The organism is Bradyrhizobium sp. 1(2017) (assembly GCF_011602485.2).
Classification (GTDB): domain Bacteria; phylum Pseudomonadota; class Alphaproteobacteria; order Rhizobiales; family Xanthobacteraceae; genus Bradyrhizobium.
Map to the genome: position 1 here is coordinate 4,596,515 of NZ_CP050022.2, position 57,483 is coordinate 4,653,997.

Annotated in this window: 51 protein-coding genes and 3 tRNA genes (1 of these 54 running past the window's edge); 18 read left to right on the forward strand and 36 right to left on the reverse strand. The window is 64.4% G+C overall.

The window, feature by feature from the left end; translation table 11 throughout:
• From HAP40_RS21775 to HAP40_RS21830, 12 genes are all read right to left on the reverse strand, one after another.
• A protein-coding gene (locus tag HAP40_RS21775; RefSeq protein ID WP_166815780.1) for a hypothetical protein crosses the window boundary here: on the reverse strand, positions 1-105 show its start. 384 nt of this gene lie to the left of the window's left edge; only the first 105 of its 489 coding nucleotides appear in the window; its start codon is at positions 103-105; its stop codon lies off the left edge, out of view.
• A 5-nt stretch (positions 106-110) separates the two neighbouring features.
• Positions 111-1,436, reverse strand: a complete 1,326-nt coding sequence (gene nuoF, locus HAP40_RS21780) for an NADH-quinone oxidoreductase subunit NuoF (RefSeq protein ID WP_166815779.1) — start codon at positions 1,434-1,436, stop codon at positions 111-113.
• Positions 1,437-1,451: 15 nt separating this feature from the next.
• On the reverse strand, positions 1,452-1,652 hold the full coding sequence (locus HAP40_RS21785; RefSeq protein WP_166815778.1) for a hypothetical protein: 201 nt from the start codon (positions 1,650-1,652) through the stop codon (positions 1,452-1,454).
• The gene (gene nuoE, locus HAP40_RS21790) at positions 1,652-2,263 is read right to left on the reverse strand and encodes an NADH-quinone oxidoreductase subunit NuoE (protein WP_166815777.1); all 612 of its coding nucleotides are present in this window, start codon (positions 2,261-2,263) and stop codon (positions 1,652-1,654) included. The genes HAP40_RS21785 and nuoE overlap by 1 nt, the downstream gene beginning before the upstream one ends.
• A 12-nt stretch (positions 2,264-2,275) precedes the next feature.
• The gene (locus HAP40_RS21795; protein WP_166815776.1) at positions 2,276-3,238 is read right to left on the reverse strand and encodes an FkbM family methyltransferase; all 963 of its coding nucleotides are present in this window, start codon (positions 3,236-3,238) and stop codon (positions 2,276-2,278) included.
• Positions 3,238-4,434: an NADH-quinone oxidoreductase subunit D gene (locus tag HAP40_RS21800; RefSeq protein WP_166815775.1), complete on the reverse strand. Its 1,197-nt coding sequence runs from the start codon at positions 4,432-4,434 to the stop codon at positions 3,238-3,240. The genes HAP40_RS21795 and HAP40_RS21800 overlap by 1 nt, the downstream gene beginning before the upstream one ends.
• A gap of 2 nt (positions 4,435-4,436) precedes the next feature.
• Complete coding sequence (locus HAP40_RS21805; RefSeq protein WP_166815774.1) at positions 4,437-5,051, reverse strand: NADH-quinone oxidoreductase subunit C; 615 nt, start codon at positions 5,049-5,051, stop codon at positions 4,437-4,439.
• Positions 5,052-5,062: 11 nt separating this feature from the next.
• Positions 5,063-5,644: a NuoB/complex I 20 kDa subunit family protein gene (locus HAP40_RS21810; RefSeq protein ID WP_370124085.1), complete on the reverse strand. Its 582-nt coding sequence runs from the start codon at positions 5,642-5,644 to the stop codon at positions 5,063-5,065.
• On the reverse strand, positions 5,641-6,006 hold the full coding sequence (locus HAP40_RS21815) for an NADH-quinone oxidoreductase subunit A (protein WP_008136158.1): 366 nt from the start codon (positions 6,004-6,006) through the stop codon (positions 5,641-5,643). The genes HAP40_RS21810 and HAP40_RS21815 overlap by 4 nt, the downstream gene beginning before the upstream one ends.
• Positions 6,007-6,254: 248 nt before the next feature.
• The gene (locus HAP40_RS21820) at positions 6,255-6,488 is read right to left on the reverse strand and encodes a hypothetical protein (protein ID WP_166815773.1); all 234 of its coding nucleotides are present in this window, start codon (positions 6,486-6,488) and stop codon (positions 6,255-6,257) included.
• Between the two features lie 194 nt (positions 6,489-6,682).
• Positions 6,683-8,971, reverse strand: coding sequence for a TonB-dependent siderophore receptor (locus tag HAP40_RS21825; protein ID WP_246741343.1), 2,289 nt, complete (start codon positions 8,969-8,971; stop codon positions 6,683-6,685).
• Between the two features lie 140 nt (positions 8,972-9,111).
• Positions 9,112-9,627 carry a MarR family winged helix-turn-helix transcriptional regulator gene (locus tag HAP40_RS21830; protein ID WP_166815772.1) on the reverse strand — a complete coding sequence of 172 codons (516 nt, stop codon included), beginning with the start codon at positions 9,625-9,627 and terminating at the stop codon, positions 9,112-9,114.
• Between the two features lie 184 nt (positions 9,628-9,811).
• Between HAP40_RS21830 and HAP40_RS21835 the strand changes: the two genes are divergently transcribed.
• From HAP40_RS21835 to HAP40_RS21850, 4 genes are all read left to right on the forward strand, one after another.
• Positions 9,812-11,002, forward strand: a complete 1,191-nt coding sequence (locus tag HAP40_RS21835) for an aromatic ring-hydroxylating dioxygenase subunit alpha (RefSeq protein ID WP_166815771.1) — start codon at positions 9,812-9,814, stop codon at positions 11,000-11,002.
• 61 nt (positions 11,003-11,063) lie between these two features.
• The gene (locus tag HAP40_RS21840) at positions 11,064-12,359 is read left to right on the forward strand and encodes a spinster family MFS transporter (protein WP_166815770.1); all 1,296 of its coding nucleotides are present in this window, start codon (positions 11,064-11,066) and stop codon (positions 12,357-12,359) included.
• A gap of 142 nt (positions 12,360-12,501) precedes the next feature.
• Positions 12,502-12,705, forward strand: a complete 204-nt coding sequence (locus tag HAP40_RS21845) for a hypothetical protein (RefSeq protein WP_166815769.1) — start codon at positions 12,502-12,504, stop codon at positions 12,703-12,705.
• Between the two features lie 160 nt (positions 12,706-12,865).
• Positions 12,866-12,942: transfer RNA gene (locus HAP40_RS21850), tRNA-Asp, on the forward strand.
• A 389-nt stretch (positions 12,943-13,331) separates the two neighbouring features.
• On the opposite strand, the gene HAP40_RS21855 is transcribed toward HAP40_RS21850, so the two are convergent.
• Genes HAP40_RS21855 through HAP40_RS21880 form a run of 6 tightly spaced genes read right to left on the reverse strand, consistent with a single transcriptional unit; the run spans position 13,332 to position 20,391 of the window.
• The gene (locus HAP40_RS21855; RefSeq protein WP_166815768.1) at positions 13,332-13,967 is read right to left on the reverse strand and encodes a pyridoxamine 5'-phosphate oxidase family protein; all 636 of its coding nucleotides are present in this window, start codon (positions 13,965-13,967) and stop codon (positions 13,332-13,334) included.
• Positions 13,968-14,005: 38 nt separating this feature from the next.
• Entirely contained in the window at positions 14,006-15,301 is a 1,296-nt protein-coding gene (locus HAP40_RS21860; RefSeq protein ID WP_166815767.1) for an ArgE/DapE family deacylase, read from the reverse strand.
• Positions 15,298-16,986, reverse strand: a complete 1,689-nt coding sequence (locus tag HAP40_RS21865) for a dipeptide ABC transporter ATP-binding protein (RefSeq protein ID WP_166815766.1) — start codon at positions 16,984-16,986, stop codon at positions 15,298-15,300. The genes HAP40_RS21860 and HAP40_RS21865 overlap by 4 nt, the downstream gene beginning before the upstream one ends.
• Positions 16,983-17,816, reverse strand: coding sequence for an ABC transporter permease (locus tag HAP40_RS21870; protein WP_166815765.1), 834 nt, complete (start codon positions 17,814-17,816; stop codon positions 16,983-16,985). Before HAP40_RS21870 ends, HAP40_RS21865 begins: the two co-directional genes overlap by 4 nt.
• Positions 17,816-18,817 carry an ABC transporter permease gene (locus tag HAP40_RS21875; RefSeq protein ID WP_166815764.1) on the reverse strand — a complete coding sequence of 334 codons (1,002 nt, stop codon included), beginning with the start codon at positions 18,815-18,817 and terminating at the stop codon, positions 17,816-17,818. The genes HAP40_RS21870 and HAP40_RS21875 overlap by 1 nt, the downstream gene beginning before the upstream one ends.
• A complete protein-coding gene (locus tag HAP40_RS21880; RefSeq protein ID WP_166815763.1) occupies positions 18,814-20,391 on the reverse strand; it encodes an ABC transporter substrate-binding protein in 1,578 nt (525 codons plus the stop codon). The genes HAP40_RS21875 and HAP40_RS21880 overlap by 4 nt, the downstream gene beginning before the upstream one ends.
• 209 nt (positions 20,392-20,600) lie before the next feature.
• On the opposite strand from HAP40_RS21880, the gene HAP40_RS21885 reads away from it, so the two are divergent.
• Positions 20,601-21,461: an AraC family transcriptional regulator gene (locus HAP40_RS21885; protein ID WP_166815762.1), complete on the forward strand. Its 861-nt coding sequence runs from the start codon at positions 20,601-20,603 to the stop codon at positions 21,459-21,461.
• Between the two features lie 113 nt (positions 21,462-21,574).
• Here the strand turns inward: HAP40_RS21885 and HAP40_RS21890 are convergent, their stop codons facing one another.
• The 4 genes from HAP40_RS21890 to HAP40_RS21905 form a co-directional block, all read right to left on the reverse strand.
• Positions 21,575-22,780 carry an ABC transporter substrate-binding protein gene (locus tag HAP40_RS21890; protein WP_208024903.1) on the reverse strand — a complete coding sequence of 402 codons (1,206 nt, stop codon included), beginning with the start codon at positions 22,778-22,780 and terminating at the stop codon, positions 21,575-21,577.
• A 94-nt stretch (positions 22,781-22,874) separates the two neighbouring features.
• Positions 22,875-23,633 carry an enoyl-CoA hydratase/isomerase family protein gene (locus tag HAP40_RS21895; protein WP_166815760.1) on the reverse strand — a complete coding sequence of 253 codons (759 nt, stop codon included), beginning with the start codon at positions 23,631-23,633 and terminating at the stop codon, positions 22,875-22,877.
• Complete coding sequence (locus HAP40_RS21900) at positions 23,633-24,865, reverse strand: CaiB/BaiF CoA transferase family protein (protein ID WP_246741341.1); 1,233 nt, start codon at positions 24,863-24,865, stop codon at positions 23,633-23,635. The genes HAP40_RS21895 and HAP40_RS21900 overlap by 1 nt, the downstream gene beginning before the upstream one ends.
• Positions 24,866-25,002: 137 nt before the next feature.
• Complete coding sequence (locus tag HAP40_RS21905; protein ID WP_166815759.1) at positions 25,003-26,313, reverse strand: hydroxymethylglutaryl-CoA reductase, degradative; 1,311 nt, start codon at positions 26,311-26,313, stop codon at positions 25,003-25,005.
• Positions 26,314-26,592: 279 nt separating this feature from the next.
• Here HAP40_RS21905 and HAP40_RS21910 point away from each other — a divergent pair, with 279 nt between their 5' ends.
• From HAP40_RS21910 to pepT, 3 genes are all read left to right on the forward strand, one after another.
• On the forward strand, positions 26,593-27,990 hold the full coding sequence (locus tag HAP40_RS21910; protein WP_246741340.1) for a PLP-dependent aminotransferase family protein: 1,398 nt from the start codon (positions 26,593-26,595) through the stop codon (positions 27,988-27,990).
• Between the two features lie 433 nt (positions 27,991-28,423).
• On the forward strand, positions 28,424-28,753 hold the full coding sequence (locus HAP40_RS21915) for an HU family DNA-binding protein (RefSeq protein WP_166815757.1): 330 nt from the start codon (positions 28,424-28,426) through the stop codon (positions 28,751-28,753).
• A 104-nt stretch (positions 28,754-28,857) separates the two neighbouring features.
• On the forward strand, positions 28,858-30,108 hold the full coding sequence (gene pepT, locus HAP40_RS21920) for a peptidase T (RefSeq protein WP_166815756.1): 1,251 nt from the start codon (positions 28,858-28,860) through the stop codon (positions 30,106-30,108).
• A 42-nt stretch (positions 30,109-30,150) separates the two neighbouring features.
• Here the strand turns inward: pepT and HAP40_RS21925 are convergent, their stop codons facing one another.
• Entirely contained in the window at positions 30,151-31,044 is an 894-nt protein-coding gene (locus HAP40_RS21925; protein WP_166815755.1) for a hypothetical protein, read from the reverse strand.
• Between the two features lie 357 nt (positions 31,045-31,401).
• Here HAP40_RS21925 and HAP40_RS21930 point away from each other — a divergent pair, with 357 nt between their 5' ends.
• The 6 genes from HAP40_RS21930 to HAP40_RS21955 all read left to right on the forward strand — a co-directional run bounded on the left by HAP40_RS21930 (position 31,402) and on the right by HAP40_RS21955 (position 38,624).
• Entirely contained in the window at positions 31,402-31,641 is a 240-nt protein-coding gene (locus HAP40_RS21930) for a hypothetical protein (protein WP_166815754.1), read from the forward strand.
• 114 nt (positions 31,642-31,755) lie between these two features.
• Positions 31,756-32,118, forward strand: a complete 363-nt coding sequence (locus HAP40_RS21935) for a hypothetical protein (protein ID WP_166815753.1) — start codon at positions 31,756-31,758, stop codon at positions 32,116-32,118.
• Positions 32,119-32,175: 57 nt separating this feature from the next.
• The gene (gene ihpA, locus HAP40_RS21940) at positions 32,176-33,450 is read left to right on the forward strand and encodes a divalent metal ion exporter subunit IhpA (RefSeq protein ID WP_166815752.1); all 1,275 of its coding nucleotides are present in this window, start codon (positions 32,176-32,178) and stop codon (positions 33,448-33,450) included.
• Positions 33,447-34,424 (forward strand): divalent metal ion exporter adaptor subunit IhpB, encoded by a 978-nt coding sequence (ihpB, locus tag HAP40_RS21945; RefSeq protein WP_166815751.1) that lies wholly within the window; start codon positions 33,447-33,449, stop codon positions 34,422-34,424. The genes ihpA and ihpB overlap by 4 nt, the downstream gene beginning before the upstream one ends.
• Positions 34,417-37,635, forward strand: coding sequence for an efflux RND transporter permease subunit (locus tag HAP40_RS21950; protein WP_166815750.1), 3,219 nt, complete (start codon positions 34,417-34,419; stop codon positions 37,633-37,635). The genes ihpB and HAP40_RS21950 overlap by 8 nt, the downstream gene beginning before the upstream one ends.
• Positions 37,636-37,637: 2 nt before the next feature.
• Positions 37,638-38,624, forward strand: coding sequence for a cation diffusion facilitator family transporter (locus HAP40_RS21955; RefSeq protein WP_166815749.1), 987 nt, complete (start codon positions 37,638-37,640; stop codon positions 38,622-38,624).
• Positions 38,625-38,748: 124 nt separating this feature from the next.
• Here HAP40_RS21955 and HAP40_RS21960 read toward each other — a convergent pair whose 3' ends face one another.
• Complete coding sequence (locus HAP40_RS21960; protein ID WP_166815748.1) at positions 38,749-39,609, reverse strand: class I SAM-dependent methyltransferase; 861 nt, start codon at positions 39,607-39,609, stop codon at positions 38,749-38,751.
• A 261-nt stretch (positions 39,610-39,870) separates the two neighbouring features.
• On the opposite strand from HAP40_RS21960, the gene HAP40_RS21965 reads away from it, so the two are divergent.
• Positions 39,871-40,233, forward strand: coding sequence for a hypothetical protein (locus tag HAP40_RS21965; protein ID WP_166815747.1), 363 nt, complete (start codon positions 39,871-39,873; stop codon positions 40,231-40,233).
• Positions 40,234-40,595: 362 nt separating this feature from the next.
• Here the strand turns inward: HAP40_RS21965 and HAP40_RS21970 are convergent, their stop codons facing one another.
• The 8 genes from HAP40_RS21970 to HAP40_RS22005 form a co-directional block, all read right to left on the reverse strand.
• Positions 40,596-40,733, reverse strand: coding sequence for a hypothetical protein (locus HAP40_RS21970; RefSeq protein WP_166815746.1), 138 nt, complete (start codon positions 40,731-40,733; stop codon positions 40,596-40,598).
• A 241-nt stretch (positions 40,734-40,974) separates the two neighbouring features.
• A tRNA-Val gene (locus tag HAP40_RS21975) sits at positions 40,975-41,051 on the reverse strand.
• A 60-nt stretch (positions 41,052-41,111) separates the two neighbouring features.
• Positions 41,112-41,516: a GFA family protein gene (locus tag HAP40_RS21980; RefSeq protein ID WP_166815745.1), complete on the reverse strand. Its 405-nt coding sequence runs from the start codon at positions 41,514-41,516 to the stop codon at positions 41,112-41,114.
• A 68-nt stretch (positions 41,517-41,584) separates the two neighbouring features.
• Positions 41,585-44,008, reverse strand: a complete 2,424-nt coding sequence (lon, locus tag HAP40_RS21985; protein WP_166815744.1) for an endopeptidase La — start codon at positions 44,006-44,008, stop codon at positions 41,585-41,587.
• Positions 44,009-44,327: 319 nt separating this feature from the next.
• Positions 44,328-45,599, reverse strand: coding sequence for an ATP-dependent Clp protease ATP-binding subunit ClpX (gene clpX / locus HAP40_RS21990; protein WP_008547851.1), 1,272 nt, complete (start codon positions 45,597-45,599; stop codon positions 44,328-44,330).
• Between the two features lie 457 nt (positions 45,600-46,056).
• Positions 46,057-46,692: an ATP-dependent Clp protease proteolytic subunit gene (locus tag HAP40_RS21995; RefSeq protein ID WP_166815743.1), complete on the reverse strand. Its 636-nt coding sequence runs from the start codon at positions 46,690-46,692 to the stop codon at positions 46,057-46,059.
• A gap of 293 nt (positions 46,693-46,985) precedes the next feature.
• Positions 46,986-48,347 (reverse strand): trigger factor, encoded by a 1,362-nt coding sequence (gene tig / locus HAP40_RS22000; RefSeq protein WP_166815742.1) that lies wholly within the window; start codon positions 48,345-48,347, stop codon positions 46,986-46,988.
• Positions 48,348-48,520: 173 nt separating this feature from the next.
• Positions 48,521-48,605: transfer RNA gene (locus tag HAP40_RS22005), tRNA-Leu, on the reverse strand.
• Between the two features lie 153 nt (positions 48,606-48,758).
• On the opposite strand from HAP40_RS22005, the gene HAP40_RS22010 reads away from it, so the two are divergent.
• Entirely contained in the window at positions 48,759-50,075 is a 1,317-nt protein-coding gene (locus HAP40_RS22010; protein ID WP_166815741.1) for a multicopper oxidase family protein, read from the forward strand.
• 50 nt (positions 50,076-50,125) lie between these two features.
• Here HAP40_RS22010 and HAP40_RS22015 read toward each other — a convergent pair whose 3' ends face one another.
• Positions 50,126-51,625: an NAD(P)H-hydrate dehydratase gene (locus tag HAP40_RS22015; protein ID WP_166815740.1), complete on the reverse strand. Its 1,500-nt coding sequence runs from the start codon at positions 51,623-51,625 to the stop codon at positions 50,126-50,128.
• A gap of 377 nt (positions 51,626-52,002) precedes the next feature.
• On the opposite strand from HAP40_RS22015, the gene HAP40_RS22020 reads away from it, so the two are divergent.
• Complete coding sequence (locus tag HAP40_RS22020; RefSeq protein WP_008547883.1) at positions 52,003-52,341, forward strand: P-II family nitrogen regulator; 339 nt, start codon at positions 52,003-52,005, stop codon at positions 52,339-52,341.
• 149 nt (positions 52,342-52,490) lie between these two features.
• On the forward strand, positions 52,491-53,900 hold the full coding sequence (gene glnA, locus HAP40_RS22025) for a type I glutamate--ammonia ligase (protein ID WP_166815739.1): 1,410 nt from the start codon (positions 52,491-52,493) through the stop codon (positions 53,898-53,900).
• Positions 53,901-54,000: 100 nt separating this feature from the next.
• On the opposite strand, the gene HAP40_RS22030 is transcribed toward glnA, so the two are convergent.
• From HAP40_RS22030 to HAP40_RS22040, 3 genes are all read right to left on the reverse strand, one after another.
• The gene (locus HAP40_RS22030) at positions 54,001-55,026 is read right to left on the reverse strand and encodes an asparaginase (protein ID WP_246741339.1); all 1,026 of its coding nucleotides are present in this window, start codon (positions 55,024-55,026) and stop codon (positions 54,001-54,003) included.
• 186 nt (positions 55,027-55,212) lie between these two features.
• The gene (locus HAP40_RS22035) at positions 55,213-55,974 is read right to left on the reverse strand and encodes a slipin family protein (protein ID WP_166815737.1); all 762 of its coding nucleotides are present in this window, start codon (positions 55,972-55,974) and stop codon (positions 55,213-55,215) included.
• Positions 55,971-57,353: an NfeD family protein gene (locus HAP40_RS22040; RefSeq protein ID WP_166815736.1), complete on the reverse strand. Its 1,383-nt coding sequence runs from the start codon at positions 57,351-57,353 to the stop codon at positions 55,971-55,973. Before HAP40_RS22040 ends, HAP40_RS22035 begins: the two co-directional genes overlap by 4 nt.
• Positions 57,354-57,483 lie beyond the last annotated feature (130 nt).

Consider the following 57,483-nt stretch of genomic DNA (forward strand, 5'->3'; position numbering starts at 1 on the left):
ATTGATCTGGAACAGGATCGCAACAAAGCCGAGCAGAGCCACGGCCGCCTGCGCCATCTGCGCAAGCGTCCCATATCTCTGCCACCAGAAGCTCGGTTGCGACATCGCGATCACTCCGCTGCAACCATGTGCGCGGGATCGAGAACGCCGACATCGTCGATATCCGCCTTGTGCGAATATTGTGCGATCCGCTCCTCTATCTCGTGACGGAAATGCGCGATCAGGCCCTGGATCGGCCATGCCGCCGCATCGCCGAGCGCGCAGATGGTGTGGCCTTCGACCTGCTTCGTCACCTCCAGCAGCATGTCGATTTCGCGCTTGTGGGCGCGGCCTTCGGCCATGCGGGTGAGCACGCGCCACATCCACCCGGTGCCTTCGCGGCACGGCGTGCACTGGCCGCAGCTCTCATGCTTGTAGAAATAGGAGATGCGGGCGATAGCGCGGATCAAATCGGTCGACTTGTCCATCACGATCACGGCGGCGGTGCCGAGGCCCGAGCGCAGCTTGCTCAGGCTGTCAAAATCCATCGGCGTGTCGATGATCTGCTCGGCCGGCACCATGCGCACCGACGAGCCGCCGGGGATCACGGCCTTGAGGTTGTCCCAGCCGCCGCGGATGCCGCCGCAGTGCTTGTCGATCAGCTCGCGGAACGGGATGCCCATGGCTTCTTCGACGTTGCAGGGCCGCTCGACATGGCCGGAGATGCAGAAGAGCTTGGTGCCGACATTGTTGGGACGGCCGATGCCGGCGAACCAGGCCGCGCCGCGGCGCAGGATGTCGGGCGCAACCGCGATGGACTCGACGTTGTTGACGGTGGTCGGGCAGCCGAACAGGCCGACATTGGCCGGGAACGGCGGCTTCAGGCGCGGCTGGCCTTTCTTGCCTTCGAGGCTTTCGAGCAGCGCGGTCTCCTCGCCGCAGATATAGGCGCCGGCGCCGTGGGCGACGTAGATGTCGAACGGCCAGCCGTTGACGTTGTCCTTGCCGACCAGCTTGGCCTCATAGGCCTGGTCGATCGCGGCCTGGAGATGCTCGCGCTCGCGGATGAATTCACCGCGGACATAGATGTAGCAGGCATGCGCGTTCATCGCGCAGCTCGCGATCAGGCAGCCCTCGATGAGAAGATGCGGATCGTGCCGCATGATCTCGCGATCCTTGCAGGTGCCGGGCTCGGATTCGTCGGCGTTGACGACGAGATAGCTCGGCCGGCCGTCGGTCGATTCCTTCGGCATGAACGACCATTTCAGGCCGGTCGGGAAGCCGGCGCCGCCGCGGCCGCGCAGGCCCGACGCCTTCATCTCGTTGATGATCCAGTCGCGGCCCTTGTCGATGATGTTCTTGGTGCCATCCCAGGCGCCGCGGCGCCGCGCGCCCTCGAGCCCCCAATCGTGGAGGCCGTAGAGGTTCTTGAAGATGCGGTCCTTGTCCTCGAGCATATCAGTGCTTTCCGATCAACGAATGGACTGCTTGTAGGCAAGTCCGGCGGCGCAGACGGCGAAGAACAGCGCCCAGAGCAGACTGGTCTCCTGCGACGCGTTCATGAAGAAACGCTGCAGCAGGAACATGAAGGTAGCCGCGACCGCGGCGTGCATGGCGACGAAGCCCCATTTCTTCACGGCCGCGGTCCCTCCGATTGCGATGAGATCACGCATCAGGTGATCTCCTTCAACGTGGTCGGTCCGGTGATCGGCGCCGAGAACTGGCGGCCGTTCTGCGGACCCGGCTTGGGCGGATTGCCCGAAGCGAAACCGTCGAGCAACTTGCCGAAGCTTTCCTTGGTCAGGTCCTCGTAGGTGTCCTTGCCGATCAGCACCATCGGCGCATTCACGCAGGCGCCCAGGCACTCCACCTCTTCCCAGCTGAAATTGCCGTCCTTGGAGAGGTGGAAAGGCTCGTGATGGATGCGGTGCTCGCAGACGTGGATCAGATCCTCGGCGCCGCGCAGGCGGCACGGCGTGGTGCCGCAGACCTGGACATGGGCCTTCTTGCCGACGGGGGCGAGCTGGAACATCGTGTAGAAGGTCGCGACCTCAAGCACGCGGATATAGGGCATGTCGAGCAAGTCAGCGACGGCGCGGATCGCGGCCTCCGACACCCAGCCTTCGTGCTGCTCCTGCACGCGCCAGAGGATGGCGATGACGGCGGAGGCCTGGCGTCCGGCCGGATATTTCGCGATCTGCTGCCTGGCGAATGCGAGGTTCTCCTCCGTGAACGCAAAGCTCGCGGGCTGGACTTCCTTCGGTGCTAATCGGCGAACGGACATCTCTTCAATCTCTCACTGCATGCGGCGCGCGGTTTTCGCATTCAGGGCTTCGATCCTGTCCTGCCAGAATGCGCTTGCGGTGCCGAAGACGTTGTAGCCGACGTGGGTCGAGACCTTGATGCGGTCGAGGATCGACAGCTCGGTCACGGTCTCCATGCGGTTGCTGCGCGGATCGAACACGATCAGCTTCAGCGGGGTCTGTTCGAGGATGTAGCGCGACACGGCATGGGAGCGGTCGCTGCCGTGCTCCTCGCACATGATGACACTGTCGGCCTGGAGCAGCCGGGCCCCGCCCTTGATCGCCTCGATCTCGACGCCCTCGACGTCGAGCTTGATCAGGTACTTGCCGCTGGCGGCGATCTTGCCGTCGTCGATCAGATTGTCGAGCGCGATGACCGGCACTTCCTCGCCGCCCGCCGACGGAGCGCCGGCGATGCTGAAGGCTTCGTGCTTGGTGCCCGACAGGCGCGCGGTGCCGCGGGCGGAGCCGATCGCACACTTCATCGTCTCAAAGCGGTTGCCATTGACGCGGGCATTGTTGGCGAGCTTCGGATAGTTCTGCCCCGACGGCTCGATCGCGATCGCCTTGTGCGAGCCGAACGGCCTGCTCGAGACCAGCACCGACCAGTAGCCGTAATTGGCGCCGCAATCGAGCAGCGTGTAGTCGACGTCGACGGAGTCGGCGAACAAGAGTTCGAGCTCGTCTTCATAGTTGTACGAGCGGTTGAGCAGCTTGCTCCAATAGCCGTCGCCATAAGGGAACTCGAACACGGCGTCGGGATTGAGCCTGATCGCGATGTTGCGCTTGGGCAGCGTCTTCGCCAGCAGATTGGCGCAGGCGATGTAGCCCATATGCGAGAAGTGGGACGAGATCTTCGATCCCGTCACCAGCGCCAAGGCAGCCGTCCGCTCCCACAGGTTGGCCCCTTCAAGGGCCCCCGAGGCACGGTCAAACTGAATTGGCGCCTGCGCCATCACCGATCGACCTCTCCGAACACGATGTCGAGCGAGCCGAGGATCGCCGAGACGTCCGCGAGCAGATGGCCGCGGCAGATGTGATCCATGGCCTGCAGGTGCGCGAAGCCCGGCGCGCGGATCTTGCACTTGTACGGCTTGTTGGTGCCGTCGGCGACGAGATAGACGCCGAACTCGCCCTTGGGCGCCTCGACCGCGGCATAGACTTCGCCGGCCGGCACGTGGACGCCCTCGGTGTAAAGCTTGAAGTGGTGGATCAGCGCTTCCATCGAGCGCTTCATCTCGCCACGGCGCGGCGGTGCGACCTTGTTGTCGGCCACGACGACGGGGCCCTTGCCATCAGGCGCATTCAGCTTCTGGATGCACTGCTTCATGATGCGCACGGACTGGCGCATCTCTTCCATGCGGATCAGATAGCGGTCGTAACAGTCGCCGTTCTTGCCGATCGGAATGTCGAAATCCATCTCGGCATAGCATTCATAGGGCTGCGACTTGCGCAGGTCCCAGGCCGCGCCCGAGCCGCGCACCATCACGCCGGAGAAGCCCCACTCCCAGGCTTCCTTCAGCGGCACCACGCCGATGTCGACGTTGCGCTGCTTGAAGATGCGGTTAGCGGTGAGCAGGCGGTCGAGGTCGTCCACCACTTTGAGGAACGGATCGCACCAGGCCTCGATGTCGTCGACCAGCTTTTGCGGCAGGTCCTGATGCACGCCGCCGACGCGGAAGAAGGCTGCATGCATACGGCTGCCCGAGGCGCGCTCGTAGAACACCATCAGCTTCTCGCGCTCTTCGAAGCCCCACAGCGGCGGGGTGAGCGCGCCGACGTCCATCGCCTGCGTGGTGACGTTCAGCAGATGCGACAGGATGCGGCCGATCTCGCAATAGAGCACGCGGATCAACTGGCCGCGGCGCGGCACTTCGATGCCGAGCAGCTTCTCGGCAGCGAGGCAGAACGCGTGCTCCTGGTTCATCGGCGCGACGTAGTCGAGCCGGTCGAAGTAAGGGATCGCCTGCAGATAGGTCTTCTGCTCGATCAGCTTTTCGGTGCCGCGGTGAAGCAGGCCGATATGCGGGTCGACGCGTGCGACGACCTCGCCGTCAAGCTCCAGCACCAGGCGCAGCACGCCGTGCGCCGCCGGATGCTGCGGCCCGAAGTTGATGGTGAAATTGCGAAGCTGTTCAGGTTGTTCGTTCATGATCAGGCCTTCGGTCCCGCTTTTTCATCGCCCGGAAGGACCGGATAGTCCGCGCCTTCCCACGGAGACAAAAAGTCGAACTTGCGGAATTCCTGGTTGAGCCGGACGGGCTCGTACACCACGCGCTTCTCCTGGTCGTCGTAGCGGACCTCGACGAAGCCGGTGGTCGGGAAATCCTTGCGCAGCGGATGACCCTCGAAACCGTAATCGGTGAGGATGCGGCGCATGTCGGGATGACCGACGAAGAACACGCCATAGAGGTCGTAAGCCTCGCGCTCGAACCAGTCGGCGCCGGGGAAAACCTCGATCAGCGACGGGACCTGCGTGGTCTCGTCAGCCTGGGCCCTGAGCCGGATCCGCGTGTTCAGGATCGGTGACAGGAAGTGGTAGATAACGTCGAAGCGCTTTTCGCGCGAGGGATAGTCGACCGCGGTGATGTCGGTGAAATTGACGAAGCGGCATTTCGGGTCGTCGCGGAGGTACTTGACCACCTCGACGATCCTGGCGGCCTCGACGTCCACCGTGAGCTGGTTGAAGGCCACCGAGTGACCGGTGGCAGCACCCGGAAGCGCGCTAACGATCGTCTGCCCCAGGGCGTCGAGCTTGGCGTCGTCCATGACGTAAAACCTTAGCGTTCGATGGTGCCGGTGCGGCGGATCTTCTTCTGCAGCAGCAGCACGCCGTAGAGCAGCGCTTCCGCCGTGGGCGGGCAGCCCGGCACGTAGATGTCGATCGGCACGATGCGGTCGCAGCCGCGCACGACCGAGTAGGAATAGTGATAGTAGCCACCGCCATTGGCGCAGGAGCCCATCGAGATGACGTAGCGCGGCTCGGGCATCTGGTCGTAGACCTTGCGCAAGGCCGGAGCCATCTTGTTGGTCAGCGTGCCCGCGACGATCATCACGTCGGACTGGCGCGGCGAGGCGCGCGGCGCGAAGCCGAAGCGCTCGACGTCGTAGCGCGGCATCGACACCTGCATCATCTCGACCGCGCAGCAGGCGAGACCGAAGGTCATCCACATCAGGGAGCCGGTGCGCGCCCAGGTGATGAGGTCGTCGGTCGCGGCCACGAAGAAGCCCTTGTCGGACAACTCGGAATTGACCTCGAGGAAGAACGGGTCGTTGGCGCCGACCGGCCTGCCGGTGGACGGATCCAGAATGCCCTTGGGGGCCGGCGCGACGACCGGACCGGCGGACGGTGCAGGGTTCAATCCCATTCGAGTGCTCCCTTCTTCCATTCATAGGCGAACCCGACCGTCAGCACGGCGAGGAACACCACCATGGACCAGAAGCCGGTCGCGCCAAGCTTGCCGAACGCCACGGCCCAGGGAAACAGGAACGCCACCTCGAGATCGAAGATGATGAAGAGGATGGCGACCAGATAGAAGCGGACGTCGAACTTCATGCGGGCGTCGTCGAAGGCGTTGAAACCGCACTCATACGCCGACAGCTTTTCCGGGTCCGGTTGCTGGAACGCCACGATGAAGGGCGCGATCAGCAGCACGAGGCCGATGAGGCCAGCTACCCCTATAAAGACGACGAGTGGAAGATAGTTCTGTAGAATGCCGCTCATTGACGAGCCCTTTTTCCCGCAGCCTCGGGACAGCCACGGATTCGTCCGGTTTGGAATTATTCTGAGCCTTAGCGCAGTGCACCAATGGGCGCAAGACACGCTCTTTTCAGGCCCTTTGCGGCCTCCAGAACGGTGGAAACCCCGGAATCACCCCCGCGCTGGTATGGAGCAGATCGCCTGACCCAGCAAGGCCGGCCGCAGTTTTGCAGGGCAGCTGGTCTGAGATTGCGGCAGGCAGGCCGCACCGGCTATTTGCTGCGGATCGGCCGCGAGAATTGCCCGGTTTTTCGGGTACGGCAGCGCACCCAAACGCCGGCGACGACCAGCCCCGGCGCCCCTAGCGTCACCCAGGCGACATACTGGCCGACCGAGCCCCAGAGCAGCGCAGCCAGGAGCCCGGTGATGGTCGCGGCCGCGAGCAGGACAGGTGCAGCAAAGACACCTATCCACAGGCGCGAGCGATCGGACGAGCCATGCATCATGACGGGACCAGGGCTCGCCTGGCGAATGCGTCGAGGCGCGCGGACGTCCGCTTGCGCCGTCGCGCCAGCCAGAGATAGAGGCCGCTGCCGATCACGATGATCGTGAGCAGGTGGAGACCAGACTGGTCCGGGTGTGGACCAGGGACCAGCGCCTGACGGTGCGGGCCTTTACGACCGCCTTCCCTCGCCCGCACTTACCATTTGTAGGAGACGCTGGCGGTCACGCGCCGGCGGTCGCCGTAGAAGCAGGATGTCACCGACGCGCAGCTTGCGACATACATCTTGTCGGTTACGTTGATCACGTTGAGCGCCGTGCGCCAGTTCTGCCATTCGTAGTGAACCGCGAGATCGCCGAGCACCACTGCGGGAACTTCGAGGGTGTTGGCAGGGTCGGCCCAGGACGAGCCGACGTAGCGTACGCCGCCACCGAAACCAAATCCTTCGAGCGGCCCGTCCCTGAAGGTGTAGTCGGCCCAACCCGAGACCAGGAGCTCCGGCGTATTGGTCGGCGTCTTGCCGACCAGCGCCGGATTGAGGTCCTTGCTGGTGAAGAGATGATAGGCCGTGAAGGCGCCGATGAACTTCAGCTCCTTCGTGGCATTGGCCACCGCTTCGAGCTCGATGCCGCGCGAGGTCACCTCGCCGGTCTGGTTCTGCAGCGTGGTGATCACCGGATCGGTGGTCGGCACATTCTGGCGCTTCAGATCGAACACCGAGGCCGTGAAGTAGCCGTCAAATCCGATGGGCGCGACCTTCACACCGATCTCGGCCTGCTGACCGGTCTCTGGACGGAACAGCTGGTTTTGCGCGTTGAGGCCGATGATCGGGTTGTAGCTGGTTGCATAGGAGACATACGGCGCGATGCCGTTGTCGAAATTGTAGATCAAGCCGGCGCGGCCGCTGAACCGGCTGTCATTGTTGCTGGCCAGCGTTGCACCCGTGTCGCGCCCTTCCTGCGTCGTCTCGACCCAGTCATTACGGCCGCTCAGCACCAGCGTGAAGTTGCCAAGCTTCATCTGATCCTGGAGGTAGGTGCCGGCCTGCTTCTGCGTGATCAGGAAGTTGCGGAACGGCAAACCCGCGAGCGGGATGTTGATGCCGTAAACGGGATTGAAGACGTTGATCGACGGGACGGTACCGAAGTTGAAGGCCTGATAGTCGTCGATCTGGTACCCCTTCAGGTCGACCCCGAACAGCATCGTGTGCCTGACCGGTCCGGTGTTGAAGCGGTACTCGAGCTGGTTGTCGAGATTGGCCTGGTTTGCGGTGTTCTTCGCATACCAATTGTAGCGGCCCATCGTGGCCGTGTTGATGTTGTCCCAGCCGTTGCCGATATAACCGCGGTAAGTAATGTCGACATGCGCGAACCGCGCGTTCTGACGGAACGTCAGGTCGTCGGTCAGATTGCGCGAAAACTGATAGCCGAGCATCTCCTGCTCGCGCGTGAACTTGTCGACGCTGGGGTCGCCGACGAAGAAGCTGGTCGGGATCTTGCCGAACGGCGCGTTGGTCACCGTGCCCTGGTACGGCAGGAAGTTGATGCCGCGGGTGTCCTGCTTCGAGGCCGAGGCCAGCACCGTGAAGCTCGTATCGGCATCCGGCTGCCAGGTGAATGACGGCGCGATGAAGTAATTGTTGTCGGGCGTGAAGTTGACCTGCGTGGGGCCGTTCTGGACCTGGCCGACGACGCGGTAGAACAGCTTGCCGTTTTCGGGCGCGACCGTGACCGGTCCGCCCATGTCGAAGCTGACATAGGCGTTGCCGAAATTGTTGACGCCGGTCTCGACGTAACGGATCGGCTCGGCCGGCGGCATCTTGCTGATGACGTTGACGATGCCGCTCGGGCTCGATCCGCCGTACAGCACCGCCGACGGACCGCGCAGCACCTCGACGCGCTCCATGTTGAACGGCTGAAGCTTCCAGCTCGCATAGGACGTGTAGAACAGCTGCATGCCGTCGAGGAACAGCCCGATGTCGTCGGACTTGAAGCCGCGGATCAGCCACCAGTCGTTGCGCGTGTCCGCACCGAAGGTCCCTGCCCGCACGCCGGCGGTGTAGCGCAGCACCTCGTCGAGCTTGTTCGGCTTCTGGTCGCGGATCTGCTCGGCGCCGATCACCGACACCGACTGCGGCGTCTCCATGATCGGCGTATTGGTCTTGGTGCCCGACGAGCTGCGGCCGGCGACGTAGCCGTTCACCGGACCGCGTGGCGTCTCAACGAAGCCGACGTCACGCTGCGGCTGCGGCCTGTTCCTGTTGACGGTCTGCACCGACGATCGCGGCGCACGGCGCTGAGGTGTCACGGTTGCGCGGCGGCGCGCTTCCGGCGCCGTGACCGTCACCGACGGGACGTTCTGCGCGCCACTCTGCGCCGACGATTGTGCGAGCGATGCCTGCGGCATCAAGACCCAAGCGGACGCGGTCGCCAATACGGCCGACCGCAGCAATCCAAGACTGTTCAACGCGCCACCCCGAAGCTGCATGTTTGATGCGTCGTGCCGCCGGTCCCACCGCGACATGCGCTTAAGGTGACGCTTATGTGAGCGCGCGCGAATTCGCTAATTGAAAGCTTCTTAGAACAGGTCTTAGAAGCGCTCCAATATTTCCAGAGATTGCCGAGACATCAGCGAGAATTCTTCTCGCTCTCGAGCATCTCGGCGGCGATCGTCGTGAGTTGGTCGACCTGCTGCAGCAGCGTGTGGAACTCGACCTCGCTCAGATGTTCCAGCAGGCGCCGATTGCGCTCCTGCGCGCCGTCGACGATCGCATCATGCGCAGCGAGGCCGGTCGCGGTCAGCGAGATCAGCACCTCGCGGCTGTCCTTCGGATTTGCCGTCTTGGCGATCAGCTTGCGCGACACGAGATTTGCCAGCGCGCGACTGATCTGTCCCTTGTCCTGGCCGACGGCTTCGGCGAGCCGCGCCACGCTCATCGGCGGCCGCCGCCCGAGCGAAGCGACGAGACCGAACTCGACCGAGTTCAGCCCGGTCAGGCGCTTGTAGCGCAGGATGGCGCCGCGCTTGAGCAGATTGGCGAGCACCATCAGCCGCGACGACAGCATCGCGGTGATCGGGGCCGCCGGCTCGCCTTGGTCCGTTTCCGATGGCGTCAACCCGCCCCTGCTCCCGGTCTGGCTCATGATTCCACCTCTGCCAAGAAAGCCGCGGCGTGCCAAGCCCGGGTCATGGCGGCCTCCCCATCCTCCATCCGAATGCGTCTAAGAGGCATTTGGAAGATCGTTGACATTGTCATCGAATTATCTTTCACTCGGGACAAGGCATCAAAAAGGCCCGGGCGGCATGGCCCAGAGCGGGAGGACCAACATGACGATCACCCAGCGGGATCGCGATCTCGGCACGGCCTATGCGATGAAGCCGGCGCATACGCGCACCGAGCTGACCTCGGTCGTTCGTGGCACGCCTATGGGCGAGTTGCTTCGTCGCTACTGGCATCCGGTCGGGCTCACCGGCGATGCCACCGACACGCCGAAAAAGGTGCGCGCGCTGGGCGAGGATCTCGTCCTCTTCCGTGACAGGCATGGCCGCGCCGGCCTGCTGCACGCCCGCTGCTGCCACCGCGGCACCACGCTCTACTACGGCAAGGTCGAGGAGGACGGCATCCGCTGCTGCTATCACGGCTGGAAGTTCGATACCGAAGGCCACTGCCTGGAGCAGCCCTGCGAACCCGGCGGCGGCCAGTTCAAGGACAAGGTGCGCCAGCCCTGGTATCCGGTCGAAGAGCGCTACGGATTGATCTTCGCCTATATGGGCCCGGCCGAGAAACGCCCGGTGCTGCCGTACTACGAGTGCCTCGAGAACATGGACGACGGCGAGTTGGTCGAGGCCGACGATTCCTCGATCGGCGGTGGCGGACCGGCGATCATCCCCTGCAACTGGCTCCAGCACTTCGAGAACGTGGTCGATCCCTACCACGTGCCGGTGCTGCACGGCTCGTTCTCGGGGCCGCAATTCACCAACATGATGGCATCGATCCCGGAGGTGAGATTCGAGAAGTCGCCGCGCGGCGTGCTCGTACGCTCCGAGCGCGAGCAGGACGACGGCAAGGTGTTTTACCGCGTCAGCGAGGCGGCCCTGCCGACGCTTCGCGTGGTGCCGAACCCGCGCGTCGCACAATTCGCCCGCGTCGAGTCGATCGGCTGGGTCCTTCCGATCGACGACGGGTCCTTCCGCATCTATGTCGCCGGCCGCGTCAAGAACCCCGGGGATATCAGCCGCATGCGCTCGAAGTTCAACGGCAAGTTCTGGTGGGACATGACGGAAGCCGAGCACCAGCAATTCCCGGGCGACTATGAAGCCCAGGTCGGACAGGGCGAGGTGACCGTCCACTCCGAGGAGCATTTCGGCCAGAGCGACCGCGGCATCCTCATGATCCGGCGGATGCTGAGCGACCAGCTCGATGCGCTCGCCGCAGGTCGCGATCCGATCGGCGTCTCGTTCGACGCGAGCGCGCCGCCGGTCGAATTCGAAGCGGGGAACTACATCCGCGAAGGCTGAGCCTGCGGCTCCGGCCAGGGCTGAACGACCGACAACGATAAAAAACAGATTGGGGGACGCGATGGTCGATGTGACGTCACAAATGTCGGTGCAAACGGCTGCCGCGGCAAAACCCTTGGCACGGCGCTATTACGTGCTCGGCCTGCTCACCGTCATCTACGCGCTGAATTTCCTCGACCGCACGATCTTCAACGTGCTGATCGAGCCGATCAAGAAGGAGTTTGCGCTCAGCGACACCATGATGGGCCTGCTCGCAGGCTTCGGCTTTGCGCTGTTCTACTCCCTGCTCGGCATCCCCATCGCGCGCGTCGCCGACCGGATCAACCGGCGCAACATCGTTGCCGTCGCCTTCGCGTTCTGGAGCGCGATGACGGCGCTGTGCGGCGCGGCCACGAGCCTGACCTCGCTGGCGCTGGCGCGCATCGGCGTCGGCATCGGCGAGTCCGCGGGCTCGCCGGCCTCGCAGTCGATCGTCGCCGATCTCTTCGCCAAGAACGAGCGCCCGCGCGCGCTCGGCATCTACGCCATCGGCACCTATCTCGGCGTCTTCCTCGGCTATTTCGTCGGCGGCTACGTCAGCCAGCACTATGGCTGGCGGATGGCGTTCTACGTCGCGGGCCTCCCCGGCATCCTGCTCGCACTGGTGCTGTGGCTGACCATCTCCGAGCCGAAGCGCGGCGCGATGCAGGAGAGTTTTGTGCCCGAGCCGCTCGGGCCGACGCTGCGTTTCCTCGCCTCGCAGCGCAGCTTCGTCATCGTGCTGATCGGCTTCTGCCTCACCACCTACACGAACTACGCGACCGCAGCCTGGATCCCGCCGTTCCTGGCGCGCGTGCACCATCTGTCGAGCGCCGAGATCGGCACCTATGCCGGCACGTTCAAGGGGCTGGCCGGCATGGCCGGCACCCTGCTCGGCGGCTTCGTGGTGGCGCAGGTGAGCCGGCGCGACGACCGCTGGAAGCTGTGGGCGCCCGCGATCACCTCCGGCCTCGCCGGCCCGGTGTTCGCGCTGTGCATGCTGACGCAGGATTTCGCGATGATGGTGGCCATGCTGGCGCTGACCTCGTTCCTGGTCGGCTTCCATCTCGGACCGATCTTCGCAATCGCGCAGACCGTGGCCAAGCCGAGCATGCGGGCGCTCGCCTCTGCCCTGATCGCGCTCACGGCCACCTGCTTCGGCCAGGGCGTCGGCCCGCTGGCGGTGGGCATGGTCAACGACGCCCTCAAGGGGAGTTACGGCGCGGACGCGGTGCGCTACTCCCTGCTCTCGGCCGCCGTCACGACCACGCTCGGCGCCCTGCTGTTCATCTGGGCCGCCCGCACGATCCGGGACGATATCGGCCGGGTCGCCGCCTGAGGACGGCACCTCGCCGCCAGCCTGGCGAAACCAAGCGGCCGTATTAATGAAACCATTTTGCGGAACCCGCGAAACCATCCGGAAACAGACAGTCCCTAGAAGAGAGCCCATAGACGACGGCAAAGCCCGTCGGGAGGCTCAAATGAACCACTCAATTCACTCTGCTGATCGCGCGACCCACCTGAAGATCGTGGTGGTGGCGCTGATTGCCGGCATTGCGGTGGCCGGCTTCGGGATCGCGGCCCGTACCAATGCCGATTACAGCCAGACCGCCCAGTCGACCCAGGTCATCAAAGCCGGCAAGCCGGTGGCGGTGACGAGCGCGGACACGTCGCAGATTCGCTGAGGCGTACGCTTCCAGGTTGACCAGGGGGCCGCCTTCCGGCGGCCTTTTCGTTTTCCAGAGCAATGCTTAGCCGAGATGCGCTGGCGGAGCGCAACGTCCTTGACTTCACCAAGCCCCGCCTTTAAGTCCCCCCTCGTTCCGCGCGCGTTCAGCGAACCACGCGGGAGTAGCTCAGTTGGTTAGAGCGCCGGCCTGTCACGCCGGAGGTCGCGGGTTCGAGCCCCGTCTCTCGCGCCATTTTTGGCAACAATCTCAATCACTTCGAATCCTCGCTCCTTGCGATTTCTCGCGATCCGGCTTTCCAGGCCGGCGCGTTCCAAGTTTTGCGCCCTTTACGTTCCATTCCGGATGAGTCGCCGCCCTTCCTTCTGGCATTGAAGACTGTGGCGATCGTGGTGGCGTTCATGGGGACACGTGGGCCAGGGCCGGCGGGGTTGGCCTCACCGGCAATTGCTTCGTCCGCCCCGGACCCGCGGAAGTCGTGTCCCAGCCTGCGGCGTTCCAGCGGGCCAAATTCGGCGGCGCGGACGGTGCAGAAATCATCTCGCGCCGGGCGGTCGCCGGCACCTTCTCGCAACCAAAAAGTGTGCCGGCCCGTTGCCGCCAGGAGATCAGATCGGTCATTCTCAGTAGAGCCTCGTACGGTACCCTTCTTCCATGACCTTCTCGGCCTCTTCGACCGCGATGGCGGCGGTCTGCTCGGCGACGATGCGGCCGAGCGTCGGAAAGCTGTTGCGCTCGACCTGCGCCGCCGGATTCCACAGCTTCGAGCGCATGAGCGCCTTGCCGCAGTGGAAAAAGGTTTCCTCGACATGGATCTTCAGCCCGATGATCGGGACGACGTTCTGCATCGCGAGCGGCGTCAGCAGCTCGGCATCCTGCGAGATCTCGGCGCGGCCGTTGACCCGCAGGGTTTCGTTGACCCCCGGCACCAGGAAGATCAGGCCGATGCCGGGCGAGGCGAGGATGTTGCCAAAGGTGTCGACGCGGTTGTTGCCGCGCCGATCGGGGATCAGCAGTGTCTTGTCGTCGAGCACGGCGACGAAGCCCGGCGCGTCGCCGCGGGGGCTCGCATCGGCATGGCCTTTGCCGTCGCTGCTGGCGAGGACGAGGAACGGGGACAGCGCGATGAAGTCACGGCAGAACTTGTCGAGATGGTTGAGAACCTTCTTCTCGGCCAGTTGATTGAGCTGACCGAAATGCGCGCGCAGATCCTCTTGCGTCTTGACCGGCGGTTTGCCGCCTGCATTTTGGCTGTCCATTCGCGAACCTCCCGATTTGGCGAGTTTCTCTTGCTGAACTACTTCGCTTCGATGCCGCACCAGCTCGCGGTGAACAAAGCGAGCGCCTTGGTCACTCGCTTCACCGAGGCGAGATCGACGCGCTCGTTGAAGCCGTGAGCGCCTTCCATCCTGGCGCCGAAGCAGAAGGCCGGAACGCCGAAATCGAGGCCGTAGAAGCGTGCGTCGGTCAGCGCAGTGGACGAAAAATCCGTCAGCTTGCGGCCGAACACATGCTCGTAGACCGGAGCCAGAACCGCTTCGCTCTCCTGAATCTCCGTCGCCTCGTAGCCCGGCGACAGGAAACCGGACCAGACGATCTCCGGCGGGTTGTTGGCGAGGAACGGATGCGAGCGCGCCGCCTTGGCGACGAAATCCACGATCTCGGCCTGGGCATCGGCGATCTTCCAGCCGGGCAGCACGCCAATGCGGCAATCGACATCGCACCAGGCGGGGACGCTGGAGGCCCAGTCACCGCCCTTGATAATTCCAGGATTGAAATTGAGCGGATGATCGACCGACTTGAACGAGGGGTGCGTCTTGGCGCGCTCGTTCCACTCGGCTTCGAGACCTTCGAGCTTCTGGATCAGGTGAATGGCGGCCTTGATCGCGTTCGAGCCGGTACCCGCGCGCGCGACGTGGACGGGAATGCCACGCACCTTCAGACGGAACCAGATCACGCCGACCTGGGCGCGCATCAGCTTCTCGTCGGTCGGCTCGGGCAGGATGCAGGCATCGGCGCGATAGCCGCGCTGGAGCGTCGAGAGCGCGCCGAGGCCGGTGCTCTCCTCCTCGATCACGGACTGCAAGTGAATGCGGCCCTTGGGCTTGTAGCCTGCAGCCTTGATCGCATCGAGCGCGTAGAGCGCCGCAATGGTGCCCGACTTCATATCGCCGGCGCCGCGGCCGTAGAGCCAGCCGTCCTCGATCACCGGCTGGAACGGCGGCCGGTCCCACATGTCGAGCGGTCCCGCAGGCACCACGTCGCAATGCCCCTGGAGGATCAGCGAGCGTCCCTCTTCCTTCGCCGGCCGATAGGTGCCGACAACGGAGCGCGCGCGGGAGAAATCGGTCTCGACCTGGCCGTAGCCCGGCAGCGTCTTCAGATCGTCCTGGTTGATGACCCAGTCGTCGACCTCATAGCCGCGCTCGCGCAGCAGTTTTGCGAACATGTCCTGGCAGGGCGCTTCCGCGGCACGGGTGCTCGGGATCGCCGTGAAGGCGATCGTGGTGTCGACCTGCTTGTCGAAAGCGGCATCCACGGCGGCCTCAATACGCTCGCGCGCGCCGGCTGGAAGGGGGAAGCTGTCGGTCATGAACTCATCCTTGCTGTCGGAACTGTGCCGGTTGCGGTTGCAAAACCCGGCTGGTCGAAGAAGTCGCGGCCCGGGATCGCATCGAGCAAGTCGCGCGTGTAGGCGGCCTGCGGCGCAGTGAAGACGTCGACGGTCGCGCCCTCCTCCACGATGCGGCCCTTCTGAAGCACGATGACGCGGTCGGCGATCTCGGCGGCGATACGCAAGTCATGGGTGATGAAGACCATCGCGAGCTTCATCTCCTGGCGCAGCTCGGCGAGCAGCGCCAGCACCTGAGCCTGCACGGAGACGTCGAGCGCCGACACCGCCTCGTCGGCGATCAGCACGCGCGGCTTCAGCGCCAGCGCCCGCGCGATGCAGATGCGCTGACGCTGGCCGCCGGAGAATTCGTGGGGATAGCGATCGGCGGCGACGGCGTTGAGGCCGACCCTGACCAGCAGCATCTTCGCCTGCTCCATCGCGTCCGCGCGCGAGCTGCCATAGGCCCTCGGGCCGCGCGCGATGGCGTCTCCGACCTTCTGGCGCGGATCGAGGCTCGCGAACGGGTCCTGAAATACGATCTGGAGCTGCTTGCGTGCCTGGCGCAGCGCCTCGCCGCGCAACTGGCGGAGATCCTGGCCATTGAAGCGGATGGCGCCGCCATCAGGCTCGGTCAGGCGCATGATCATGCGCCCGAGCGTGGACTTTCCGGAGCCGGACTCGCCGACGACTGCGAGCGTCTCGCCTTCGTGCAGGGTCAGCGAGATGCCGTCGGCGGCAACCACCTCGCGCGGCGGCTGCAGGAATCCGCGCTTGACCCGGAACGTCTTCTGAAGGCCGCTGACTTCGAGCAGCGGCGCGGGATGGACAGGTTTGCGGCTGATCCCGTCGAGCCGGGCCTTCGGCACCGCATCGATCAGCTCGCGGGTATAGTCCGCCCTGGGATGGCGCAGGACTTCCTCGACCGTTCCCTGCTCCACCACCTTGCCATGGCGCAGCACCACTACGCGGTCGGCGACATCGGCGACGACGCCGAAATCATGGGTGATCAGCAGCACGCCCATGCCGCGGTCACGGCGGAGATCGTCGATCAGGCGCAGGATCTGGCGCTGCGTGGTGACGTCGAGCGCGGTGGTCGGCTCATCCGCGATCAGCAGCGCCGGCCGGTTGGCCATCGCCATCGCGATCATGACGCGCTGGCGCTGGCCGCCGGAGAGCTCGAACGGATAGCTTCGCTCAAGCAGTCCCGGATTGGGCAGGCCGACTTGCGTCAGGAGCTGCTGCACGCGCTCATACACTTCGCTCGCTGACGGCGTCGGCTTTTGATGCGCGAGGATCATCTCCTCGACCTGCTTGCCGACCCGCTTGAGCGGATTGAGCGAGGACAGCGGCTCCTGAAAGATCATCGCGGCTTCGCCACCGCGCAGCCGGCGCAGTGCTTGCCTGTCAAGTTTTGCCGGGTTCTGGCCGGCGACGGTCACCGCGCCCGCGGAAACCGCCACGCTCTTCGGCAGCAGCGACAGCACCGCGTGCGCGATCATCGACTTGCCCGAGCCGGACTCGCCGACGAGGCAGACGACTTCGTTCGGCTTGACCTCGAAGGAGACGTTCTCGACCGCGAACGGACGGTCTCCGCCCTCGGGCAGTGCGATCGAGAGGTTTTCGACCGACAGCACAGGCGCCCTGGCTTGTATGGCCCCGCTCATGACCGGCGCCTCGACACACGCGGATTGAGGACGTCGGACAGCCCTTCACCGAACAGATTGATCGCGAGCACGGTGATGAGGATGGCGAGACCCGGAAACACGCTCATCCACCAGGCATTGCGGATCACGGTGCGGCCCGCGCCGATCATGAATCCCCACGACATCAGATTGGGGTCGCCGAGCCCCATGAAGGACAGCGCACTTTCCAGCAGGATTGCGGTTGCGACCGTCAGCGAGGTCACGACCAGAATCGGCGAGATCGCATTGGGCAGGATATGGCCGAGCACGATTCGCAAGGTGCCTTCGCCCTGGCACAGTGCGGCCTCGACGAATTCGCGGTTGCGCAGACGGAGGAATTCGGCCCGGGTAAGGCGCGCCAGCGGTGGCCAGCTCACCGCGCCGATGGTCAGGATGATCGTGAGCAGCGACGGGTTGAAGGTCGCGACCAGCAGGATCGCGAGCACGAAGGCCGGGATGGTCTGGAACAACTCGGTCATCCGCATCATCACCAGATCGACCCTGCCGCCGAAATAGCCGGAGATCGCGCCGATCGTGACCCCGATCACCATCGCAGCCATGGCCGAGGCGATGCCGATCACGAGCGAGACGCGGGCGCCATAGGCGACACCGGCAGCGACATCGCGGCCGAGCGTGTCGCCGCCCAGCAGCAGCCCGTCCTCGCCGGGCGGCGTAAAGGGCGCGCTGACCATTTCCCAGGGCGAGACCGGGAACACGACCGGCGCGATGATCGCCACGATCACGACCACGAGCAGCACGACGAGGCCGACCATGCCCGAGGGATGACGCAGGAAGGCGCGGACCGCATCCATCAGGCCGCTCCCGTGGTCATGCGGGGATCGATCAGCCTGTAGATCAGGTCGGTCAGGAGGTTGAGTACGATGACGACGATCGACAGGATCAGGAAAATACCGAGCAGCACGGGATAGTCGCGCTGGAGCAAGGCGTCGAAGGTGAGCCGGCCGAGCCCCGGCCAGGCGAACACCGTCTCGATGACCACGGCGCCGCCGACGAGCGCGCCCGCCTGCATGCCGGCCACCGTGACGACAGGCACCAGCGCATTGCGCAGCATGTGGCCGACGACGATGCTCGGACCGGACAGGCCCTTCGCGCGCGCGGTCTTGATGAAGTCCTGCTGGGCGACCTCGATGATCGAGGAGCGCATCAGCCGGGCATAGATCGCGAGATAGATCGCGGCGAGGGACATCACCGGCATGATCATGTGCTGGACGACATCGAGCGCGCGCTGGAGCGGCGAGAGCTTGACGTTGATGGTCTCGTAGCCAAATGGCGGCAGCCAGCCGAGCGTCACGGAGAAGACCAGGACGAGCATCAACCCGAGCCAGAACACAGGTGTCGCATAGAGCACCAGCGACAGCACGGTGAAGACCGTGTCGAGCACGCTCCCGGCCGCAAGTCCCGCGAGCGCGCCCAGTGTGGTGCCGATCAGCAGCGCCAGGCAGAACGCCGTGACGGTCAGGAGCAATGTCGCCGGAAGACGCTCGAGGATGAGATCGACTACCGCGCGGCGCTGGCGATAGGAATAGCCGAGGTCGAGCCTGACGACGCGACCGAGATAGCTCGCGAGCTGCACGGCGTAGGGCTTGTCGAGCCCATACTCTTTGCGCAGATCCTCGAGCAGCTTTGGATCGGACGCGCCGGACTGCCCGGCCATGACCTGGGCGGGGTCGCCGGGGGCGGCCCGCACCAGCACGAAGTTGAAGGTGGCGATGACGAGGATGACGGCGACGAGCTGGGCGATCCGGCTCAGCGCCATCAGCCCGATCGTCGCCGCGCTGCCGAGACGAATCACGATTTGTAGACCGTCCCGAAGGTTTCGTGCGATCCGATGGAGGTCGACACGATATTCTTGAACGCCTTGTCGTAGATGATGGGGTATTCGAGCTCCAGCGTCCAGGCGACCGGCACGTCCTCGACCAGGATCTGTTGCACCTTGGAATAGAGCTCCTGCCGCTTGGCGTCGTCGAGCTCCACCGCGGCCTGATCGAACAGCTTGTCGACTTCCGGATTGGAGTAGCCCTGGGTGTTCGAGAACAGGATGCCCTTCTTGATGTTCGAGGAGACGTAGGTTCGGGAGACGCCGAGCGCGGGATCGCCGAGCTGATAGAGCAGGTTCTGAGTCATCTCATAGTCCCAGTTGCCGACCTTCTCGGCCCAGCCGGCCATGTCGGTGCCGACCAGGACAAGGTCGATGCCGACGCGGGCAAAGCTCTGACGGAAGAACTCGCCGGCGCGCTGATAGGATTCGTCCACAGGCGGCACCACATACTTGATCTCGACACGCTTGCCGTTGGCGTCAGGTTTCAGCCCCATCTCGTCGAGCAGCGCCTTGGCCTTCTCGATCGAATATTCGTAGCGCTTGACCTTGCCGTCGTAGAATTTTGTCTTGGACGAGATCGGGCCTGTCGCGGGCTTGGCCATGCCGAAATAGACGCGCTTGCTAAGCGCATCCCGGTCGATCAGGTGCATAATGGCCTGGCGGAAGCGCTTGTCGTTCATGGGCGCGACACGATTGTTCATCTCGAGCCACGAATGCGGCGCGAAATACTCGTACCCCTTGGTCGTCACCTCGAGATTCTTCTGCGTCTTGAAGCGCTGCACATCGAAGAACTGGAGATCGGACCACTGCGTGAGCTGCACCGTTCCGTTCTCCAGCGCCAGCGCGCGCGAGGCGGCATCCGGAATGATGCGATAGACGATCTCGTCGAGATAGGGCTGGTCCTTCAGGTAGTAGCCCTCATGCCGCACCAGATGCACATGGGAACCGCGCACCCACTCCTTGAGCTTGAACGGGCCGGTGCCGATCGCCTTGTCGTTCATCGGGTTCTTGCGGAAATCGGTCCCCTCGTAGATGTGCTTGGGCACGATCGGCGCCGAGGTGCAGTCGAAGCAACCGAGGAACGGTGAAAAGGGCTGCTTGAGCTTGAACACGACGGTGAGCGGGTCAGGCGCTTCGGCGGAAGCGACGCGGGCAAAGTTTTGTCGTGCGCGCGGATGTGTCTCGGTCAGCACCTTCATGCAGCTGAAGACGACGTCCTCTGACGTCATCGGCTTGCCGTCGTGGAAGGTGATGTTGGGAAACAGCTTGAACGTATAGGTGAGGCCGTCGGGGGATACCTCCCAAGACTGAGCCATGCCCGGCATGGGTTTCAGGTCAGGGCCGTATTTCAGCAGGCTCTCATAGATCTTGCCGCCGAGCGTCAGCGTCGGCTGCTGCTGGTTGATCGCGGTCACCAGCACCGGCGGTTCGGGCTGGATAATGGCATTGAGCGTGCCACCGCGGGTCTGCCCTGCCGCTCGTGTGATGCCGAGGGGAATCGCTGCACCCGCCGCCAGCATGGCCTGGGTGAATTCGCGTCTGTTCATCGAGCTCTCCGTGGTCGCACATCGACGTGAGAAGGACTTCGCCAAGCCTCGCATCCGGGTTGGCGAATGAAGCGGGCGCCAGCATTGTTGCCAAACCCCCTGTCCCGCGCTACCTGATCGGGGACAATGATCATCGCGATCGGGCCACGCTGGCCCGGAAGATGCATAAGAGCCTTGCGAAGAGGACCTGATCAGGGAGTTCACGACCCGTGAAAGTCGTAACGCGGCGAGATGTCACTGGCGAATTGCGCACCTGCAGCAAACAGGTGGGCCCCGCAGCGGCCGCAAACTATGCCGGACATCTTCAGACCGTCGCGCGGCCGGTCGCCGCGATGACCGCAACCTATCCGAACGACAGCACCAGCACGCGGCACGCGCATCGGCGCGACCAGTTCATCCTGCAGATCACCGGCGTAACCGCCATGATGACCGAGCGCGGCCATTTCGTGGTGCCGCCCGGGCATGGCCTGTGGATTCCGGCCGGCGTCGTGCACCAGTCACGCGCTTGGGGCGAGGTCGAAGCGCAGTCGATTTATGTCACGCCAAATCGCCAGCGCGAGGCGCCGGACGTGTGCCGGCTGATCCGCGCCTCATCGCTGGTCGAAGCGCTGATGGACGAGGCTGTGTGCATGCCGCAGACCTACGACCAGAATGGACGCGACGGCAAGCTCGTCGAACTGCTGCTAGCCGAGATCGCGCGCATGCCGGAGGTGTCGCTGCACGTGCAGGTCCCGCCGGATCCTCGGCTTGCGGCAATCTGCAAGGCGGTGCTCGGCGATCCCTCCTCGGACCTCACGCTCGACGATTGGGCCGACAAATGCAGCCTCAGCCGACGAACGCTGACGCGGCTATTCCGCCGCGAGACCGGCCATAGCTTTTCGGTGTGGCGACAGCGGGTGCGGCTTTTGGAGGCCTTGGCGCGCCTGGGCGCGGGTGAACCCGTTACATGCGTCGCGCTGGATGTGGGCTACGACAGCCCGAGCGCTTTCGCCGCCATGTTCAAGCGCGAGCTCGGCGCAGCACCGCGACATTATCTGCGTTGGACAGATCAGGAAGTCGTGTTGCGCTAGGCCGACGCTTTACGGACGTCCGCGCGCCGAATTCCCGGCGCGCGCTCTTCCGACCTGCATACGGCCGCTCCGGTCGCGACACCGGAGTGGACAACGACAGGTATACTTCTGTGCTACTTCTTTACCAGGGAACACCGCGACCGGGACAAGGGCTGGAAAGCCTGATCGGCAGGGATGGTGGCGAGCAGCTTGTAGTAATCCCAGGGTGCCTTGGATTCTTCCGGCTTTTTCACCTCGAACAGATACATGTCATGGACCATGCGGCCGTCCTCACGGATCTTGCCGTTCTTGTAGAAGACGTCGTTGACCGGCAGCTCCCGCATCTTCTGCATGACATCTTCGGTCCGGTCGGTGCCTGCAGCCTGCACCGCCTTCAGATAGTGCAGGACCGATGAATAGGTGCCGGTCTGGAGCATGTTCGGCATGGCGTTCAGCGTCGCGTAGAATCGCTTCGACCAGCTCCGCGTGTCGTCGTTCATGTCCCAATACGACGCCTCGGTGATCGTCAGTCCCTTGGCTTCCTTCAGCCCGAGACCGTGAACGTCGTTGATGAAGCCGGCGAGCGCCGCGAGCTTCTGGCCGCCTGAGGTCAGGCCGAACTCCGCCGCCTGCTTGATCGAATTGATGGTGTCGCCGCCGGCATTGGCGAGCGCGACGACCTTCGCCTTGGAGCCCTGCGCCGTCAGGAGGACCGATGCGAAATCGGCGGTGCCGACCGGATGCTTCGTACTGCCGAGAACTTTTCCGCCGAGGGTCGTGACGACCTCGCCGGTGTCCTTCTCGAGCCCTTGCCCGAACGCATAGTCCGCCGTCACGAAGTACCAGCTGTCAAAACCCTGGCCGACCAGCGCCTTGCCCGTGCTGTTGGCGATCGCAAAGGTGTCGTAAGCCCAGTGCACCACATAGGGACCGCAAACCTCGTTGGTGATCCGCGTCGAGCCCGGCGAGCTCAGCGTGAGGATCTTCTTCTTTTCCTTGGCGATCTCGAGCACGGCAAGCGCGGGCGAGGAGGACGCAACGTCGAGAATGGCGTCGACCTTTTCGGTGTCGAACCATTTGCGCGCAGCGCTCGCGGCGATGTCGGGCTTGTTCTGGTGATCCGCCGATACGAGCTCGATCGGCATGCCGAGCACCTTGCCGCCGAACTCGTCGATCGCCATCTGCGCGGCCGCGACCGCGCCCTTTCCCGTGATGTCGGCATAGACGCCCGACATGTCCTCGATCACACCGATGCGGACCACGCCGTCCGACACCTTTTCGGTTTGTGCGGCGGCGGGAGCCGCGCAAAGCAACAAGCCGGCGGCAGCAGTGCTCGCCATATAACGCAGACCAGATTGGGATCGTCTCATAGCCCTACCCCCTTTTGAAATGAAGTCTTCTTGTCGTTGCGCGCGGCCAGCGAGGGCCGCGACGTCACTTTCCGCTCGATCTCTTCGCGAATGCGGCAAGACCCCGCTTGGCGTCCTCGCTGGTGAAGGTGCGCTGGCCGAGCCCGGCTTCGATCCGGAACGCCTCGGTCAGCGGCAGATCCTGCAGCGTGAGCGCGGCTTCCTTGATGGTCTGGATCGCGACCGGGCTCAGCGCCGCGATCTTTGCGGCGAACTCGTGCGCCAGCGGCTCGACCTTCTCAGGCTCGACGACGTGGTTGACGACGCCCTTCGCCCGCATGTCCTCGGCCGAGAAGCGCTGCGCCGTCAGCATGATCTCCATGGCATGGGCATAGCCGATCTGCCGGACCAGGCGCACCAGCGTACCGCCGGCCGGCACGAAGCCGTGCTTCGGCTCGGGTAGCTGGAACACGGCATCGTGCGCGGCGATGCGAATGTCCGTCGCCAGCATGATCTCGAAGCCGCCGCCCATGCACATGCCGCGGACGGCGCTGACGACCGGCTTGAAGAAGCCCGGAAACTTGATGTGTGCCGGATCCCACTCGGAGATGTCGAACCTGTCGGACGCCAGCGCCGGAATGGACTCCGTGAGATCGGCGCCGACGCAGAACGCGCGGTCCCCCGCGCCGGTCAGCACGACCGCGCGAATTCCGTCGTCGTCCTTGATCTCGAAGAAGACGCGGCCGAGATCGTCATACATGGCGAGGGTCAGCGCGTTCAGCTTGTCCGGCCGGTTGATGCGGACCGTGGCGATGTGGCCGTCCCTGGTGAAATCGATCGACATCAGATCGCTCCCGAGGCCTTGAGACGCGCCAGCTCGTCCGGCGTCACGTCCGCGAAGCGCGCGAGAACATCCGCGTTGTGCTCACCGGGCAGCGGCGCCTTCTCGAACGACGTCACTTCCGCAGCCGACAGCTTGATTGGCTGGCCAAACATCCCGATCAGCTTGCCGGCGACGGGAACGTTGACGATCATGTTGCGCGCGGCGATATGGGGATCCTCGACCACTTCGGCGATGGTCTTGATCGCGCTGAGCGGGATCTTGTCGCCCGCCATCTCCTCGAGCTCGGTCTTGGTGTAGCGGCTGAACCAGCGCTCCAGCAGCGGGTTCACCTTGGTCTCGGCGACGACGCGATCGAACCGCTTCTCCATCGTGTCGATCTCAGGGTCCTTGGCGCGCTCGGGCTCACCGAACAGCGCGCAGGTAATCGCCCAGAACTTGTCGGTGTAGCCGCCGAAGAAGACGTAGCCATCCTTGCAGGGAAACTGCCCGTAGGGCCGCACGAACGGATGGTCGTTACCGAGCGGCGAGGCAACGTCCTTCTCGGCGGTGTAGCGAACCACCGCGTTCTCGGTGAGGGTCAGCACGGAATCCTGCTGCGAGACGTCGACCACCTGGCCAACGCCTGACGTCTCGGCCTGGCGCAGGGCCGCCAGCGTTCCGATGGCGGCATAGAGCGAGGCGGCGAGATCGCCAATGATGGTGCCGACGCGGACCGGCGGCATCTCGGCATAGCCGTTCATCGACCACAGTCCGCCTGCCGCCTGCCCGGTATTGTCGTAGGCCGGCTTGGACGAGTTGGGCCCGGTGCGACCGAAGCCGCTGATGGCGGTGTAAATGAGTTTTGGATTCTCCGCGCGCAGCACCTCGTAGCCGAGGCCGAGCTTGTCCATGGTGCCGGGGCGGAAATTCTCGACGAGGATGTCGGCCTTGCGGACCAGCTTCTTCAGCAGCGCCTTGCCGTCCTCGGATTTGAGGTTGAGTGTGATGCCTTGCTTGTTGCGGTTGAACTGCGTGAAAAAGGCGCTGAGCTGCTCGTCGCCGACGAAGGGCGGGAAGGTCCTGGCGTAGTCGGGATCCCCGGGATGCTCGACCTTGATCACGGTGGCGCCGAGATCGGCCAGCAGCATCGAGCAGAACGGACCTGCAACGACGCGCGTGATGTCGAGAACCACCACGTTCCTGAGAGCGCCGCTGCGCACGGCCATTCCGCCCGCGCTTTGTTCTTTGTTCACATCATCCTCCCATCCCCCGCGGACGCCCACCGGCATGGCACGCGATTCAGCTTACGGGGTGTGAGCACCGAAGATACATTTTCGAACCCGCACGTCGAGGCGGCGAAATGCCTGCACGTCATGCAGTCGTCGACGCCTCACGAACGCAGCTTCTCCAAAACCTCCTTGGCGCGGTCGACGCGCACATCGTGATCGGCAGCGAGCGCGGCAGCAACCTTCTCGATCTCGTCGCCGGCCGCCCCTGCGACGATCGCGATGTTCCGAGCATGGAGAGCCATGTGCCCCTTCTGAATGCCTTCGGTCGCGAGGGCTCGGAGCGCTCCCATGTTCTGCGCGAGCCCGACGGCCACGGTGACCTCGGCCAGCTCCTGCGCGCTCTGCACGTTCAAGATCTTCAGCGCGGCACGCGCCGCGGGATGTGTCTTGGTGGCGCCGCCGACGAGGCCGAGCGCCATCGGCATTTCAAGCGTGCCGACGAGATTGCCGTTTCCGTCGAGCTCCCAATTGGAGAGCGAGGTATAGCGGCCGGACCTGGACGCCCAGACATGGGCGCCCGCCTCGATCGCGCGCCAGTCATTACCGGTCGCGACAACGACGGGGTCGACCCCGTTCATGATGCCCTTGTTGTGGGTCGCGGCGCGATAGGGATCGACGATCGCAAAGGCGCAGGCCTCGACGATACCGCGCGCAACGCGCTCGCCGCTGTATTGCTCGGTGCTGAGCGCGTCCGGCGTCACCGACACCATGGCGCGGGCAATACGCAGATCCGCGTAGTTCGAGAGAATGCGCAGGCGCACGGTGCCGCCGGTGATCCGCTCGACGATCGGCGCGACTGTCTCCGCCATCGTGTTGACGGTGTTGGCGCCCATCGCGTCGCGCACGTCGACGATGAGATGCACGGCCAGCATCGGGCCAACCGGCGTCTCCTCGAAAATGTGGACCTCGATGTCGCGGCAACCGCCGCCGAGCGAGATCAGCACCTTGTCCTTCGCGTTGGCGGCCTCGATGATCCCCGAACGCTCCTTCAACACCCGCGCACGGGCGCCGTGAACGTCGGTGACACCCAGCACCTGCACCTGCGCCCGCATGATCGGTCCGGTGCTGGAGGTGTGGAAGCCGCCGCATTTGCGGACGATGCGCGCCATGTATGACGCGGCGGCGACGACCGAGGGCTCCTCGATCGCCATCGGAACCAGATAGTCGCGGCCGTTCACGGTGAAATTGGTGGCGATGCCGACGGGCAATTCGAACGTGCCGATCACGTTCTCGATCATGCCATTGGCGAGTTCGGCCGGCAGTGTGCCTGCACCGAAAGCCTTGCGCTCGACCTCGCCGAGCGCCGCAGCTTCAGCCACACGCCCCATGCGCTGCGCAGGCGAGAGGTTGCGCAGGTTCTCCAAACGCGAGTTGATGTTCCGGGGTTGATTGCCCGCCTCGGGTCCGGCCATTGCCGCGCCTCCCACAAAGAATTTCTCGGTTGGCGCGAGGTTAGGCAGCATGACACTGCGGTCAAAAGGGACAATTCGAAAATAGTGTCCGCAACTGTACCCACGCTTAATGGAAAGACTGCGCGGCCGGCCGCCCAACAATCCGTCTGGTCTGGCAGGTCCGTCGAAGCGCTTACGGCGGTCAACCGGCCATTGGACGGCCGAACGACATCTGATTACTGTCGCGCCTGGGTACACCTCCGAATGACTGTCTTACACCGTACCCACCGGAGGCACTGTGTGGCGTTAGCGCCTGTTCAACGTGATCGTGGAGCGACACTCGCCGGCTCGCTCGCCAACCGACTGCGCACGCAAATCCTGTCCGGCGCTATGCCTGACGGCAGCCGCCTACCCTCGATCAGAAAGGCCGCGGCAGAGTTCGGCGTTTCCAAGAACACCGTGGTCGAGGCCTATGACCGGCTGGTTCTCGACCATCTCATCGCTGCCAAAGCTGGCTCCGGCTTCGTCATCACCTATCGTGGCGACGACAGCGGCAGGCCGAGACATGTTTCGGAGGCCGTCGACATCGCCTCGCTGCTGAGCGCCCAGCTTTCACAAAATTTCGAGATCCGCGTCGGCGATGGACGGCCGCCAGCGTCGTGGACCGAGCACTCGGAGATCAAGCGTTACCTCAGCAGCAATGGCCGGATGCTGCCGCCCGATGCCGACGCCTACGGGTCCGCGCTGGGTTTCCTTCCGCTCAGGCAGCAGATCGCGTTACGCTTGCAAACCCAGCAGGTGGCAATCAAGGAAGACAATCTGCTGCTGACGTTCGGAGCGAACCATGCGCTCGATCTGGTGATTCGAGCTATGTTGTCACCGGGAGATACCGTTCTCGTCGACGAGCCCGGCTATTATCCGCTATTTGCAAAACTCACGCTGGCACAGGTGCGGATCGTGGGTGTCCGACGCATGCCAGACGGGCCTGATGTCGACGACCTCGTGGCCAAGATCCAGACAGAGCGCCCAAAGCTGTTCTTCACGCAGTCGCTGGGCCACAATCCGACAGGCGGCTCGATCACTCTTCCCGTCGCGCACGCCGTGCTCAAGGTCGCGACGCATTTCAACCTTGTGATCGTCGAAGACGACCCGTTCGCCGATCTTCCGATGAGCGCCGCCAACAGGTTGGCGACGCTCGATCAGCTCAACAACGTCATATCGATCGGAACATTCTCGAAAACCTTGTCGGCCAGCCTGCGGTCCGGTTTCATTGCAGCTCGCGGCGACCGCATCGCGACACTCGCCGAGCTCAAGATGCTCACCACCGTCAACAGCTCCGGACATGTCGAGCGACTTCTCCATCGCCTGCTCGTGGATGGGCACTACGACAGACATTTGAAGCGACTGTGGCAACGGACCGAAGCAGCGGCAACCCAGGTTCAGGCCGATCTTCTGAGCGGGGGTCACCGAATTTATTCCAACACCAAGGCTGGATATTATGTCTATCTCCTGCTTCCGAAGGGCGTGGACGACATGGCTCTCGCGCGAGCTGGCGCGCAAGAAGGCATATTCATCGCGCCGGGCAGCTTGTTTTGCCTGGACAAGAACAGCCCGCTCGCAAGAGCTATCCGCATCAACGTTGCCCGAGCCAGCAACCCGAAGTTCTACGAGTTCCTGCTACGTCGACTGCATATGTAGCCACTGCCTCACTTGCAGCAGCGAAATCATCGTTCGCCTGATGGGCGCGCCGAGGTGCTTTGATGGCTGGCGCGCTCAGCTCCGGCCATCGTCACGCTGAACGACCGTTCCAACTTCGAGAGCTTTGCGGGGCGTCTATCGGCCATGCCGAAGTTGGGACAAGCCTTGTTCCGATTGGCGAAGCCTTTGGCCTGTCACGCCGGAGGCCGCGGGTTCGAGCCCGTCTCTCGCGCCCTTTTTACAATCTCTTCAAAGTCTTAACCCGAATTTCCCGATCCCTTTCGAGGCTGTGCCTGCTGTTTCAGGCGGCCACCAGGACCGGGGCATGGTCAGCCCGCGCCCGAATCGTCTACGCCTCCAAGGACCTAGAGGATCCCCCTCACATTTCACGGCTTTTCCGGGGATCCCCTGTCATTGGATCAGGAGGCCAGACATGGCGAAGAAGGATTCGGCCAAGAAGGATTCGGCGAAAAAGGCAGCCGCTCCCGCCACCATCACGCTCAAGCACCTCGCCGCTGACATCGCGGAGAGCCAGGACCTGTCGAAAAAGCGCGCCGAGGCGGTTTTGACCGACATGGTCGAGCTGATCACCAAGCACCTGAAGAAAGGCGACCGCGTCCGGATCGTCGGCCTCGGCATCCTCCAGGTTCGCAAGCGCGCCGCCCGCACCGGCCGCAATCCCGCGACCGGCGAGGCGATCCACATCAAGGCCAGCAAGAAGGTTGCGTTCCGCCCCGTCAAGGAACTCAAAGAGGCGATCTAGCAGTGACGTTTCGTTAAGCCTGATCCGCACCGTTGCGGCCCCATCACGGCCCGCTTTTCTGATATACCGCCTGCTTCCCCAAAGACCCGGCGGTTTGACCAGAAATGTCCTCCCTCACCTTCTCGCACACCGTGACCGAACGCTTCCTGCGCTACGTCACGATCGACACCCAGTCCGATCCGGAATCCCCGAGCTCGCCTTCGACCGCGAAGCAGAAGGATCTCGGCCGCGTGCTCGCCGCCGAGCTGAAAGCCATGGGCGTCGAGGACGCCCATCTCGACGACTACGGCTACGTCTATGGCACCATCCCGGCCAACACCGACAAGAAGGTGCCGGTGATCTGCTTCTGCTCGCACATGGACACCTCGCCCGACGTCACCGGCAAGGGCGTGAAGCCGCAAGTTCTGAAGAACTATCGCGGCGGCGATATCACCTTGCCCGGCGACGCCAGCCAGGTGATCCGCTTCAATGAGCACCCCGCGCTGAAGAACCAGATCGGCAACGACATCATCACCACCGACGGCACCACGCTGCTGGGGGCCGACAACAAGGCCGGCGTCGCCGAGATCATGGATGCCGCGCATTTCTTCATCAACAATCCCGATGTGAAGCACGGCACCATCAAGATCCTGTTCACGCCGGACGAAGAGATCGGCCGCGGCGTCGACAATGTGGACCTGAACAAGCTCGGCGCCGATTTCGGCTACACCATGGACGGCGAGAGCGCGGGCTGCGTCGAGGACGAGACCTTCTCCGCCGACGGGGCCACCATCACCATCAACGGCGTCAGCGCCCATCCCGGCTACGCCAAGGGCAAGATGGAGCACGCGATCAAGATCGCCGCCGCCATCGTCGAGCGTCTGCCGAAGGAAGGCTGCTCGCCGGAGACGACCTCGGGCAAGCAGGGCTTCCTGCACCCGGTCGGCATCGAAGGCGCTCTGGAACAGGCGACGCTCTCCTTCATCGTGCGCGACTTCACCGAGGAAGGGCTGAAGGACAAGGAGGTCCTGCTCGAGACCATCGTCAAGGATGTGATGAAGGACTATCCGCGCTCGACCTACAAGTTCGAGGTGCGCGAGCAGTATCGCAACATGAAGCAGGTGATCGACCGTCACCCGCATGTCCTCGAATACGCCATCGAGGCGATCCGCCGCGCCGGCCTGCGGCCGATGCGCACCGCGATCCGCGGCGGCACCGACGGCTCGCGCCTGTCCTTCATGGGCCTGCCCTGCCCCAACATCTTCGCCGGCGAGCACGCGTTTCATTCCCGGCTCGAATGGGTCAGCCGGCAGGACATGGAAAAGGCCGTGCAGACCATCGTGCACCTTGCGATGATCTGGGAAGAAAAGGCCTGAAGCTCTTGCAGAGACGAATTGGCCGGGCTTGCGCCCGGCCAGTTACGGTACCGGCATCGCACGCGGGCTGCGATGAAAGCGGTTCGAGCTCGCCATCCAGTTCGGCAACGGCTCTCCATCGCGATGCCGTCCGCCGGCGACGGCTGCAGCCCAGGCCACTGCGGCGCCGATCAGGGTCGCGGCTGCGACCGAGAACGCCACGATGATCGAGTTGCGCCGCGCACGGTTGATGGCCGTCTTCGAATCCGCGATCAGCGCATCGACACGCCGTTCGGCGTCGGGCGCCGCCAGTCCCGTCACCGCGGCGACCTGTTGCACGAGATAGGTCCGGTCATCGGCGCTGACGCCGCTGTGGCTGGAGGACGTCATCAGGACACGCCCGGCTTCGGCGCGGGCTTCCCTCAGGTCGATGTTCGGCGCGCGGCGAGGTGCACGGAACAGCTTGTCGAGCTCATAGCTCAGCAATGGCTCGGCCGCGGACGTAGTGCTCGCCGAGCTGCGCATCGGCGAACGGTCGATCGCAGCAGCGCCGAGTAGCGCGAGCAGAGCTGCGCCGGCCAGCACGGCCAGTGCCCAGGCAGTCAGACCGTGCAGCCCGTCCCGCCGCTCGCCATCGTCCTCGATCGTTGAATGCGCGGGCGCCGGCCGGGTGGTCCGGCCGGCGATGTAGCCGCCGAAGCCGAAACTGATGATCGCCTGAATGATCAGATAGACCCCTGAGAGCAGCGCCAGCGCTGCCGATGCATCGCGCCAGGTTGGCGAGGCCGAACTGACACCCAGGCCGACCGCGACACCAAAGCCGATCAGGATGAACGACATCGCGCCCGCCGCAAGTGCGCCCGCGAAGACCGAGCTCCACTGGATGGTTCGGCGATCCTCAACGGCCACGACGCCGCTCTCCATGACCTCTTCCCGCATGAGCGTTTCAATAGCCATTGCCGTTGCCTCAGCGCAGGCCGAAGAACGACAGGATCGCCATGATCACGACGATCAAGCCGATGAGATAAATCAATCCGTCCATGGTCCTTCCTCCTCAGATACCTCTTGTCGGTAATCAGAAGGAAAGAGGAACGTTCCTAATTCGGCACCGACCGGGGAACGAACCGGCGAGGTGCGCATTGTCTGCTCGAGTCCCAAGGATGAAGATTGTGAGCACAAGAGGCCCCAGCCGGTCCCCGGCTGGGGCCTTTCTGCGTCTGCAACGCCTCGCCTGTTCCTATCCCATGTTAACGACGCCAGGGTCGGGATCATCAAAGATGCGATCGGGGCCGGACCTCCAGACGGGAGAGGCGCGTGGATCGCAGAACGGCGTGCCTGGATCAGGCGAATGCATTCCGGGAGAAGGCCCTCGCCGATCCCGAGCACCACGACCAATGGATCGATGAAGCCATCAAATGGCTTGAGCGCGCGATGGAGGCGAGCCGTCGCGCCGCCACGACTATGGAGGCTGACGAGGCCTCTCCTGTTCCGGAGCCGGTCCACCCGGCCGCCGAGACCTCCACCTTCCACCCGCGCGTCATCGTCCGCCAGTGAGAGGCGATCGCGGCGCTACTGCGGCAATTGTTCCAGGGACGTAACAATGTTGCGGGTCGACACTGTTCCTGCCTGCATGCTAGGCCGGGCACAGACCGCAACCAGAGTGACTTCGTGCCTGCGAACCGCCAGCCCTCAGGAATTTGCCGCCCGCGCAGTTGGCGTGGGCTGCTGTCTGTGCTGATCGCGGTCGTCTATCTGCTCGCGGGCGCATTGCATGGCTTGCACGACATCGACGTCACCACGCCCGGCGGTGGCTCGGAGATCGCTGCGGTCCTCGACGGCTCCACGGGTCACAGCGACCACAAGGCAATCGGCGGGCATCATTGCCATGGCTGCTTCTCGGTCGCGGTCGCTCAGCCCCTGCTGGCCGGAGCTGCCGCCGACATCGTTGCCGCACCGATCCCGCAGCGTGCGCCTGCGCTGATCGGCATTGCGCCGGACACCGACTCCCCACCCCCCAAACATCTGACCTGAACTGATCAGCCGGGCGCCTTTCGCGCCCCCGATGCTATTTGTTCTCAGGTCACCTCTATGTCTTGCAGACGGACTGCCGCGCGCATCGCGTGCGCGATGGCGATTTTCGTCAGCCCCTGGCTGACGCAGCAATCCCACGCCCAGACGTTGACGATGCGGAGCGCGCTCACGCGCGCGCTGGCCGCGAGCCCGCGCCTGACGGCGGCGGAGCGCGACGTCGGCATCGCCACCGGCCAGCGCATCCAGGCGGGCGCTCTGTTCAATCCGGAACTGTCCTACGAACAGGACGATTCGTTCGGCTCCGGCAGATATCGCGGGACGCGATCGGCCGAAACCACGCTCCAGATCAGCCAGGCCTTCGAGCTGTTCGGCAAACGCGACGCAAGGGTCGCGGCGAGGCAAGCCGGCATCGAAGTCGCCGCAATCCAGCGCAAGGCCGTCAGGCTGGAGGTGCTGTCGGAGACCGCGATCGCCTTCCTCAGCGTGCTCGGCGCGCAGCGACGCATCCAGATCCTCGACGAGCAGATCGCTGCGATCGACCAGCTGACGCCGCTGCTCCGCCGCCGCGTCGAGGCCGGCGCCTCCTCGCCGGCCGAGACCGGCCGCGCCGAGGTCGCCTCCGCGCTGGTGAAGGCCGACCGCGAGCGTCTCAAGGCGACGCTGGCCAGCGCCCGGCGCGAGCTTGCGGTGCTGATGGGAGATCCCGCGGCGAAATTCGGCGAGGTCTCCGGCCGGCTCGATACCACCGGCCGGCCGCCGACATTCCAGTCGGTCGTCGCCGCCATCGATGCCAATCCGCAATTGGTGCGCTGGACCGCGGTCTACGCCCAGCGCAACGCCGAGCTGCTGCTGGCGCGGGTCAAGCCCTATCCGGATGTGCGGATCGCGGCCGGCTGGCGGCATTTCAACGAAACAAATGACGATGCCGCCCGCCTGACCGTCTCGGTGCCGATCCCCGTGTTCGACCAGAACCAGGGCAACATCCTCTCCGCGCAGGAAAGCCTCGCCAAGACCAGGGCCGAGCGCGAGGCCAACCGCAACACGCTGATCGTGATCGCCGGCCGGGCCTATGACACCATCCAGGGCTCGCTGCGCGAGCTTGCCGTGCTGCGCGAGGTTGCGATCCCCAAGGCCGTTGAAGCGTCCGAGGCGATCTCGCAGGGCTACGGCCAGGGCCGATTCACCCTGCTCGAAGTGCTCGACGCCCAGGCGAGCGTCAGCCAGGCGCGGCTGCGCGAGCAGGAGGCGCTGCAGAATTTCCATGCCGGCGTGGCCATCATCGAAGGCCTCGTCGGCAATCCCTTTGCGCTGGCCCGGGAGAGCGCGCGATGAAGACGTCCTCCACCATCGTCGTGGCCGTCATTGCCGCCGCACTCGGCGCCTACGGCTATTCCCTGCTCGCGCCGGGCAAGCTCGCGCACACCGAGCAGACGGAGCATTCCGGGCATAAGAAGTCGAACGACCATGTCGAGCAGGACGAGCATGGCGCCGACCGAATCCGCATCTCCGACGTCAAGCTGGCGGCGGCGGGCGTCACGCTCGCGGAGGCCGCAAGCGCGACACTGACCGACACGCTCGCCTTCAACGGCATCTTGCGCGCCAACCAGGAGGCCGTGGTGCAGGTGACGCCGCGCTTTCCCGGCATCGCCAAATCGATCCTGAAGCGGATCGGCGACAAGGTCGGCAAGGACGATTTGCTGGCCGCCATCGAGAGCAACCAGAGCCTCACCGTCTACGAGCTCAAGGCGCCGATCGCGGGCACGATCATCGAGCGGCAGATCTCGCTCGGCGAATATGCCTCCGAGCAGAAGCCGGCCTTCGTCGTCGCCGACCTCTCCACCATCTGGGTCGATCTGTCGATCTACCGGCAGGATCTGCGGCGCGTCCGTCTCAACGACGAGGTGTTGATCGATCCCGACGACGGCCGCGGCGAGATCAAGGGCACGATCTCCTACATGGCGCCGATCGGCTCGAGCGAGACCCAGACCGCGCTGGCGCGCGTGGTGCTGCCGAACCCGGACGGACGCCTGCGTCCCGGCCTGTTCGTCACGGCGCGGCTGATCCTCGCCGCGCGCGACGTCGCGGTCGCCGTGCGCCGCAGCGCGATCCAGACCCTGGAAAACAGGACCATCGTGTTCGTGCGAGAGGACGGCGACAAGATCGAGGCGCGCCCGGTGGAAACTGGGGATTCCGATCCGAGGTTCGTCGAGATCAAGGCCGGCCTTGCGGCCGGCGAACATTACGTCGCGGAGAACAGCTTCGTCGTGAAGGCGGAGATGGGCAAGGGCGAGGCCGAGCATGATTGAGCGCCTCATCGCCGCCTCGCTGCATCAGCGCTGGCTGGTCCTCGTCCTCGCGCTCGGCGCCCTCGCCTTCGGCGCCTGGAATTTCCAGCGCCTTCCCATCGACGCCGTGCCTGACATCACCAACGTCCAGGTCCAGATCAACACCCGCGCGCCCGGCTATTCGCCGCTCGAGACCGAGCAGCGCATTACCTTCCCGGTCGAGACCGCGATGGGCGGCCTGCCCAAACTCGACTACACGCGCTCGCTGTCGCGCTATGGCCTCAGCCAGGTGACGGTCGTCTTCAAGGACAGCACCGACATCTACTTTGCCCGCCAGCTCGTCGGCGAACGCATCCAGCAGGTGAAGGACCAGCTTCCGGCCGGCGTCGAGGTCGCGATGGGCCCGGTCTCGACCGGGCTCGGCGAAATCTTCATGTACACCGTCGAGGCCAAGGCCGGCGCCAAGACGCAATCTGGCCACGACTATTCGCTGACCGATCTGCGCACCGTGCAGGACTGGATCATCCGGCCGCAGCTCCGCAACGTGCCGGGGGTGATCGAGGTCAACACCATCGGCGGCTTCGAGCGGCAATTCCACGTGCTGCCGGATCCCGGCAAGCTGATGGCCTACCGGCTCGGCTTTCGCGACGTCATGACGGCGCTCGCCGCCAACAACGCCAATGTCGGCGCCGGCTATATCGAGCGCAACGGCGAGCAATACCTGGTTCGCTCCCCCGGCCAGGTCGGCAATATCAGCGAGATCCAGGACGTCGTCATCGGCTCGCGCGGCGGCAATCCCGTCAGGATCAGGGATGTCGCGACGGTGAAGGAAGGCCGCGATTTGCGCACGGGCGCGGCGACTTGGAACGGCGAGGAGACCGTGCTCGGCACCGCCATGTTGCTGATCGGCGAGAACAGCCGGACCGTGGCCCGCCGCGTCGCTGCCCGTCTCGAGGACATCGCCAAATCGCTGCCCGAGGGCGTCGTGACGCGGACCGTCTACGACCGCACCGACCTGGTCGAAGCCACCATCCGCACGGTCCGGAACAACCTGCTGGAAGGCGCGGCGCTGGTCGTGGCCGTGCTGTTCCTGATCCTCGGAAACATCCGCGCCGCACTGGTCACGGCCTGCGTCATACCCCTGTCGATGGCCATGACCATCACCGGCATGGTCGAGACCAGGGTCAGCGCCAACCTGATGAGTCTCGGCGCGATCGACTTCGGCATCATCGTCGACGGCGCCGTCATCATCGTCGAGAACTGCCTGCGCATGCTGGCCGCGGCCCAGCGCGAGAAAGGCGGGCTGCTGACGACCTCGGAGCGGCTGCGCACGATCCTGCGCGGGTCGAGCGACGTCATCAAGCCGAGCCTGTTCGGCACGCTGATCATCGCCGTGGTCTACCTGCCGGTGCTGACGCTGACCGGCGTCGAAGGCAAGATGTTCACGCCGATGGCCTTGACCGTTCTGATGGCGCTCGGCGCGGCCGCGCTGCTCTCCATCACTTTCGTACCGGCGGCCGTTGCCATCTTCGTCACCGGCAAGGTGTCGGAACACGAGAACCTGTTCATGCGGGGGGCCAAGCGCGCCTATCTCCCCCTGCTCCGTTTTGCCATCGACAATCGCGCCGCGGTCGCCATCATGGCCGTCGTCATCGTGGTCGCGAGCGGCATCGCCGCCGCGCGCATGGGCGGCGAGTTCATTCCGAGCTTGGACGAAGGCGACGTCGCATTGGCCTCCATCCGCATCCCCGGCACCAGCCTCACCCAATCGCTGGACCTGCAGAAGGCGCTGGAGAAGCGCATCAATCAGATCCCTGAAGTGAAGGAGTTCTTCACCCGCATCGGCACCGCGGAGATCGCGACCGACCCGATGTCGCCGGCGCAGACCGACGGCTACATCATGCTGAAGCCGCGCTCCGAATGGCCCGACCCGGACAAGCCGAAATCCGAGGTGATCGAAGCCATCGAGCATGCCGCGGACGAGATTCCCGGCAGCGCCTATGAAATCTCCCAGCCGATCCAGTTCCGTGTCAACGAGCTGATCTCCGGCGTGCGCACCGACGTCGGCGTCAAGATCTTCGGCGACGATCTCGACATCCTGCAAGGCGCCGCGAAACAGGTGGAGGCCGCGATCCGCGGCATCCGCGGCGCGAACGACGTCAAGATCGAGCAGGTCGCGGGCCTGCCGATCCTGACGGTGCGCCTCGACCGGCAGGCACTTGCGCGCTACGGCCTCAGCGTCGCCGAGGTGCAGGGCATCGTCGAGATTGCGGTCGGCGGCAAGTCCGCCGGCAAGCTGTTCGAGGGTGACCGCCGCTTCGAGATCGTGGTCCGCCTGCCCGAGCATCTGCGCGGCAATCTCGAGGCGATCCGGGCCATCCCGATTCCGCTGCCGCCCGGTGAGGAGACCGGCTCCGGCACGGCCGTTCGAACAGCGCTGGCCGCCTCCCCCCTCACCCAGATGCGCTATGTGCCGCTGTCGTCGGTCGCGACCGTCGACGCGACGCCCGGGCCCAACCAGATCAGCCGCGAGAACGGCAAGCGGCGCATCGTCGTCACCGCCAATGTCCGCGCCCGCGATCTCGGCTCCTTCGTCACTGACGCCGAGGCGGCGGTGGCCGAGAAGGTCAAGCTGCCGCCCGGCTACTGGATCGGCTGGGGCGGACAGTTCGAGCAATTGGTCTCCGCGACCAAGCGGCTGATGATCGTGGTGCCGGTGGCGCTGCTCCTGGTGTTCCTGCTGCTGTTCATGGGGATGGGATCGGTGGCGGATGCGGCGCTGGTGTTCTCCGGCGTGCCGCTGGCGCTGACCGGCGGCGTTGCGGCGCTGATGCTGCGGGACATTCCCTTGTCGATCAGCGCCGGCGTCGGCTTCATCGCGCTGTCGGGCGTCGCCGTGCTCAACGGGCTCGTGATCATCGCGTTCATCGAGCGGCTGCGCAGCGAAGGGCGGTCCGTCGTGGAAGCCGTGCGCGAGGGCGCACTGACGCGGCTGCGCCCCGTGCTGATGACGGCCCTCGTCGCCTCCCTCGGCTTCGTTCCAATGGCGCTCGCCACCGGCGCCGGTGCCGAGGTGCAGCGGCCGCTCGCGACCGTGGTGATCGGGGGCATCATCTCCTCGACCGTGCTGACGCTCCTGGTGCTGCCGGCGCTCTACGTGCTGTTCCGCCGTGACGCGGCAAACGAAACGCCTACAATGGCACCTGATTTGGCAGCATCCGCGGGGCGCTAGAATTGGGCAGCCACGACCATCACGGTCACCATCACCATGATCATGCGGGCCACGCGCATCATCATGGTCATGGCCACGACCATGCTCATGGCCACGGCCATGCGCATGTCCATGCGCCCGCCAATTTCGGCAAGGCGTTCGCGATCGGCATTTCGCTCAACATCGCGCTGGTCGTGGCCGAAGCGGTCTATGGCTATCTCGGCAACTCCACCGCGCTGCTCGCGGACGCCGGCCACAACCTGTCCGACGTGCTCGGCCTGGTCGTGGCCTGGGGTGCATCGATCGCGGCAAGGCGCGCGCCGAGCGGCCGCTTCACCTACGGTTTTCGCGCCTCCACCATCCTGGCCGCGCTGGCGAACGCGGTGTTCCTGCTGGTCGCGACCGGCGCCATCGGCTGGGAGGCGATCCTGCGCCTGCAACAGCCCGAACCGGTCGCAGGCATTACCGTGATGGTGGTTGCCGGCATCGGCATCCTCATCAACGGTTTCACCGCCCTGCTGTTCGCCGGCGGACGCAAGGACGACATCAACATCGAAGGCGCTTATCTGCACATGGCCGCCGACGCCGCGGTCTCGCTCGGCGTCGTGGTCTCGGCGGCGCTGATCATCTGGACTGGCTGGCTCTGGCTCGACCCCGTCACCAGTCTCGTGATCTGCGCCATCATCCTGTGGAGCACGACCAGCCTTCTGCGCGGGTCCATCGACATGTCGATGGCCGCCGCGCCCAAGGGCACCGACCTCGCCGCGATCAGGGCGTTCCTGCTGGCGCGGCCGGGCGTCTCAGGGATCCACGATCTCCACGTCTGGCCGATCTCGACCACCGAGACGGCGCTGACCTGCCACCTCGTGATGCCCGCCGGAACCGGCGATGCGTTCCTGATGGAGACGGCGCAGATGCTCAAGGCATCCTTTCGCATCGGCCACACCACGCTTCAGGTGGAGACGCATCCGGACAATGGCTGCGCGCTGGCGCCGGACGATGTGGTGTGACGCATTGCTTCTGCACAGCGTCATTGCGAGCGCAGCGAAGCAATCCAGTCTGCCGACGCGAAAGCGGTCTGGATTGCTTCGTCGCAAGTGCTCCTCGCAATGACGGTTGAGGAAGCTGCTTCGCCTACGCCGCCTTCGCCGTGACGATCCAGATCGCACCCTGCAGCGCCACGCTCTGCCCCTTCAGGAACGGCGCCAGCATCTCGCGGACCGAGGCTTTTGCGGCCGCATACGTCTCCGGCGGATGCCCCTGAAGCGCGCGGCTGGCCGGACCGATCTGCAGCGAGCCATCGACGGCGGCGTCGAGACCGCCGCCGATGGCGATGTCCATGGGAAGAGTGTGCGGCTCGATCACAACATCGACGAAGCCCGCACCTTTCAGGATGCGCGTCACGCGCTCTTCCGAAGCGAAGGCAAAGGGGCCCGGCTCTTCGGGCCCCACCGGCGGCATCTTGGGCACGTGCTTGTAGACCGCCATCAGCGGCGCCATCATCCACGGATTCTCCTTCGGCTCGCGCCAGCAGACGAAGGCGAGCCGTCCGGTCGGCTTCAGCGCGCGGCGAAGATTGGTGAAGGACGCGACCGGGTCGGCGAAGAACATCACGCCGAAGCGCGAGGCCAGGAGATCGAAGCTCGCCGGCTCGAACGGATGAACCGTCGCATCCGCCAGCACGAAATCGAGCGGCAGGCCTTTCGGCGCCAGCGCACGCGCCTGCGACAGCATCGGCTCGGAGACGTCGAGCCCGAGCGCAAAGCCATCCGGCGCGACCGCTCTTGCGAACGCGAACGTCGTCGCGCCCGAGCCGCAGCCGACATCGAGGACGCGCTCGCCCGGCCTGGGCTTGGCACGGTCGATCAGCACGTCGGCAATGGGCCCGAGCAGATTCTCCTGCGCCGCATGGCGATCGGCCCAGCGCTGCCCGCTCGGTCCGTTCCAATAGGCGATCTGGTCGGCGTTTTGCTCGTGTCCGCTAGGCTGTTCCATCGGGGGGCCCTGTCATTCAGGTCAAGGCGACACCTATCGCCCACCCGGAAAATCCAGTCCACTCTCTGAATTGGAAAGACTGGGTTCGGCAACCTCGTCGACGGGGCGACCGGTGCTTGACCGGAACATCACCGGAACCGGCCTGGCGCGTCTCACGTGCGCGCATTGCAGCCGCATTGGTTTCACTGAACGGCCATATCGGAATCAGACCCCAACCAGATTTCGTCGATAGGTATCGCCCCTCCTCAAACTGGAAAAGGCATGACCATGCGCAGCTTCACGGCATCCGTCATAATTGCAGCTCTCTCCCTGGGAACGCCGGCTCTCGTGCAGGCACAGGGAGCATCGTCGCAACCCGGCGCAGAGTCCCCGTCCGCCAAGTCCAGCACGGTGATCCGGAGCATTCAGGTTGTTGACATCAAGGAATTGCAGCCGACGGTGCGGGCGAAGGTCGATGAGATCGTGGCGCAGACGAGCGATCAAGACATACAGTCACTCCGCCAAACCATCGACGCCACACCTCAGGCAGCCTCCGCACTCAAGGCCAAGGGCTTGAGTTCGTCGCAGGTCGTCGCGATCAACATCGCCGACGGTATCCTGACGATGTTCACCAAGACGGCCTGACAGTATCCAGGTCGAGGCGGAAGCACGTCGCCTCCTCGGTCCGATGACGACGAAAGAGGAGTGCCCTGTAGCGAGCCCGTTGCAGGGCCCCTCGTGTCCGGAGCGCTAAGCCGAGGCGCCACCGCCTTCGCGAACGCAACGGTGGTTGCGCCCGAACCGCGGCCGACGTCGCGCGCGCTCGCCCGGCAGCTCAGTCGGAAGACCCGATGCAAAAACGCCGTCAACCCGTCAACCACGGTTCCTCTGTCCACCTGTCGGTGAGACAAGCCTCCCCTCTCGCCGCATTGCACGGCGTCACGGGTTGACGTACGGTGAGAGGACTTTGACGGCCGAGCAGCGCTACCCCGATGCGCTGCGCAAATTCACTCGGCTGCCAGCGAGGCCCCAGTTCGCTTTGCAAGGACCCGGCGGAAGTCCGTTGCCAGCTCGTCATAGTAGTGGGCGAGCTCCTCGTAAAAAGCCCCTCCGGCTTCGTCGCTCGCCTCCTGAGCTGCCTTCATGCAGTGGGCAGCCTTGGACTCGTACCTTTCCAATTTCGTGCGAAGATCACTCATCACGGCGATACTCCACGCAATTTAAGGGAACTGGAACGGTGGTTTGCCGTGCGTCCGAAACGATGGCCGAAGAAAGGCAATTTTGGACCCGGTACGGGTCTTTTTGGGGCGTCAGATACCGGGCGAAAGGGCCTCCTTCGCCCGTCGGCCCCGGCGTGGCAGCCCGCCTCGCTGCGCGAGCGCAGGCTGGTGGGCGGTCACGGATTCGAACCGCGGACCCTCTCGGTGTAAACGAGATGCTCTAACCAGCTGAGCTAACCGCCCCTCGCCGCCTCTTTAGCCTCACAGGCCCCAAACGGGCAAGCGCGGAACGTCGTTCCCTTCTCAATCTTGGGGTCTCCCCGGCAGCAGCGGCACGGCGTCGATCCACACCGCCGCGGACTGGCACCAGACCTGCCTCACAGGCCGCAACTTGTCGCGCTGGCGGATGCTGCCCCAACGGATCCCCCAGTCATCGGGCTGGTCGCCCTCGCCGCTCGTGAACAGCGGGGAACCGCAGTCGGCGCAGAAGTGCTGGAAGCGCGTCCGGCCGTTGTCGCCACGCTTGCCATAGATCCTGGGCGTGCCGGCGGTCAGGCGGACGTCGGCCGCGATACAGATCACGGTCACCCGGAACGGCGAGCCGGTCAGCGTCTGGCAATCGGTGCAGTGACACACCGAGACTGCCTCCGGATCGATCTCGGCTTCGAACGTGATCTTGCCGCAATGGCATTGCCCGTCGATCTGCATTGCTCTCGTCCCTTCCCCCAAACAAAAACGGCGCCCGAAGGCGCCGTTTTATCATCTTTCGCTTGAGATCAGTGAGCGGTCAGGCCGCCGCCAGCCTCGTCGCCGTCCGGCTTCACCGTCACCTTGGTGTCCTCTTCCCAGACGATCGGTGTGGGCTTCTTCACCAGCGCCTTGGCGATGACGTCGTCGAGACGGGAGACCGGGATGATCTCCATGCCGCCCTTGATCGCATCGGAAATCTCCGTGAGATCCTTGGCGTTGTCCTCGGGGATCAGCACCGTCTTGATGCCACCGCGGGCAGCGGCGAGCAGCTTCTCCTTGAGGCCACCGATCGGCAGCACGCGGCCGCGCAGCGTGATCTCGCCGGTCATCGCGACATCGTGGCGGACCGGGATGCCGGTCATGACCGAGATGATCGCGGTGGCCATGGCGACGCCCGCCGACGGACCGTCCTTCGGCGTCGCGCCTTCCGGCACGTGCACGTGGATGTCGCGGCGGTCGAACATCGGCGGCTCGATGCCGTAATTGATCGCCCGCGAGCGGACATAGGACGCCGCCGCCGAGATCGATTCCTTCATCACGTCGCGCAAGTTTCCCGTGACCGTCATCTTGCCCTTGCCGGGCATCATGACGCCTTCGATGGTCAGCAGCTCGCCGCCGACATCGGTCCAGGCCAGGCCGGTGACGATGCCGACCTGCGGCTCGCTCTCGATCTCGCCGAAGCGATACTTCGGCACGCCGAGCAGCTCTTCCAGAGTCTTCTCGGTGACCTTGACCGACTTCTTCTTGGAGATCATCAGCTCCTTCACCGCCTTGCGGGCGAGTGTGGAGAGCTCACGCTCCAGATTACGCACGCCCGCTTCGCGGGTGTAGCGGCGGATCAGAAGCAGCAGCGCGTCGTCGTCGATCGAGAACTCCTTGGAGTCCAGGCCATGCTTGGACACCGCGTTCGGGATCAGATGCTTGCGCGAGATCTCGACCTTCTCGTTCTCGGTGTAGCCCGCGATCCGGATGATCTCCATGCGGTCCATCAGCGGTCCCGGAATATTGAGCGTATTCGCGGTCGTGATGAACATCACGTTGGACAGATCGTAGTCGACCTCGAGATAGTGGTCATTGAACGTGCCGTTCTGCTCGGGGTCGAGCACCTCGAGCAGCGCCGAAGACGGATCGCCGCGGAAATCGGCGCCCATCTTGTCGATCTCGTCCAGCAGGAAGAGCGGGTTGGACGACTTCGCCTTGCGCATCGACTGAATGATCTTGCCGGGCATCGAGCCGATATAGGTGCGGCGGTGACCGCGGATCTCGGCCTCGTCGCGCACGCCACCGAGCGAGACGCGCACGAATTCGCGTCCCGTCGCCTTCGCGATCGACTTGCCGAGCGAGGTCTTGCCGACGCCGGGAGGCCCGACGAGGCACAGGATCGGGCCCGTCAGCTTGTTGGCGCGCGACTGCACCGCGAGATACTCGACGATGCGTTCCTTGACCTTCTCGAGCCCATAGTGATCGGAGTCCAGAATGGCCTGCGCCGATTCCAGATCCTTCTTCACCTTGGACTTCTTGTTCCACGGGATCGACAGGAGCCAATCCAGATAGTTGCGCACGACGGTCGCTTCCGCGGACATCGGCGACATCTGGCGCAGCTTTTTCAATTCATGCTGCGCCTTCTCGCGCGCTTCCTTGGAGAGCTTGGTCTTGGAGATCTTCTCTTCGAGATCGGCGAGCTCGTCGCGACCGTCGTCGTCGCCGAGTTCCTTCTGGATCGCCTTCATCTGCTCGTTGAGATAATACTCGCGCTGGGTCTTCTCCATCTGGCGCTTGACGCGCGAGCGGATGCGCTTCTCGACCTGCAGCACCGAAATCTCGCTCTCCATCAGGCCCAGCACCTTCTCCAGGCGCGTGGTGACGGACAGCGTCTCCAGGATGCCCTGGCGGTCCGCGATCTTGACGGCGAGATGCGAGGCAACCGTGTCGGCGAGCTTGGCGAAATCGGTGATCGCCTGCACGACGCCGACGACCTCGGCCGAGATCTTCTTGTTGAGCTTCACATAGCTCTCGAAGTCGGACACGACCGAGCGCGCCAGGGCCTCAGCCTCGACCGACTTCGCATCGGTGTCGGCCAGCGCAATGGCGGTCGCCTCATAGTAGTCGGCGCGATCGGTGTATTTCTGCACGCGCGCACGCTCGAGCCCTTCGACCAGCACCTTCACGGTGCCGTCGGGAAGCTTCAAGAGCTGGAGCACGCTGGCAAGCGTCCCGGTCTCGTAAATCGCATCGGGCGCCGGATCGTCGTCGGACGCGTTCTTCTGCGTCGCGAGCATGATCAGCGCATCGTTCTTCATCACCTCTTCGAGCGCCCGGATCGACTTCTCGCGGCCGACGAAGAGCGGCACGATCATGTGCGGGAAGACGACGATGTCGCGGAGCGGCAGCACGGGATAGGCGTGCGTTTCGCCGTGGACGATGGTTGGCCGGGGTTTTGGATTAGTCATGGCCTTTTCCTTTTGCTTTGCCCCCTCGCACGCAGCCCGCTGATCATGCGCAACCGCCACAAGGTGCCGAGGTGATCCGCAGGACCGGTCGGTCCGTTTGCACTTTGGACCGGCTTGCCGGATCGGAACTGAGGCGAATCTTGAAGAGAATTTTCGCTCGCCGCCGACATTAGGTGGCTATCGACCCGGGGGGTGTCAAGTCATTGAAAAACGCGCGCCATCAGGCGCTTACGCACGCAGGTAAGCGACGCAACACCGGCTGCGGAGATACACTTCCGCAGCCCGACTTGATGAGACAATTGGAGCGTTCCAGCGCCGATCAGGCGCTGGCGTTCTCGACCGCGCGATCGGACCGATCGGCGTAGATATAGAGCGGACGCGCGGTGCCTTCCACGACTTCCCGCGAAATGACGACCTCTTCCACACCTTCCAGGCCCGGCAGGTCGAACATGGTCTCGAGCAGGATCGCCTCGAGGATCGAACGCAGGCCGCGCGCGCCGGTCTTGCGCTCGATCGCCTTGCGGGCGACCGCGCCAAGCGCCTCGTCGGCGAAGGTCAGCTCGATGTTCTCCATCTCGAACAGCCGCTGGTACTGTTTCACCAGCGCGTTCTTCGGCTCGGTGAGGATCTTCTTCAGCGAGGTCTCGTCCAGATCCTCGAGCGTCGCCACGACCGGCAGACGGCCGACGAATTCGGGGATGAGGCCGTACTTCAGGAGATCCTCCGGCTCGACGTGACGGAAGATCTCGCCGGTCCGGCGATCCTCCGGTGCGAGCACCTGGGCACCGAAGCCGATCGAAGTCGACCGTCCGCGCGCCGAGATGATCTTCTCGAGGCCGGCGAAGGCGCCGCCGCAGATGAACAGGATGTTGGTGGTATCCACCTGCAGGAACTCCTGCTGCGGATGCTTGCGGCCGCCCTGCGGCGGGACCGAAGCCACCGTGCCTTCCATGATCTTGAGCAGCGCCTGCTGCACGCCCTCACCCGACACGTCGCGCGTGATCGAAGGATTGTCGGACTTGCGGCTGATCTTGTCGATTTCGTCGATGTAGACGATGCCGCGCTGGGCGCGCTCGACATTGTAATCGGCGGCCTGGAGCAGCTTCAGGATGATGTTCTCGACGTCCTCGCCGACATAGCCGGCTTCGGTCAGCGTGGTTGCGTCCGCCATCGTGAACGGCACGTCCAGGATGCGGGCGAGCGTCTGCGCGAGCAGCGTCTTGCCCGAGCCGGTCGGACCGATCAGCAGGATGTTCGACTTCGCGAGCTCGACGTCGTTGTGCTTGGTCTGATGGTTGAGGCGCTTGTAGTGGTTGTGCACCGCGACCGACAGGACCTTCTTCGCATGGCTCTGGCCGATCACGTAGTCGTCCAGGACCTTGCAGATTTCCTTCGGCGTCGGAATGCCGTCGCGCGACTTGACCAGCGAGGACTTGTTCTCCTCGCGGATGATGTCCATGCAGAGCTCGACGCACTCGTCACAGATGAAGACCGTGGGACCCGCGATCAGTTTGCGGACTTCGTGCTGGCTCTTGCCGCAGAACGAGCAATATAGCGTGTTCTTGGAGTCGCTCGTGCCGACCTTACTCATTCATGTCTCCGTCCGCGGTTCGATCCCGTTCCGCTCGATCGCTCCATTCCGGCACGATGGCCGGCTTGAAGCTTAAGTAGAGCAAATTGCGTACCAAAAAAGACCCTACGCGTTACATCCCGTGCGAATCGCGGTCACTCGATTCCCCGCGATCATAGCCGATCAATCGTAGCCAACCATGCTGTCACCCGACTATCAAGAATTCGCTAATCGGGGGTCGCCGGCTACCCGTGACAATACCGTGATTTCCGGTCTTGGCACGGGCGAAGTGACCGAAATCACCCCGACGTTGCTGGATTGCCACGAAAAACTAGCACGAAAGCGGAACTTTCCGCCTGTCGCGGCGCGAAAAACCAAGTTGTGTAACGCGCACAGGCGCACTTAACGTGAACGCCGCCCTGTTCCCGGCGAAGCCCCCGGAAGTTGCCAGAGGATCGTCCATCAGGCCCCAGTAGTGCTACGGGACCTTCGTCAGCGCCGGCTCCTCGGCGCGCTTGTCGAGCACCTTGTCGATCAGGCCGAACTCCTTGGCGTCGTTGGCCGTCAGGAACTTGTCGCGCTCCAGCGCATCCTCGATCGCCTTGTAGGTCTGGCCGGTGTGCTTCACATAGATCTCGTTGAGGCGCTTCTTCAGGTTCAGGATTTCCTGGGCGTGCAGCATGATGTCGGTGGCCTGGCCCTGGAAGCCGCCGGAGGGCTGATGCACCATGATGCGAGAATTCGGCAGCGAGAAACGGTTGTCCTTCTCGCCGGCTGCGAGCAGCAGCGAGCCCATCGAGGCGGCCTGCCCCGTGCACAGCGTGTGCACCGGCGGGCGGATGAACTGCATCGTGTCGTAGATCGCAAGGCCCGACGTCACCACGCCGCCCGGCGAATTGATGTACATCGAGATTTCCTTCTTCGGATTTTCCGCCTCAAGGAACAACAGCTGCGCGACGATCAGCGTCGACATGCCGTCCTCGACCGGACCGGTCACGAAGATGATGCGCTCCTTCAGGAGGCGCGAGAAGATATCGTAGGCGCGCTCGCCACGGTTGGTCTGCTCGACCACCATGGGCACGAGGTTCATGTAGGTTTCAACCGGATCGCGCATGAGTCACCTAGGGTTTTCGGAGACGGACATCGCCGGGCCTGGCTGCCAGCGTGGCTGGATTTGCCGGAAGGGCGGATGGACGTCCTGTGATGCAGGAACTTGGTAGTGGTAGAGGGCGTACCGACAGATATAGCCCAATTCGCGCCTGACAAGTGCGGAGCGCATTAAGGCTTAATCCGCCGTTCAGTTGAAGCTGATTCGTGCAAAGAGGCCCAGCCGGCCATCTGGCTAGCTGAACCCCTTCGCTGATCATCCTTAACAGAAGGCATTCTTGGCAGAATTGCTCAAAGCCTTCAGGCAGCGGTCTTTTCCGCGTCGTCGTCCTTGTAGAGGTCCTCGCGCGACACCTTCGTCTCGGTGACGTTGGCGAGCTCGAGGATGTAGTCGACGACCTTGTCCTCATAGATCGGTGCACGAAGCTGGGCCAGCGCCTGGGCGTTGTTGCGATAATAGTCCCAGACTTCTTTCTCGCGGCCGGGCATCTGGCGCGCCCGCTCGATCACGGCGCGGCCGACCTCGTCGTCGGTCACGCTGATCTTGTTCTTCTCGCCGATCTCGGAGAGCACGAGTCCGAGCCGCACGCGGCGGTCGGCGATCTTGCGATATTCTTCCTTGGCGGCGTCTTCGGTGGTGTTCTCGTCGGCGAAGGTCTTGCCGGCCGAGCTCATCTCGGCCTTGACCGAGTTCCACATCAGATTGAACTCCTCGTCGACGAGCGAGGGCGGTGCCTCGAAGCGATGCGCCTCGTCGAGGCGGTCGAGCAGCGCGCGCTTGACGCGCTGGCGCGTCGCGGTCGCGAACTCGGCAGTCAGCCGCTCGCGTGCGGCTTCCTTCAGCTTGTCGAGCGATTCGAGGCCAAGCGTCTTGGCGAACTCGTCGTCGATCGCGAGTTCCTGCGGCGCCTCGATCAGCGTCGCCGTGGTCTCGAACTCGGCGGGCTGGCCGGCGAGCTTCTCGTTCATATAGTTCTGCGGGAAAGACACTTTCAGCGTGCGCGTCTCATTGGCGCCGATGCCGATGAGCTGCTCCTCGAAGCCGGGGATGAAGGTGTTGGAGCCGATGGCGACCTGGATGCCCTCGCCGGTGCCGCCCTCGAAGACTTCGCCGTTGATGCTGCCCTTGAAATTGATGGTGACGCGATCGCCCGAGGCGGCCTTGGCGCCCTCGCCCTTGTCGGCAAAGCTGCGGTTGGAATCGGCGATGCGCTTGATCGCCTCGTCGACGTCTGCGTCGGTGACCTCGGCGACGGGCTTCTCGACCTGGAAGGTCTTGAAGTCGGCGAGCGCAATCGAAGGCACGACCTCGATCGCGACCGTGTAGGTCAGATCGGTCTTGCCGCTCAGCAGCTCCTCGACCTCGGCCTGCTCGCTCGGCATGGTGATCTTCGGTTCGGTCGCGAGGCGGAAGCCGCGCTCGGAGAACAGCTGCGTGTTGGTGTCGCGGATGGTCTGGTCGATGGTCTCGGCCATCACCGAACGGCCATAGACCTTCTTCAAGTGCGCGACGGGCACCTTGCCGGGACGAAAGCCGTTGATGCGGACCTTGTCCTTGAGGTCGACGAGCTTGGCGCCGGCCTTGGCGTCGAGATCAGACGCCGGAACGCTGATCTTGAACTCGTGCTTCAAACCTTCCGAGAGGGTTTCTGTGACCTGCATGGCGTCCAATCTTCTTTTCGCTCGGTCCCGGCGCGCATGCGTCGGGACGCTGTCATTAATCGATCCGACGCGAGGCAAACGCCTCAACGCCGGTGGTTCATCGGACCGGCTCCCAGCGGCCAAACATCCGCGAGGAAACAGGCCTCGTAATCCGTGCAAACGCGATAAGCGCTTGGTGCGGGCGGAGGGACTCGAACCCCCACAACTTTCGTCACTGGAACCTAAATCCAGCGCGTCTACCAGTTCCGCCACGCCCGCTTAATTTGCATCAAGACCGGCCGCGATGCCGCGGGCGGCCGGGCTTATAGCATGTGCCTGACTGTTCGCAGCAAAAAAATGGCCGGTTGGAGGCAAGCTTCAAGTAGGCACGATGGCTGGACTTATCCAGCGCGGCGTGGTCCGGATCGGGCCATGACAACGCGGATTTTCGAGCCGAGCAGGCGTGAGGTTTTGGCCGGGCTAGCGACCGGATTCGGCGCCTGCGCGACCGGGCTGATCGCCGGCGGCGCCAGCCCGTCCGTGACCGCCCAGCTCGCCCTGCAGGCGAGGTCAGCCACGCTGGCTCTGCGCCCGGGCCTGCCGGCCACACCGATCTGGGAGCTCGCCGCCGCAAGCCATTTGGGGAGCGTCCGGCTCAAGCGCGGCAACCGCTGCGAGGTGGTCTTCCGGAACGATCTGCCTGTGCCGATTGCCCCAGTCTGGTACGGCCTGAACGGCCCTGCCGCATCCGATCCGCTACGCGGGCGCGCGCCGACCGCGCCGGATGCGACTGAAACGTCAATTCTTTCAATGCTTAATGCAGGAACCCTGCTGGCCGACTTCCGGCTCTTCGAGGACGGCCTGAAGCAGCCCGCCCGGCCCCTTCCGGTCATCGTCGAGGAGGCGGGCGGCGTCGCCGCCGATCGAGACGAGATCCTGTTGATCGAGGAATGGCGCCTGCGGACGGACGGCACTGCAGTGCCGCCGGGCCGGGACCCAACGGACACGACAGCACTCTATACGATCAACGGGCGGACTTCATTCGAACTCTCAGCTGCAGCCAATGAACGGCTGCGGCTGCGCTTTATCAACGGCTCGCAACGGTCTGTTCTGGCGATCAAATTGGAAGGTCACGAGGTGCGCGTGATGGCGCTGGACGGACAGCCGGCCGAGCCGTTTCCGGCGCGCAACGGCGCGCTGGTGCTGGCCCCCGGCGCACGGGCCGATGCCATTGTGGATGCAGCCACATCGGCCCCGTTGCTGCTGCATGACGGCAAGGAGGCCCACCAGGTCGGCCGCCTCACGCTGGCAGACAGGGTGGAGCGGCGCGCACCGATGACCTCGCCGCAACCGTTTCCCGCCAACGACCTGCCCGAGAAGCTTGATCTCAAAGGCGCCCTGCGATCCGATGTCGCGCTCGGCGCGCCCGATGGTGGCTGGATACGGCCGGCAAGCTTCTCCACGGCATCCGCCCCCGCTTTCCGCGTCAAGGCCGGCCGCACCGTCGTGCTGGCCCTGAAGAACCCCGCCCCGGTCACGACTATATTCCACCTGCACGGCCACCATTTCCGCCTGCTCGACAAGCTCGACGATGGCTGGAAGCCCTACTGGCTCGACACGCTCGCGATCGAGCCCGGCCAGACCCAGCGCATCGCATTCGCGGCGACCGCCCCCGGGCGATGGCTGCTCGAATCCGTCGTGACCGACTGGGCCGCGCCGCGGCTGGTGCGCTGGTACGCGGTGGAGTGAGGTTTCGCAGGATGGGTCGAGCGAAGCGAAACCCATCCTGCCTGGGCAGCTCAGTACTCCACCCCGAGCGCGTCATAGATCCGCCGGTGCACGGCCGGCAGCGTCTCGGTCAGGTCTTCCGCGATCAGGCCCGGCCCGGCTTCGCTCGCCGCTTCCCCGTGCATCCAGACGCCGATGCTGGCGGCTTCGAACGCGGGCACGCCCTGCGCCAGGAGGCCAGCGATGACGCCGGACAGCACGTCGCCGGCGCCGGCGGTGGCGAGCCAGGGCGGGGCGTTGGCGGCGATGGTGGCGCGGCCGTCGGGGGCGGCGATCGTCGTGTCCGGTCCCTTCAGCAGCACGACGGCGCCAGAACGTTCGGCAGCGGCGCGCACGCGCTCGAGCTTCGAGCGGTGCGGATTCTTGTTGCTGAGGTCGGAGAACAGGCGCGGAAACTCGCCCTCGTGCGGGGTCAGCACCACCGCATTGTCCTGCGAGGATTTGATCGATTCGAACAGCCGCTCGGGCCTGGCGGCAAAGCTCGTCAGCGCATCCGCATCCAGCACCAGGCGCCGCTGCGCGGTCAGCGCGGTGTGGACGAGGTCGCAGGTCCGCTCGCCGATGCCCGCGCCCGGACCGATGACGCAGGTGTTGTAGCGCCTGTCACCAAGCAGCTCGCCGAACTCGACCGCGGTGTCGACGGGGCGGACCATGACCGCGGTCAGCGCGCCCGCATTGATCGCGAGCGCATCGCGCGGGCTCGCGAGCGTCACCAGGCCCGCGCCGGCCCGCAACGCCCCGCGCGCGGCGAGCCGTGCGGCGCCGGTCGCGGCTGCATCACCGGAGACGGCCAGCACATGGCCGCGCGCGAATTTGTGGCCGTCGATGCGCGGCACCGGAAAGGCGGCACCCCAGTAGTCCGGATCGTTCTCGAAGATCTGCGGGGCGATCTCGTCCAGCACGTTTGCATCGATGCCGATGTCGGCGACGCGGACGCGGCCGCAATGCATGCGGCCGGGCAGCAGCAGATGCGCCGGCTTCTTGCGGAAGAAAGTGACGGTCTCGGCGGCGTTCACCGCCACGCCCATCACGGCGGCGCTGGTGCCGTTGATTCCGCTCGGCAGGTCGACGGCGAGCACCAAGGCGCCGTTGGCGTTGATTGCCTCGATCATCGCGCGTGCCTCGCCGTCAACAGGACGGCTCAGCCCTGCGCCGAACAGCGCGTCGACGATCAGCGCAGGCTTCCCGATCGCCTGCGGATTGAACGGAAGCACCGGCTGCTTCCAGCCGCGCGCAGCGGAGGCCGCATCGCCCTGCAGCTGGTCGCGCTCGCACATCAGGATCACCGAAACTTCGCGGCCCTGGGCGACGAGCTCGGCGGCCGCGACGAAACCGTCGCCGCCATTGTTGCCGGGGCCGGCCACGATCAGGATCGGCCCCTCCTCCGCCAGCGCATTGGCGGCCTCGGCGACGGCCTGGCCGGCGCTGAGCATCAGCTTGAAGCCGGGCGTGCCTGCCGCGATACTAAGCTGATCGGCGCGCTGCATTTCAGCGGTGGTCAGAACTTCCATGCCACTTCCCTGTCCAAACGCCCGTTCAAGAGGCACGATCCGTGCCGGCCCATCCCTGGGAACATCGATCTGCACACATATTGAACCGTTTGCCTATTTCGTAGTCTTCGGTATTTTGGGCCGGTCGGCGCCACCTAACAGAGATGCTCGTTAAAAGGCTGATAACGCTCCAATAATCAGGGCATTTGCAACTTGGCATAGACCCTGCTTTCGAGGAAGCCGCTTCGGTTCGTCGTGCTCAGTGGCATCTCACGGGGTGTGGCCGGCTTCCGCCGGGTTGGTCAGGCATTCCGGCATACCGAAGACAAGATCGTGCGTGACAAAAGCGCATCCTGACGAACACGTTGCTATTTGATCGAAAGGCCGGGAGGCGCGCAGTGAAGAAAATCGAAGCCATCATCAAGCCATTCAAGCTCGACGAGGTGAAGGAAGCGCTTCAGGAAGTCGGCCTTCAGGGCATCACCGTCACTGAAGCCAAGGGGTTCGGCCGGCAGAAGGGTCACGCCGAACTCTACCGTGGCGCAGAATACATCGTCGACTTCCTGCCCAAGGTGAAGATCGAGATCGTGATCGGCGACGATCTGGTCGAGCGCGCCATCGACGCGATCCGCCGCGCCGCGCAGACCGGACGCATCGGCGACGGCAAGATCTTCGTGTCCAACGTCGAAGAGGCGATCCGCATCCGAACCGGTGAATCCGGGCTGGACGCTATCTGAGCCGGGTGCTATCCCGCATTTTGCGACACTCTGAAAGAAAAAGGCTGCTTCGGCGGCCTGATTTCGTTTGTGCGGTTGCGCAAACTCGCCGAAAGCGAGAACGAATCTGCTCACCAGGAAACCGACCCGCAGAGCCAAAAGGGGTATGCATGAAGACCGCCAAAGACGTCCTGAAATCGATCAAGGACAACGACGTCAAATACGTCGACCTGCGCTTCACCGATCCGCGCGGCAAGTGGCAGCACGTCACGTTCGACGTCAGCATGATCGATGAGGACATTTTCGCCGAAGGGACGATGTTCGACGGTTCCTCGATCGCCGGCTGGAAGGCGATCAACGAGTCCGACATGTGCCTGATGCCCGATCCGGTGACCGCGACGATCGATCCGTTCTTCGCCGAGACCACGATGGTCATCACCTGCGACGTGCTCGAGCCCACCACCGGCGAGCCCTACAACCGCGACCCCCGCGGCATCGCCAAGAAGGCGGAAGCCATGGTGAAGTCGATGGGCGTGGGCGACAGCGTGTTCGTCGGCCCCGAAGCCGAATTCTTCGTGTTCGACGACGTGCGCTATTCGGCAGAGCCCTACAAGACCGGTTTCCGGCTCGACTCCTCGGAGCTGCCGACCAACTCCGATACCGAATATGAAGGCGGCAATCTCGGCCACCGCATCCGCACCAAGGGCGGCTACTTCCCCGTCCCGCCGCAGGATTCGGTGCAGGACATGCGCTCGGAAATGCTGGGCGCCATGGCCAAGATGGGCGTCAAGGTCGAGAAGCATCACCACGAGGTCGCGTCCGCCCAGCACGAGCTCGGCATGAAGTTCGACACGCTGACGCTGATGGCCGACCACATGCAGATCTACAAGTACTGCATCCACCAGGTCGCGCACATCTACGGCAAGACCGCCACCTTCATGCCGAAGCCGATCTACGGCGACAACGGCTCGGGCATGCACGTGCACCAGTCGATCTGGAAGGACGGCAAGCCAGTGTTCGCCGGCAACAAATATGCCGACCTGTCGGAGACCTGCCTCCACTACATCGGCGGCATCATCAAGCACGCCAAGGCGATCAACGCCTTCACCAACCCGTCGACCAACTCCTACAAGCGCCTGGTCCCGGGCTATGAGGCCCCCGTGCTGCTCGCCTATTCCGCGCGCAACCGCTCGGCCTCCTGCCGCATCCCGTACACTGCTTCGCCGAAGGCCAAGCGTGTCGAGGTGCGCTTCCCCGATCCGATGGCCAACCCCTATCTCGGCTTCGCCGCGATGCTGATGGCCGGCCTCGACGGCATCAAGAACAAGATCGATCCGGGTCCGGCGATGGACAAGGACCTCTACGATCTGCCGAAGGAAGAGCTGAAGCAGATCCCGACCGTCTGCGGCTCGCTCCGCGAGGCGCTGGAAAACCTCGACAAGGACCGCGCCTTCCTCAAGGCCGGCGGCGTGTTCGACGACGACTTCATCGACGCCTATATCGAGCTGAAGATGACCGAAGTCGCCCGCTTCGAGATGACCCCGCACCCGGTCGAGTTCGAGATGTACTATTCGAACTAAGCGACCCGGACTTTACGCGACAAGCAAAAGGCGCTTCCGAAAGGAGGCGCCTTTTCGTTTGGGCGTCGCGGCAGTTGCAGGATGGGTTGAGCGATGCCCCCTACCACGTCGCCGTGAACGCCTTCTGCAGCTCGGCCGGGGCGCTCACGCCGCTCGCGATCAGCAATTGGGTGAGCACGCGCGCCTTCTGCGGATTGAGGTCCTCGGACACGACGAACCCGTTCTTGTCGTCGTCGACCTCGACGTTCCTTGTGACAAAGCCGGACCGAACCCGCGTGGAGCGGACGACGATGATGCCCTTCTTGGCCGCCGCTTCGAGCGCATCGAGGGCCGGCTTCGAGGTGTTGCCGTCGCCGACCCCGGCCAGCACGATGCCCTTGGCGCCGTGGGAGATGGCGTCCTCGATCGGGACCGCATCCATGTTGGCGTGCGAGTAGACGATCGCGACGCGCGGCAATTGCTCGCCGGCCGGCAGCCTGTAGGTCGCGCGCTTGAGGCCGGCGGCCTGGGTCATGAAGCGAATGCCGCCGGCGGTGTCGACATAGCCGATCGGCCCGTCATTGGGTGAGCTGAAGGTCTCGATGCTCGTGGTGTTGGTCTTGGTGACCGAGCGAGCGCCCTGGATCTTGTCGTTCAGCACGGCCATCACGCCACGTCCGCGCGAGCGCGGATCGGCGGCCACCTGCACCGCCTCGTAGAGATTGCCGGGGCCGTCCGCGCTCACGGCGGTGGCCGGGCGCATCGAGCCGACGATCACCACCGGTCTGTCGCCGCGCACCACATTGTCGAGGAAGAACGCGGTCTCCTCGAGCGTATCGGTGCCGTGGGTGATGACGACGCCATCGGCTTCGTTCTTGTCGAAGGCATCCTGGATGCGGCGGGCCAGCGCGAACCAGACCTTGTCGTTCATGTCCTGGGACCCGATCGACGAGATCTGCTCGGCGTTCAGCTTGGCGAGCTTGTCGAGGCCGGGCACCGACTGCATCAGCTGCTCGCCCGTAATCTGGCCGGACTTGTACGCACCCGCCGCGCGCGGATCGGCCTGGCCCGCAATGGTGCCTCCCGTCGCCAGCACGAGGATGCGGGGCAGATTGGCGGGGTCCTTGCCCGGCTCTGCGGCCTGCACGGCTATGTCCCCGCAAGTCCAAAGTGCAAGGGCGAACAGGGGAATGGAGAGCATTGAAATCCAGCTTTGGCGGCGACCGGCTGCACTGGCGGTAGGCCTCGTCATCGAATTGTCCTCCCGTTTAGGTAGGGATCGACATTCGATACGCCCATTGAGGCCGAAGATGGGTCATGCTGCCGCTTGTGGCTACGGGTTGTCACGCCGCGGCATGAAATGGTCGAGCAAGCCCGTCGGCAGCGGAAACACGACGGTCGACGACCGTTCGCCCGCGATGTCGTGCAGAGCCGCAAAATAACGAAGCTGCATGGCCTGAGGCTCCTGCGCGAGAATCCGGCCGGCCTCGACGAGCTTTTCGGCGGCCTGCTGCTCGCCCATCGCATTGATCACCTTGGCCCGCCGCAAGCGTTCCGCCTCGGCCTGTTTGGCGATCGCGCGAACCATGGTTTCGTTGATATCGACGTCCTTGATCTCTATGCCGGTGACCTTGATGCCCCAGACGTCAGTCTGCTTGTCGAGGATCTCCTGGATGTCCGCGTTCAACCTGTCGCGTTCTGCAAGCATCTCGTCGAGCTCGTGCTTGCCGAGCACCGAGCGCAACGTGGTCTGGGCGAGCTGGCTGGTCGCGGCCATGTAGTCGCCGACCTTAATGATGGCGCGCTCGGGATCGACGATGCGGAAGTAGAGGACGGCATTGACCTTGACCGAGACGTTGTCCCGCGAAATCACGTCCTGCGGCGGGACAACCTGCACCATCACCCGCAGATCGACCTTGACGAGTTGCTGCACGATCGGAACGATGAGGATGAAGCCCGGGCCCTTCACGCCTGTGAACCGGCCAAGCGTAAAGATGACGCCCCGCTCGTATTCACGCAGGATTCGAATAGCCTGGGATAGAAAGATGATGACAAGCAGCGCAAGCGCCGCATACGTCATATATTCCAGCATCATGATATACCTCCCTCGCCCGTTCGGGCCGGTGCGCGCCGTATCAGCAGCGTCAGGTCGATGACGTCAGCGACTTCGACCGTCTCTCCGGGCTTGAAGGTTTCAGCGCCGCGCGCCTGCCAGCGCTCACCATGGGTGAAGACATGACCTTCGTTCCCATTCCAGTCGAGAATCTCGGCGGGCAAGCCTTGCATGGCCTGCGCGCCGACCAGCGCAGGAGCCTTGCCGACGCGCCGCAGCGAACCAAGCACGAAGAGAGCAAAGCCGGCGAACGCCGCCGCTGTGATGCCGATCACCCACCACGAGAGGTGATAACCGGGCGCCTCGCTCCTGAAAAGCATCAGTGCTCCCAGCACGAAAGCGATGATCCCTCCCAGACCGATCACCACGGTTGGGTTGAATGCTTCGACGGTGAGAAGCACGAGTCCCATCAACATCAAGGCGAGGCCGGCATAATTGATCGGCAGCAAATTGAGTGCATAGAGGCCGATCAGGAGGCAGATCGCGCCGACGACGCCGGGGGCGACGGCACCCGGAGACATGAACTCGAAGATCAGGCCATAGATGCCGATCATCAGGAGAATGAACGCGACGTTCGGATCAGTGATGACCGCCAGGAAGCGGGATATCCATCCGGGCTCGATGGCTTCGACAACAGCATCCTTTGTCGCCAGTCGTTGCGTCTTGCCGTCTGCAACCTCCACCATGCGGCCATCGAGCTGCCTCAGCAATTCAGCCTGATCGCGCGCGACAAGATCGATGGCATGAGCCTGTAGCGCGCCGCTGGCAGAGAGTGTGGCAGCCTCACGGACCGCCTTCTCCGCCCAATCCGCATTGCGGCTGCGCAGCTCCGCAAGGCTGCGGATGAAAGCAACCGCATCGTTGGTCGCCTTTGCCGTCATCGCATCCTTCGGCTGATCGTTCTTGTCCTTGCCGTTCTTGTCCGGTGTCCCGCTCGGCAGCCCCGGCAGCGGCCCGCCAATCTGCACCGGCGTCGCGGCACCAATATTGGTGCCTGGCGCCATCGCCGCGATGTGGGTCGCATAAAGGATATAGGTCCCCGCGCTCGCCGCGTGGGCGCCGGAAGGAGCAACGTAACCGACGACAGGGATGGACGAGGCGAGCACATCCGCAATAATCTCGCGCATGCTGGAATTGAGACCGCCCGGCGTGTTCATTCTGAGAACCACGACCTCGGCACGCCGTTCGCTCGCCTTGGCCAAAGCCTCCTTCACGTAGCTGGCCGACGCAGGACCGACGGCCCCGTCGATCGAAACGATCAGTGCAAGACGGCTCCTCTCCTCCGCTGAGCCGGGAAGGAGACAGCAGATCAAAGCCACGACGCCAATCGCCGCAACAAGGGCCGCCTTCATGGTCTGCACGGCACGGGCTCCCTTGCAGAGCATATGGTGCGCGGCTCGTGAACCTCAATGCAGCGTGTGGAGATCAACGTTGCGATTGTGCAACGCAATGGAAATGGCGCCGACAGCGTGGGCAGAGCTCTTGCGCTGC

Bases quoted from the DNA above. Each gene is read 5' to 3' on its own strand.
- HAP40_RS21925 (WP_166815755.1), bottom strand. From the start codon at position 31,044: ATGGCTATTGAAACGCTCATGCGGGAAGAGGTCATGGAGAGCGGCGTC.
- HAP40_RS21980 (WP_166815745.1), bottom strand. From the start codon at position 41,516: ATGCAGATCGACGGGCAATGCCATTGCGGCAAGATCACGTTCGAAGCC.
- HAP40_RS21805 (WP_166815774.1), bottom strand. From the start codon at position 5,051: ATGGACGACGCCAAGCTCGACGCCCTGGGGCAGACGATCGTTAGCGCG.
- HAP40_RS21970 (WP_166815746.1), bottom strand. From the start codon at position 40,733: ATGAAGGCAGCTCAGGAGGCGAGCGACGAAGCCGGAGGGGCTTTTTAC.
- lon (WP_166815744.1), bottom strand. From the start codon at position 44,008: ATGACTAATCCAAAACCCCGGCCAACCATCGTCCACGGCGAAACGCAC.
- HAP40_RS21880 (WP_166815763.1), bottom strand. From the start codon at position 20,391: ATGAACAGACGCGAATTCACCCAGGCCATGCTGGCGGCGGGTGCAGCG.
- HAP40_RS21870 (WP_166815765.1), bottom strand. From the start codon at position 17,816: ATGGATGCGGTCCGCGCCTTCCTGCGTCATCCCTCGGGCATGGTCGGC.
- HAP40_RS21905 (WP_166815759.1), bottom strand. From the start codon at position 26,313: ATGGCCGGACCCGAGGCGGGCAATCAACCCCGGAACATCAACTCGCGT.
- ihpA (WP_166815752.1), top strand. From the start codon at position 32,176: ATGTCTTGCAGACGGACTGCCGCGCGCATCGCGTGCGCGATGGCGATT.
- nuoF (WP_166815779.1), bottom strand. From the start codon at position 1,436: ATGCTCGAGGACAAGGACCGCATCTTCAAGAACCTCTACGGCCTCCAC.
- HAP40_RS21830 (WP_166815772.1), bottom strand. From the start codon at position 9,627: ATGAGCCAGACCGGGAGCAGGGGCGGGTTGACGCCATCGGAAACGGAC.
- HAP40_RS21890 (WP_208024903.1), bottom strand. From the start codon at position 22,780: ATGGCGAGCACTGCTGCCGCCGGCTTGTTGCTTTGCGCGGCTCCCGCC.
- HAP40_RS21845 (WP_166815769.1), top strand. From the start codon at position 12,502: ATGAACCACTCAATTCACTCTGCTGATCGCGCGACCCACCTGAAGATC.
- HAP40_RS21785 (WP_166815778.1), bottom strand. From the start codon at position 1,652: ATGCGTGATCTCATCGCAATCGGAGGGACCGCGGCCGTGAAGAAATGG.
- HAP40_RS21800 (WP_166815775.1), bottom strand. From the start codon at position 4,434: ATGAACGAACAACCTGAACAGCTTCGCAATTTCACCATCAACTTCGGG.
- HAP40_RS21965 (WP_166815747.1), top strand. From the start codon at position 39,871: ATGACCATGCGCAGCTTCACGGCATCCGTCATAATTGCAGCTCTCTCC.
- HAP40_RS21815 (WP_008136158.1), bottom strand. From the start codon at position 6,006: ATGAGCGGCATTCTACAGAACTATCTTCCACTCGTCGTCTTTATAGGG.
- HAP40_RS21840 (WP_166815770.1), top strand. From the start codon at position 11,064: ATGGTCGATGTGACGTCACAAATGTCGGTGCAAACGGCTGCCGCGGCA.
- HAP40_RS21960 (WP_166815748.1), bottom strand. From the start codon at position 39,609: ATGGAACAGCCTAGCGGACACGAGCAAAACGCCGACCAGATCGCCTAT.
- HAP40_RS22010 (WP_166815741.1), top strand. From the start codon at position 48,759: ATGACAACGCGGATTTTCGAGCCGAGCAGGCGTGAGGTTTTGGCCGGG.
- HAP40_RS22015 (WP_166815740.1), bottom strand. From the start codon at position 51,625: ATGGAAGTTCTGACCACCGCTGAAATGCAGCGCGCCGATCAGCTTAGT.
- HAP40_RS21825 (WP_246741343.1), bottom strand. From the start codon at position 8,971: ATGCAGCTTCGGGGTGGCGCGTTGAACAGTCTTGGATTGCTGCGGTCG.
- HAP40_RS21835 (WP_166815771.1), top strand. From the start codon at position 9,812: ATGACGATCACCCAGCGGGATCGCGATCTCGGCACGGCCTATGCGATG.
- HAP40_RS21895 (WP_166815760.1), bottom strand. From the start codon at position 23,633: ATGTCGATCGATTTCACCAGGGACGGCCACATCGCCACGGTCCGCATC.
- pepT (WP_166815756.1), top strand. From the start codon at position 28,858: ATGTCCTCCCTCACCTTCTCGCACACCGTGACCGAACGCTTCCTGCGC.
- HAP40_RS21995 (WP_166815743.1), bottom strand. From the start codon at position 46,692: ATGCGCGATCCGGTTGAAACCTACATGAACCTCGTGCCCATGGTGGTC.
- HAP40_RS21795 (WP_166815776.1), bottom strand. From the start codon at position 3,238: ATGGCGCAGGCGCCAATTCAGTTTGACCGTGCCTCGGGGGCCCTTGAA.
- clpX (WP_008547851.1), bottom strand. From the start codon at position 45,599: ATGAGTAAGGTCGGCACGAGCGACTCCAAGAACACGCTATATTGCTCG.
- HAP40_RS21915 (WP_166815757.1), top strand. From the start codon at position 28,424: ATGGCGAAGAAGGATTCGGCCAAGAAGGATTCGGCGAAAAAGGCAGCC.
- nuoE (WP_166815777.1), bottom strand. From the start codon at position 2,263: ATGTCCGTTCGCCGATTAGCACCGAAGGAAGTCCAGCCCGCGAGCTTT.
- tig (WP_166815742.1), bottom strand. From the start codon at position 48,347: ATGCAGGTCACAGAAACCCTCTCGGAAGGTTTGAAGCACGAGTTCAAG.
- HAP40_RS21865 (WP_166815766.1), bottom strand. From the start codon at position 16,986: ATGAGCGGGGCCATACAAGCCAGGGCGCCTGTGCTGTCGGTCGAAAAC.
- ihpB (WP_166815751.1), top strand. From the start codon at position 33,447: ATGAAGACGTCCTCCACCATCGTCGTGGCCGTCATTGCCGCCGCACTC.
- HAP40_RS22035 (WP_166815737.1), bottom strand. From the start codon at position 55,974: ATGATGCTGGAATATATGACGTATGCGGCGCTTGCGCTGCTTGTCATC.
- HAP40_RS21855 (WP_166815768.1), bottom strand. From the start codon at position 13,967: ATGGACAGCCAAAATGCAGGCGGCAAACCGCCGGTCAAGACGCAAGAG.
- HAP40_RS21860 (WP_166815767.1), bottom strand. From the start codon at position 15,301: ATGACCGACAGCTTCCCCCTTCCAGCCGGCGCGCGCGAGCGTATTGAG.
- glnA (WP_166815739.1), top strand. From the start codon at position 52,491: ATGAAGACCGCCAAAGACGTCCTGAAATCGATCAAGGACAACGACGTC.
- HAP40_RS21950 (WP_166815750.1), top strand. From the start codon at position 34,417: ATGATTGAGCGCCTCATCGCCGCCTCGCTGCATCAGCGCTGGCTGGTC.
- HAP40_RS21820 (WP_166815773.1), bottom strand. From the start codon at position 6,488: ATGATGCATGGCTCGTCCGATCGCTCGCGCCTGTGGATAGGTGTCTTT.